Origin of the sequence: Snodgrassella sp. W8132 (assembly GCF_016100865.1) — a bacterium.
In the GTDB taxonomy this organism is placed as follows: domain Bacteria; phylum Pseudomonadota; class Gammaproteobacteria; order Burkholderiales; family Neisseriaceae; genus Snodgrassella; species Snodgrassella alvi.
In genome coordinates this window covers 946,428-1,004,098 of the sequence record NZ_JACFRQ010000001.1, presented here as the reverse complement: position 1 = coordinate 1,004,098, position 57,671 = coordinate 946,428, and the positions used below count along the sequence as shown (strand labels likewise).

Annotated in this window: 52 protein-coding genes and 4 tRNA genes (2 of these 56 cut by a window edge); 26 read left to right on the top strand and 30 right to left on the bottom strand. The window is 41.4% G+C overall.

Annotated elements, in window-relative coordinates; genetic code table 11:
• Nucleotides 1–35 carry the 3' portion of a Grx4 family monothiol glutaredoxin gene (gene grxD / locus H3U82_RS04500; RefSeq protein ID WP_025330563.1) on the top strand. It extends 277 nt beyond the left edge of the window, so the window shows 35 of its 312 coding nt (coding positions 278–312); its start codon lies off the left edge, out of view; its stop codon occupies nucleotides 33–35.
• A 75-nt stretch (nucleotides 36–110) separates the two neighbouring features.
• Entirely contained in the window at nucleotides 111–743 is a 633-nt protein-coding gene (upp, locus tag H3U82_RS04495; protein ID WP_198209409.1) for a uracil phosphoribosyltransferase, read from the top strand.
• A gap of 267 nt (nucleotides 744–1,010) precedes the next feature.
• Here the strand turns inward: upp and H3U82_RS04490 are convergent, their stop codons facing one another.
• From H3U82_RS04490 to arsC, 6 genes are all read right to left on the bottom strand, one after another.
• Nucleotides 1,011–2,420 carry an ATP-binding protein gene (locus tag H3U82_RS04490; protein WP_198190129.1) on the bottom strand — a complete coding sequence of 470 codons (1,410 nt, stop codon included), beginning with the start codon at nucleotides 2,418–2,420 and terminating at the stop codon, nucleotides 1,011–1,013.
• Nucleotides 2,396–3,058, bottom strand: coding sequence for a response regulator transcription factor (locus H3U82_RS04485; protein WP_084551581.1), 663 nt, complete (start codon nucleotides 3,056–3,058; stop codon nucleotides 2,396–2,398). Before H3U82_RS04485 ends, H3U82_RS04490 begins: the two co-directional genes overlap by 25 nt.
• A gap of 128 nt (nucleotides 3,059–3,186) precedes the next feature.
• On the bottom strand, nucleotides 3,187–3,447 hold the full coding sequence (locus tag H3U82_RS04480; protein ID WP_084551580.1) for a hypothetical protein: 261 nt from the start codon (nucleotides 3,445–3,447) through the stop codon (nucleotides 3,187–3,189).
• Between the two features lie 434 nt (nucleotides 3,448–3,881).
• Entirely contained in the window at nucleotides 3,882–5,171 is a 1,290-nt protein-coding gene (hemL, locus tag H3U82_RS04475; protein ID WP_198209407.1) for a glutamate-1-semialdehyde 2,1-aminomutase, read from the bottom strand.
• A 403-nt stretch (nucleotides 5,172–5,574) separates the two neighbouring features.
• Nucleotides 5,575–6,234, bottom strand: a complete 660-nt coding sequence (locus H3U82_RS04470; protein ID WP_198209405.1) for a YdcF family protein — start codon at nucleotides 6,232–6,234, stop codon at nucleotides 5,575–5,577.
• Nucleotides 6,235–6,591, bottom strand: coding sequence for an arsenate reductase (glutaredoxin) (gene arsC, locus H3U82_RS04465; protein WP_025330570.1), 357 nt, complete (start codon nucleotides 6,589–6,591; stop codon nucleotides 6,235–6,237).
• A 267-nt stretch (nucleotides 6,592–6,858) separates the two neighbouring features.
• Between arsC and H3U82_RS04460 the strand changes: the two genes are divergently transcribed.
• Nucleotides 6,859–7,377 (top strand): TlpA disulfide reductase family protein, encoded by a 519-nt coding sequence (locus tag H3U82_RS04460; protein ID WP_198209403.1) that lies wholly within the window; start codon nucleotides 6,859–6,861, stop codon nucleotides 7,375–7,377.
• On the opposite strand, the gene nadB is transcribed toward H3U82_RS04460, so the two are convergent.
• Complete coding sequence (gene nadB, locus H3U82_RS04455; RefSeq protein ID WP_198209401.1) at nucleotides 7,372–8,910, bottom strand: L-aspartate oxidase; 1,539 nt, start codon at nucleotides 8,908–8,910, stop codon at nucleotides 7,372–7,374. The two genes, H3U82_RS04460 and nadB, sit on opposite strands and share 6 nt — an antisense overlap.
• Nucleotides 8,882–10,105, bottom strand: a complete 1,224-nt coding sequence (gene nadA, locus H3U82_RS04450) for a quinolinate synthase NadA (RefSeq protein WP_198209399.1) — start codon at nucleotides 10,103–10,105, stop codon at nucleotides 8,882–8,884. Before nadA ends, nadB begins: the two co-directional genes overlap by 29 nt.
• 217 nt (nucleotides 10,106–10,322) lie before the next feature.
• Here nadA and H3U82_RS04445 point away from each other — a divergent pair, with 217 nt between their 5' ends.
• The 3 genes from H3U82_RS04445 (at nucleotide 10,323) to H3U82_RS04435 (ending at nucleotide 13,859) form a co-directional block, all read left to right on the top strand.
• On the top strand, nucleotides 10,323–11,282 hold the full coding sequence (locus tag H3U82_RS04445) for a hypothetical protein (RefSeq protein WP_198209397.1): 960 nt from the start codon (nucleotides 10,323–10,325) through the stop codon (nucleotides 11,280–11,282).
• 215 nt (nucleotides 11,283–11,497) lie between these two features.
• Complete coding sequence (gene nadC / locus H3U82_RS04440; protein ID WP_198209395.1) at nucleotides 11,498–12,370, top strand: carboxylating nicotinate-nucleotide diphosphorylase; 873 nt, start codon at nucleotides 11,498–11,500, stop codon at nucleotides 12,368–12,370.
• Nucleotides 12,371–12,497: 127 nt separating this feature from the next.
• Nucleotides 12,498–13,859 carry an FAD-binding oxidoreductase gene (locus tag H3U82_RS04435; RefSeq protein WP_198209392.1) on the top strand — a complete coding sequence of 454 codons (1,362 nt, stop codon included), beginning with the start codon at nucleotides 12,498–12,500 and terminating at the stop codon, nucleotides 13,857–13,859.
• A gap of 110 nt (nucleotides 13,860–13,969) precedes the next feature.
• Here the strand turns inward: H3U82_RS04435 and serC are convergent, their stop codons facing one another.
• Entirely contained in the window at nucleotides 13,970–15,073 is a 1,104-nt protein-coding gene (gene serC / locus H3U82_RS04430; RefSeq protein ID WP_198209390.1) for a 3-phosphoserine/phosphohydroxythreonine transaminase, read from the bottom strand.
• A gap of 315 nt (nucleotides 15,074–15,388) precedes the next feature.
• Nucleotides 15,389–16,204, bottom strand: coding sequence for a molybdopterin-binding protein (locus H3U82_RS04425; protein WP_025330577.1), 816 nt, complete (start codon nucleotides 16,202–16,204; stop codon nucleotides 15,389–15,391).
• A 134-nt stretch (nucleotides 16,205–16,338) separates the two neighbouring features.
• Between H3U82_RS04425 and H3U82_RS04420 the strand changes: the two genes are divergently transcribed.
• The gene (locus H3U82_RS04420; RefSeq protein ID WP_198209388.1) at nucleotides 16,339–17,157 is read left to right on the top strand and encodes an META and DUF4377 domain-containing protein; all 819 of its coding nucleotides are present in this window, start codon (nucleotides 16,339–16,341) and stop codon (nucleotides 17,155–17,157) included.
• 99 nt (nucleotides 17,158–17,256) lie between these two features.
• On the opposite strand, the gene H3U82_RS04415 is transcribed toward H3U82_RS04420, so the two are convergent.
• From H3U82_RS04415 to H3U82_RS04395, 5 genes are all read right to left on the bottom strand, one after another.
• Entirely contained in the window at nucleotides 17,257–17,685 is a 429-nt protein-coding gene (locus H3U82_RS04415) for a hypothetical protein (protein ID WP_084554343.1), read from the bottom strand.
• 105 nt (nucleotides 17,686–17,790) lie between these two features.
• Nucleotides 17,791–18,183 carry a type IV pilin protein gene (locus tag H3U82_RS10845; RefSeq protein ID WP_198209386.1) on the bottom strand — a complete coding sequence of 131 codons (393 nt, stop codon included), beginning with the start codon at nucleotides 18,181–18,183 and terminating at the stop codon, nucleotides 17,791–17,793.
• Between the two features lie 30 nt (nucleotides 18,184–18,213).
• Nucleotides 18,214–18,549, bottom strand: a complete 336-nt coding sequence (locus H3U82_RS04405; protein WP_198209384.1) for a DUF2288 domain-containing protein — start codon at nucleotides 18,547–18,549, stop codon at nucleotides 18,214–18,216.
• Between the two features lie 79 nt (nucleotides 18,550–18,628).
• Nucleotides 18,629–19,501 carry a MetQ/NlpA family ABC transporter substrate-binding protein gene (locus H3U82_RS04400; RefSeq protein ID WP_084551599.1) on the bottom strand — a complete coding sequence of 291 codons (873 nt, stop codon included), beginning with the start codon at nucleotides 19,499–19,501 and terminating at the stop codon, nucleotides 18,629–18,631.
• A gap of 74 nt (nucleotides 19,502–19,575) precedes the next feature.
• Nucleotides 19,576–20,199 (bottom strand): hemolysin III family protein, encoded by a 624-nt coding sequence (locus tag H3U82_RS04395; protein WP_037475569.1) that lies wholly within the window; start codon nucleotides 20,197–20,199, stop codon nucleotides 19,576–19,578.
• A gap of 179 nt (nucleotides 20,200–20,378) precedes the next feature.
• Here H3U82_RS04395 and glyQ point away from each other — a divergent pair, with 179 nt between their 5' ends.
• The 6 genes from glyQ (at nucleotide 20,379) to H3U82_RS04365 (ending at nucleotide 26,132) form a co-directional block, all read left to right on the top strand.
• Nucleotides 20,379–21,296, top strand: coding sequence for a glycine--tRNA ligase subunit alpha (gene glyQ / locus H3U82_RS04390; protein ID WP_037392164.1), 918 nt, complete (start codon nucleotides 20,379–20,381; stop codon nucleotides 21,294–21,296).
• Nucleotides 21,297–21,319: 23 nt separating this feature from the next.
• Nucleotides 21,320–23,383 (top strand): glycine--tRNA ligase subunit beta, encoded by a 2,064-nt coding sequence (gene glyS, locus H3U82_RS04385; protein ID WP_198209380.1) that lies wholly within the window; start codon nucleotides 21,320–21,322, stop codon nucleotides 23,381–23,383.
• 51 nt (nucleotides 23,384–23,434) lie between these two features.
• Nucleotides 23,435–23,884, top strand: a complete 450-nt coding sequence (locus tag H3U82_RS04380) for a cell surface protein (RefSeq protein ID WP_232336103.1) — start codon at nucleotides 23,435–23,437, stop codon at nucleotides 23,882–23,884.
• Nucleotides 23,885–23,892: 8 nt separating this feature from the next.
• Nucleotides 23,893–24,468, top strand: coding sequence for a D-glycero-beta-D-manno-heptose 1,7-bisphosphate 7-phosphatase (gene gmhB / locus H3U82_RS04375; protein ID WP_025330587.1), 576 nt, complete (start codon nucleotides 23,893–23,895; stop codon nucleotides 24,466–24,468).
• A 6-nt stretch (nucleotides 24,469–24,474) separates the two neighbouring features.
• Nucleotides 24,475–25,236, top strand: coding sequence for a 1-acyl-sn-glycerol-3-phosphate acyltransferase (locus H3U82_RS04370; protein WP_037475573.1), 762 nt, complete (start codon nucleotides 24,475–24,477; stop codon nucleotides 25,234–25,236).
• A gap of 197 nt (nucleotides 25,237–25,433) precedes the next feature.
• Entirely contained in the window at nucleotides 25,434–26,132 is a 699-nt protein-coding gene (locus tag H3U82_RS04365; RefSeq protein WP_198209378.1) for a M48 family metallopeptidase, read from the top strand.
• A gap of 166 nt (nucleotides 26,133–26,298) precedes the next feature.
• Here the strand turns inward: H3U82_RS04365 and mfd are convergent, their stop codons facing one another.
• From mfd to typA, 3 genes are all read right to left on the bottom strand, one after another.
• Nucleotides 26,299–29,709, bottom strand: a complete 3,411-nt coding sequence (gene mfd, locus H3U82_RS04360) for a transcription-repair coupling factor (RefSeq protein WP_198209376.1) — start codon at nucleotides 29,707–29,709, stop codon at nucleotides 26,299–26,301.
• 169 nt (nucleotides 29,710–29,878) lie between these two features.
• Nucleotides 29,879–30,367, bottom strand: coding sequence for a DUF456 domain-containing protein (locus H3U82_RS04355; protein ID WP_025330591.1), 489 nt, complete (start codon nucleotides 30,365–30,367; stop codon nucleotides 29,879–29,881).
• Between the two features lie 368 nt (nucleotides 30,368–30,735).
• Complete coding sequence (typA, locus tag H3U82_RS04350; RefSeq protein ID WP_025330592.1) at nucleotides 30,736–32,550, bottom strand: translational GTPase TypA; 1,815 nt, start codon at nucleotides 32,548–32,550, stop codon at nucleotides 30,736–30,738.
• Between the two features lie 236 nt (nucleotides 32,551–32,786).
• Between typA and H3U82_RS04345 the strand changes: the two genes are divergently transcribed.
• On the top strand, nucleotides 32,787–33,050 hold the full coding sequence (locus H3U82_RS04345; RefSeq protein WP_198209374.1) for a DUF1289 domain-containing protein: 264 nt from the start codon (nucleotides 32,787–32,789) through the stop codon (nucleotides 33,048–33,050).
• Nucleotides 33,051–33,099: 49 nt separating this feature from the next.
• Nucleotides 33,100–33,975, top strand: a complete 876-nt coding sequence (locus tag H3U82_RS04340) for an EamA/RhaT family transporter (protein WP_198209372.1) — start codon at nucleotides 33,100–33,102, stop codon at nucleotides 33,973–33,975.
• Nucleotides 33,976–34,029: 54 nt separating this feature from the next.
• On the opposite strand, the gene prfA is transcribed toward H3U82_RS04340, so the two are convergent.
• Together prfA and hemA are read right to left on the bottom strand one after the other, a co-directional pair.
• Nucleotides 34,030–35,112, bottom strand: a complete 1,083-nt coding sequence (gene prfA, locus H3U82_RS04335) for a peptide chain release factor 1 (protein ID WP_110414173.1) — start codon at nucleotides 35,110–35,112, stop codon at nucleotides 34,030–34,032.
• 81 nt (nucleotides 35,113–35,193) lie between these two features.
• Nucleotides 35,194–36,456 (bottom strand): glutamyl-tRNA reductase, encoded by a 1,263-nt coding sequence (gene hemA / locus H3U82_RS04330; protein WP_198209370.1) that lies wholly within the window; start codon nucleotides 36,454–36,456, stop codon nucleotides 35,194–35,196.
• Nucleotides 36,457–36,646: 190 nt separating this feature from the next.
• Between hemA and pdxH the strand changes: the two genes are divergently transcribed.
• Complete coding sequence (gene pdxH, locus H3U82_RS04325; protein ID WP_025330597.1) at nucleotides 36,647–37,279, top strand: pyridoxamine 5'-phosphate oxidase; 633 nt, start codon at nucleotides 36,647–36,649, stop codon at nucleotides 37,277–37,279.
• Nucleotides 37,280–37,291: 12 nt separating this feature from the next.
• Here the strand turns inward: pdxH and H3U82_RS04320 are convergent, their stop codons facing one another.
• Nucleotides 37,292–38,101 carry a lysophospholipid acyltransferase family protein gene (locus H3U82_RS04320; protein WP_110414488.1) on the bottom strand — a complete coding sequence of 270 codons (810 nt, stop codon included), beginning with the start codon at nucleotides 38,099–38,101 and terminating at the stop codon, nucleotides 37,292–37,294.
• A gap of 6 nt (nucleotides 38,102–38,107) precedes the next feature.
• A complete protein-coding gene (mutM, locus tag H3U82_RS04315; RefSeq protein WP_025330599.1) occupies nucleotides 38,108–38,935 on the bottom strand; it encodes a bifunctional DNA-formamidopyrimidine glycosylase/DNA-(apurinic or apyrimidinic site) lyase in 828 nt (275 codons plus the stop codon).
• Between the two features lie 331 nt (nucleotides 38,936–39,266).
• Between mutM and H3U82_RS04310 the strand changes: the two genes are divergently transcribed.
• The 8 genes from H3U82_RS04310 (at nucleotide 39,267) to H3U82_RS04275 (ending at nucleotide 46,244) form a co-directional block, all read left to right on the top strand.
• A complete protein-coding gene (locus H3U82_RS04310) occupies nucleotides 39,267–42,110 on the top strand; it encodes a tetratricopeptide repeat protein (RefSeq protein ID WP_198209368.1) in 2,844 nt (947 codons plus the stop codon).
• A gap of 183 nt (nucleotides 42,111–42,293) precedes the next feature.
• A complete protein-coding gene (gene lolB, locus H3U82_RS04305) occupies nucleotides 42,294–42,926 on the top strand; it encodes a lipoprotein insertase outer membrane protein LolB (protein WP_198209366.1) in 633 nt (210 codons plus the stop codon).
• Nucleotides 42,927–42,942: 16 nt separating this feature from the next.
• The gene (gene ispE / locus H3U82_RS04300; RefSeq protein ID WP_025330602.1) at nucleotides 42,943–43,791 is read left to right on the top strand and encodes a 4-(cytidine 5'-diphospho)-2-C-methyl-D-erythritol kinase; all 849 of its coding nucleotides are present in this window, start codon (nucleotides 42,943–42,945) and stop codon (nucleotides 43,789–43,791) included.
• A 10-nt stretch (nucleotides 43,792–43,801) separates the two neighbouring features.
• Nucleotides 43,802–43,877 (top strand) — tRNA-Gln (locus tag H3U82_RS04295).
• A gap of 19 nt (nucleotides 43,878–43,896) precedes the next feature.
• A tRNA-Gln gene (locus H3U82_RS04290) sits at nucleotides 43,897–43,972 on the top strand.
• 30 nt (nucleotides 43,973–44,002) lie between these two features.
• Nucleotides 44,003–44,078: transfer RNA gene (locus tag H3U82_RS04285), tRNA-Gln, on the top strand.
• 544 nt (nucleotides 44,079–44,622) lie between these two features.
• Complete coding sequence (locus H3U82_RS04280; protein WP_025330604.1) at nucleotides 44,623–45,609, top strand: ribose-phosphate pyrophosphokinase; 987 nt, start codon at nucleotides 44,623–44,625, stop codon at nucleotides 45,607–45,609.
• Nucleotides 45,610–45,671: 62 nt separating this feature from the next.
• Nucleotides 45,672–46,244: a 50S ribosomal protein L25/general stress protein Ctc gene (locus H3U82_RS04275; RefSeq protein WP_025330605.1), complete on the top strand. Its 573-nt coding sequence runs from the start codon at nucleotides 45,672–45,674 to the stop codon at nucleotides 46,242–46,244.
• Nucleotides 46,245–46,627: 383 nt separating this feature from the next.
• On the opposite strand, the gene rnr is transcribed toward H3U82_RS04275, so the two are convergent.
• A complete protein-coding gene (gene rnr, locus H3U82_RS04270; protein ID WP_198209364.1) occupies nucleotides 46,628–48,961 on the bottom strand; it encodes a ribonuclease R in 2,334 nt (777 codons plus the stop codon).
• An 87-nt stretch (nucleotides 48,962–49,048) separates the two neighbouring features.
• Between rnr and H3U82_RS04265 the strand changes: the two genes are divergently transcribed.
• Nucleotides 49,049–49,135, top strand: a tRNA-Leu gene (locus tag H3U82_RS04265).
• Between the two features lie 190 nt (nucleotides 49,136–49,325).
• Here the strand turns inward: H3U82_RS04265 and H3U82_RS04260 are convergent.
• A complete protein-coding gene (locus H3U82_RS04260) occupies nucleotides 49,326–50,627 on the bottom strand; it encodes a threonine/serine exporter ThrE family protein (RefSeq protein ID WP_025330607.1) in 1,302 nt (433 codons plus the stop codon).
• An 842-nt stretch (nucleotides 50,628–51,469) separates the two neighbouring features.
• Here H3U82_RS04260 and H3U82_RS04255 point away from each other — a divergent pair.
• Nucleotides 51,470–51,901, top strand: a complete 432-nt coding sequence (locus H3U82_RS04255; RefSeq protein WP_198209362.1) for a hypothetical protein — start codon at nucleotides 51,470–51,472, stop codon at nucleotides 51,899–51,901.
• A 576-nt stretch (nucleotides 51,902–52,477) separates the two neighbouring features.
• Here H3U82_RS04255 and H3U82_RS04250 read toward each other — a convergent pair.
• The 6 genes from H3U82_RS04250 to yjgA form a co-directional block, all read right to left on the bottom strand.
• Complete coding sequence (locus H3U82_RS04250) at nucleotides 52,478–54,076, bottom strand: peptide chain release factor 3 (protein ID WP_037393470.1); 1,599 nt, start codon at nucleotides 54,074–54,076, stop codon at nucleotides 52,478–52,480.
• 177 nt (nucleotides 54,077–54,253) lie between these two features.
• Complete coding sequence (locus H3U82_RS04245) at nucleotides 54,254–55,126, bottom strand: folate-binding protein YgfZ (RefSeq protein ID WP_198209360.1); 873 nt, start codon at nucleotides 55,124–55,126, stop codon at nucleotides 54,254–54,256.
• A gap of 118 nt (nucleotides 55,127–55,244) precedes the next feature.
• Nucleotides 55,245–55,529 carry a DNA-binding transcriptional regulator gene (locus H3U82_RS04240; protein WP_025330612.1) on the bottom strand — a complete coding sequence of 95 codons (285 nt, stop codon included), beginning with the start codon at nucleotides 55,527–55,529 and terminating at the stop codon, nucleotides 55,245–55,247.
• Between the two features lie 317 nt (nucleotides 55,530–55,846).
• Nucleotides 55,847–56,623, bottom strand: coding sequence for a type I methionyl aminopeptidase (gene map / locus H3U82_RS04235; protein WP_025330613.1), 777 nt, complete (start codon nucleotides 56,621–56,623; stop codon nucleotides 55,847–55,849).
• A 51-nt stretch (nucleotides 56,624–56,674) separates the two neighbouring features.
• A complete protein-coding gene (gene trpC, locus H3U82_RS04230; RefSeq protein ID WP_025330614.1) occupies nucleotides 56,675–57,463 on the bottom strand; it encodes an indole-3-glycerol phosphate synthase TrpC in 789 nt (262 codons plus the stop codon).
• 84 nt (nucleotides 57,464–57,547) lie between these two features.
• Nucleotides 57,548–57,671 carry the final stretch of a ribosome biogenesis factor YjgA gene (gene yjgA, locus H3U82_RS04225; RefSeq protein ID WP_025330615.1) on the bottom strand. It continues 401 nt past the right edge of the window, so only the last 124 of its 525 coding nucleotides appear in the window; the start codon falls outside the window, past its right edge; it ends in the stop codon at nucleotides 57,548–57,550.

Below are 57,671 nucleotides of genomic sequence, written 5' to 3'. Positions count from 1 at the left end.
CAGGTGAATTGCAGACTTTGCTGGCGTCTGTCTGACAGAGTTTTGTTCGGAAATATTTTCCGGTAGCTGTTTTATTCAGGTTTTATAGCAATTATTTTTTGGAACTGGCTATGAATATAAATGTGATTGACCATCCTCTGGTGAAGCACAAGCTGTCATTAATGCGAGAAGAGGATTGCAGTACTTATCGTTTTCGTACGCTGACTAAAGAATTGGCTCGCTTAATGGCTTATGAAGCCAGCCGTGATTTTGATGTGGAAATTGTCAAAATGCAGGGCTGGTGTGGTGAGATTGATGCTTACCAGATTAAAGGCAAAACGGTTACTATTGTACCGATTCTGCGGGCAGGGCTGGGTATGCTGGATGGCGTATTGGACTTAATTCCTACAGCTAAAATCAGTGTAGTAGGTTTACAGCGCGATGAAGAAACGCTGGAACCGGTACCTTATTTTGAAAAATTTGTCAGTCAGATGGATAAACGCCCGGCATTGATCATTGATCCAATGCTGGCAACAGGCGGATCCATGAATGCAACTATTGAGTTACTTAAGAAAAAAGGTTGCAAGGATATTAAGGCATTGGTTCTTGTAGCAGCTCCGGAGGGGGTAAAGGCTGTCAATGAAGCTCATCCTGATGTGACTATTTATGCAGCGGCTCTGGATGATCATCTGGATGAAAATGGCTATATTATTCCTGGTTTGGGCGATGCTGGTGACAAGATTTTTGGTACTAAGCACTGGTAATTTAAATTCAGATTATTTCATGCAGTCTGATTGCTGAAAGAATCTGCTAATAAAAAACACAGAATTTTCTGTATGGAAGATTCTGTGTTTTTTATTATGCTGAATTAAATCCAGATTTGTTTTTAAAAATGGATATGGGTATCAGATAAATATTCTAAATAGAATTGGTTTGTTGGATAAGAAATAAGTTTTTGTTTATAAGATGATAAATCAAATATTTGCCGGTTAATTACAATTTGATGCAATCATTTTGTAAGATTTAAGATGTTATTTGTTTTGTGCTTGCAGCTTATCTGGGCTGAATATCAGGCTTACAGCCAGTCCTGCTTTCTGTTCTGAATTTCGCAGGCCAGAGTCTGCCAGACTGATACTGATGTGCCACTGATCACACAGGGTTTTAACGATTGCCAGCCCGAGACCGCTTCCGCTTTCATTGTTGCCCAAAATACGATAAAACGGTTCAAATACTAGCTGGCGTTCAGTTTCAGAGATTCCCTGACCATTGTCTTCTATAAGTAAAATCGTTTTATTATCTGTAGTTGGTCTAATGCCAATGCATATTTGCCCATCAACAGGAGTGTATTTGATGGCATTACTCAGTATATTTTTCAAAATAGTATATAAATCATTACTGCTGACTGGCAGAAAAACATCTTCGCTAATGTCGAAACTTAAGTTCTGTTTTTTTTGTTCGGCCAGCGGCAATAATTCGGCAATTAAATCACGCAGTAAGGGCATTAGTGCAGTTTTCTGAGCATTGTTCGCTATCAGATGTTGCTGCTGCTGATGCTGTGCTCTGGCCATCGATAATAACTGGGTAAGCAGCTGTTCAGTTCGTGCAATACCTGCTTTGATTTGTTCAATAAGTTTGTGTTGATCCTGAATAGTTAATTCCGGTTCATCAAAACGTGCTATTTGCAAGGTAAGTGCGGTAATTGGTGTACGTAATTCATGTGCTGCATGACTAATAAATTTTTTATCATGCTCCATCGCAGCCTGTAGCTGACTGAACAGGCGGTTAAGTGCGGTAATGAAAGGGCGGATTTCTGTCGGTACGTGCCTGGTATCCAAAGGTGATAAATCATTGGCGTTGCGTGCGGTTAATTCGCTACTCATTTCCTGCGTTGCCCGAAACAGGCGGCGAATCCAGATAGCTGTAAACAGCCATAGAATAGGCATTAGAATAAGAAATGGCCAGACTACACTTAATGCACTGTCTTTGGCTATATGATTTCGGTATGCTGTACGCTGAGCAACAATAATCCGCTCACGTTCACGGGTGAGCAGGTAAACCCGCCAATGACGAGCTACCGTAGTAAAGTTATGAAAACCATCAGGTAATTGCTGAAGGTTCTGCACAGCATTATCATCTCCCATCAGAATATTGAGATAAGGTGAATCTAGTGTCTGTGCCAGCACGCGCGGTTTGGGCAGCGTTCTGGCGCTTTCAGGAAAGTTGAGATCTTCCTGTGTATCTCTGCGCAGTATGGAACTGCGCGGATCAAGTAAATGAGCTATCTGCTCCAGCTGAGCATCTTGTAAATCCTGTGTTTCCCGAAAAGCAGTCTGATAGGCAAGAATGTCACCAATAATAGCGATTGAAGTCACTACGATGGTTAAAACCAGTAATAAGCGCCACTGTAGTGATGAGACTATCCGCGTCGGTCTACCAGCCATCCCAGTCCTCGAACATTTTTAATCACATTACTGCCCAGTTTTTTTCTAATTCCGTGAATAACTACTTCTACGGCATTGCTTTCTACTTCTTCATTCCAGCCGTATAGCTTTTCTTCCAGTTCCTGTCGAGACAGTATCGTGCCGGGTTGGAGCAATAAACTGTACATCAAAGCATATTCTCGTGCTGACAGCCGGGTAACCTGTCCGTTGGCACTGACTTCACGAGTAGCAGGATTCAGGGTAATGGTGCCATTGCTTAGTATAGGAGTTGCATGTCCGCTACGGCGGCGTAATAAAGCCCGGATACGCGCCAGTAATTCGGAAGGCGAAAAAGGTTTAATTACATAGTCATCGGCACCGCTGTCCAGACCATTAATGCGTTCTTCCACTGTGTCTCGGGCAGTAATCAGAATAACGGGTAAATCACAGTTTTTTACACGCAAGTGGCGTAAAACACTTAGACCATCCTGTCCGGGTACACCAATATCCAGTAGGGCAATATCATAAATTTCTGGTTGCAATGCATTTTCAGCTGCAATACCGTTAGCAACACAATCAACGGCAAAACCAGCAGCATGCAGCATATCACTTAATGCCTCTGCAATCATTTTGTCGTCTTCAAGAAGTAAAATTCGCATGAGTTAACATTTTTCCGCATAGACTTGTAAACCAGTCTGTATTGTTTCAGACTGTGAGATATCTATGATAACAAAAACCGTTTCAGGATTCCTGAAACGGTTTTATTCAAACGTTAACCAGCGACTGATTAGTTAGTTTCAGTAGTGGTAGTAGTTTGTTTAGTTGTAGTAGTACTAGCAGCTGCTTTTCTGGCATGTGCTTTTTTAGTATGTACTTTTTTTGCTGGTGCTTTTTTAACAGCTGGTTTTACAGTTTTAGCACTGGTGTTTTCAGCTGTAGTGGTTGTAGTAGTGGTGGTGGCTGTAGCTGGTTTAGGGGGAGTAGCAAAGGCAGCAGCAGCAGTTAAACCAAAGATAGCACTTACAACAGCAGCAGTGATTTTTTTCATGACAGATCTCCATTAAAAGTAATTAAAGACAATAACCATCTCGGTTCTTGTTGATGCACAGTATGGCTTTAAATACTTAGGCAAGACTTAGCTAAATGTTGTATATTGTTAATTTAATGTAATTAAATGTTATTATTTAGAGTAAGTATAGATTCGCTTATTAGTTTAAAATTTAAAATAATATGCATTTATAATGGTTTATGTTTGATATATTGAATAAAGACTATTATTTATATACTATTGAAATCTATTCGTTAATAAAAAATAAATGAGATTTTTATAGAAAATGGAACTTAATCTTGTCTTAATATGTGTCTGCTAAAAGTATAAATATAAAGATATTTAAATTACGTGATTATTAGTTCAGAGTTGATTATTATCTAGGATACCAGTGTATGTTTTACTTTTGACATACACTGGTAAGAATAAATGTCTCAGACAGTACGCGCAATTTCCGTAAATGCTTCGGCAGCTAAACCCAGTGTATCTGCAATGATTTCACTGCTATGAGCAGCTGAAACAAAACCCGCTTCATATGCTGATGGTGCAAATGCAACACCGCGTGACAGCATGGCATGGAAAAACTCTTTAAATAATATCTGATTAGTATTTTGCATATCTGCAAAACAGGATGGCAGATTATCAGTAAAGTAGAAACCAAACATTCCGCCTTCACTGCGGCTGCTGAAAGGGATATTGGCTTCACGTGCGATTGCCGTCAGACCCTCACTCAACTGTCGGGTATGTTTGCTGAGTGTAGTGTAAAAATCCGATCGTTGTATGATTTCCAGTGTTTTTAGTCCGGCTGCTACGCATACCGGATTACCGGAAAGTGTACCTGCCTGATATACAGCACCTAAAGGTGATACACAGGCCATGATGTCCGCACGACCACCGAAAGCTGCTACTGGCATACCTCCGCCAATTACTTTGCCAATTGTCGTTAAATCAGGCTTAATACCATGAATGGATTGTGCCCCGCCCAGAGCAACGCGAAAACCGGTCATTACTTCATCGTAAATAAGAACACTTCCGTACCGTTCTGTAAGTTCACGCAATGCCTGAACAAACTCTGTTGTGGCGGGTATCATGTTCATATTACCGGCAATTGGTTCGACAATAACACAGGCAATACTGTCGCCCTTGCTGGCAAAAGTTTGTTGCAAAGCCTCAACGTCGTTATAAGGTAATACCAGGGTATGGCGGCTGAAATCTTCAGGTACGCCGGCAGAGCTGGGATTACCAAAGGTTAGCAGACCAGATCCGGCTTTAACCAGCAGACTATCTGAATGACCATGATAACAGCCTTCAAATTTAATAATATTGTCCCTGCCGGTAAAACCTCTGGCCAGACGGATTGCACTCATGGTTGCTTCTGTACCTGAACTGACCAGTCGAATCTGCTCCATGCTGGGCATGATATGGCGTATTTCTTCAGCAATTCGGATTTCATTTTCTGTCGGTGCGCCAAAAGATAAGCCATTTTCGGCCGCCTGACAGACTGCCTGAACAACTTCAGGATGTGCATGACCGACAATGGCTGGTCCCCATGAACCGACATAATCAACATAACTGGTTTGATTTTCATCCCATACATAAGCTCCCTGAGCTTTATTAATAAAGCGGGGTATGCCGCCGACACTGCCAAAAGCCCGTACAGGAGAATTTACTCCACCGGGAATAATGGCTTTTGCCTCTTCAAAGAGCTGTTGGTTTCTATCCATGATTATGACCTCTGCTTTATTGGAATATCAGATAACTTGCATTCAGGGATTAATCATACTATCGATTACCCTTAAAGGTTAATTGTCTTTAGCTTTTCGAACAGGAATCCGGAAGATAAAATAAAATATCAGGGTAGCAGTAAGTATTTTTAATGGTAAAAAAATAATTGATTTATTAAATATTAATATGTAATTTCTTACTATTGATACTTGATTAAGTAAAACTTATCTATTTTCAAAGAAATTAAGAATAATCTATAGCTGATTGTAAAATCGTAAGTCACATATATAAAGACAGAGCTAAGATTTCAGATTTAAAATCTTATAGCTATATGAAGTTTATGCTTTTTAGCCAGAATAATAGACTGAGTTCTCAGATTCTGAGGCAACTAAAAGAAAATTACTAAACTAGTGTACGAAGCATACGAATAAAACGCGGAAATTTTGATAAATGCTGCACCCACTGATATACCATTAAAGTGTAGCTTTCCTGCGCAATAAAGCGTAATTTCGACTGAGTTGCGGTGTAGCGGGTAGTCGGAGTAGGCGAAAGCTGTACATTTAAACCCAGATCACGTGCTATAAAGCAAGCACGTGCCAGATGATATGGATCGCTGACAATAATAAAGCTATTTAGATCATTATCATCAGCTATGGCTTTTGCATTAACCAGATTCTGCCAGGTGTCACGCGAATGATTTTCATAAATAATATCATTGGCATCAACACCGTTACGGATAGCATAGCGACGTCCGACGGCTGCTTCCGTCATGAAACCGGCTCTGGGGCTGCCACCAGTAAAGAGAATTTTTTTTACTATGCCGGCACGATACAGATTAATGGCATGATTGATACGTTCACGGAAAACTGGTGAAGGGCGCTTATCCCATGCGGCTGCACCAAGCACGATAGCGGCATCGGCTTCTGTCGGTACTTGCTGCGGATGGCTGAGCTGGTAGACTGTAGCAACACTAAAAGCATAGTTGGCCCCAACAAATAGGCTACATCCGGCAATTACAGTGCGCAGACAATACCAAAAACCTAAACGTGTGCCGGAGCCCATTTATTGTTCAAGTAAAGCTTCAATATTCGTTAACGGGCGACCTATAGCGGCATGTTCGCCGTATACAGCTATCGGTCGTTCAATTAAAATCGGATGTGCTGCCATTGCGGCAATCAGAGTATCTTCATCTGCTTCAAGCAGATTCAGTTGTGTAAACAGATCATCTTTACTGCGCATCATTTCCCGTGCTGAATTGATGGCCAGTTTTTGTTTCAGTGAACGAATTTGTGCTTCGGATAAAGGCTCGGTCAGGTAGGGAATGACTTTGGTATTAATATTGCGTACTCGGAGTAAAGACAGGGCAGCGCGCGACTTAGAGCAATTTGGATTATGGTACAGTATGACGGTGTGTGTCATGATTATCCCTGAACTTCTAAAAATAAAAAATCTAAATTGGGAAGTGTGGACGAAACTTCAAATTTTGACAAGTATTATTAATTATTCTAAAGCTAAAGCTGAATTAATGTGTCGGATGTAAATAAATTATCTGCTTTTGAATATGCATTTCAATTGATTTATACAAAATAAAAAAATAAACCCCTTACCTGCTAATGTTTTTGCGGCAAAATTTTATATGAATTATTCTATAATAATTGCTATTAAAGGTAATATTAAGGTAATGATATGTTTCCGTCTGCTCGAGTCTTAAAAAAAATATTTTTAATTAGCGCACTGTTTCTGAGCTGTATTCGTGTGCATGCTGCAGAATTACAAAACTGGCCTCAGCGTACACCGGCTACTTTACCAACTGATTCCCCGATAATGGTAGTAAATGTCTGGGCAACTTGGTGTAAACCTTGTCGTAGTGAAATAGCTATGCTTTCGCGCTGGTATCAGCAACAACGAACTTCAGGGAAGAAAACCGTTGCTGTCGTTGGTGTATCTTTAGATAATGATGCAAATTTACAACGCTTTACTCAGCAGGTGTCCGTACCGTATCCGTTATACCGTTATACAGGTTCGGATAGCCGTGCATGGATGCAACGATTAGGCAATAATATTGGCGGAGTACCTTTTACTCAGGTTCAGGCACCTAAATGCGGTTTTCAGCAGGCATTGATAGGTACACTGAGTGAAATAAAGCTGAATCAAGTGATTACTGAAGCCAGACGGCTGTGTAAACAGCACAACGTTCGTTTATAGATTTTCCTGTAGGTCAAGATTAAAGTGGGTGCCACGGTTCATTTGCTGATTTAGCCCGTCCTGTACCATTAATAGCGCAGTTACCAGTGACAGCTTATATTGCTGATTAATAGTTTGCCGATACCAGTATTGTAATATTTTAAGCAGTGTAAGCATTTCATCAGTTCGCCGGCAAATTCCAAAATAACTGCTCATGGAGTGTTGCAGTGCTTGCATGCTGAAAGAAGGGATATCCTGAATCGGATGAGGATGTTCCGGAAAAATAATTTCCTGCCAGGTTAATTCTGATGAATTCTTCTGCTGATTGATTGGCCATGTTTGCGGATATTCTTTAGAAGCAACTATCGATGCCGCGGCATTGCGTCCGGTTACGACACATTCAAGTAAAGAATTACTGGCCAGACGATTGGCACCATGTAGCCCGGTACAGGCAGTTTCACCTATAGCATACAACTGAACCATATCGGTACGCCCATCGGTGTCTGCAACAATGCCGCCACAGGCATAGTGTGCTGCTGGTGCTACCGGAATTAATTCACGAGTGATATCCAAACCCTGTTGCAGACAATGCTGGTGAATTTGTGGGAAATGTGTGCGGATAAAGCTTTCAGGTAAATGAGTAATATCCAGATACACACAGTGATGGCCGGTTTTGGCTATTTCGCTGGCAATGGCGCGTGCAACAATATCACGCGGAGCCAGCTCGGCACGGTTATCGTATTCAGGCATAAAGCGCCGGCCTTGCTGATTACGTAAAATACCTCCTTCACCGCGTACAGCCTCAGAAATCAGAAAACACGGATTTTCAGGTAAGGCAAGTGCTGTGGGATGGAACTGTACGAAAGCCAGATTCTGAGTTCTGCAACCAGCCATAGCCGCTAAAGCAACTCCCAGTCCATTTGCTGTTACCGGATTAGTGGTCAGAGTGAATAATTGTCCCAATCCTCCGGTTGCCAGTACTGTATGCTTAGCCTGAATGGTTACGGTCTCATCAGTTTGTGCCATCTGTACGACTGCTCCGGTACAAACTGAATTTTCATGCACCAAATCGATAACACAGCTATGCGGCAAAATATGAATATTTGGTCGTGCTGATAGCTGTTGCTGGAGTGTATGAGTAATACTGCGACCAGTATGATCTGCTGCATGTACGATACGCCGCCGGCCATGTCCGCCTTCACGTGTCAGGTGCAGGTGACCATTCTCACGGGTAAATTCCACGCCATGGGCGCATAACCATTCAATAGCACTGTTGCCTTCAACCAGAATCTCGGCAGTCTGTTTTTCATTACAGCAGCCGGCACCGGCTATAAGCGTATCCTTAATATGTTCGGCTACACTGTCTGCCTGATCGATAACAGCTGCTACACCGCCTTGTGCCAGATTACTGGCACAAGTTGATAAATCTTCTTTTGCCAGCAAAGTAATGTGAAAATTTTCCGGTAAAGATAAGGCTACCGTCAGCCCGGCCAAACCGGCACCGATAATCAAAACATCGGTATTATTAACAGAGCAGGGTGTGATATTGGTCATGTTGGCTAATCCAGTGAGCAAAAATATCGGGGGAATGGTTTTCTGTATGGTAAGGATTGGTCTTATCAGTATGAAATTCCCGCCATGCAGTTGAAAAATCAAGCATACGCTGTATGGAAATACCAGCCTGTTTACCCAAAGCAGAAGGTAGATCGATTTTATGCTGTTCTGGTTTGCTTAAAGCATCTATACAGGCTTGTAATCCGTTCATAGCCATCCAGGGACAGAAAGCACAAGACTTGCAGGTGGCACCATTGCCTGCAGTAGGCGCAGCCAGAAAGGTTTTTTCCGGAGCATGTTTATGCATTTCATGTAATATGCCCTGATCTGTCGCTACAATAAATGTATCTGCCGAATCGTGAATTGCTGCCTGCAACAGACGGCTGGTAGAACCTACTACATCAGCTAAAGCGACTACAGCGGCCGGTGATTCAGGATGAACCAGTATTTTGGCATGCGGATAGCGTGCTTTCATTAAAGCCAGTTCCTGACCTTTAAATTCATTATGTACCAGACAGGAGCCCTGCCAGAGCACCATATCTGCACCAGTCTGATTCTGAATATATTCTCCAAGATGTCTGTCCGGACCCCAGATAATTTTTTTTCCCTGGGCATGTAAAAAAGAAACAATTTCCAGAGCAATTGACGAAGTTACGACCCAGTCAGCCCTGGCCTTAACTTCGGCACTGGTATTGGCGTAAACCACAACTGTCCGATCCGGGTACTGGTTGCAGAAAGCAGTAAATTCTTCTGCCGGACAACCCAGATCAAGAGAGCAGGTGGCTTCAGTATCGGGCATAAGAATAGTTTTTTCCGGACTGAGTATTCGTGCAGTTTCGCCCATAAATTTCACTCCGGCTACCAATAAAGTCTTTGCCGGATGCTGTGCTCCGAAACGTGCCATTTCCAGTGAATCACCAACCATGCCGCCTGTAGCCAGAGCCAGATCCTGTAATTCCGGTTCAACATAGTAATGTGCCAGCATCACAGCTTGCTGTTGCAGTAATAGAGCTTTTACCTGTTCAATATATTTTTGCTTTTGTTGCCGGTCCAATTGCTGTGGAATTTTAGCCCAGGCACATTGCAGCACAGCAGATTCATCTTTAGTAGTTTGCGCAGCATTCTCAGAAGCTGCAACTGATGACAATTGTGGTTTTTCGTAATCGAATGCACGCCATTGATTGGTACTTTGCATAATCGCTCCTGAAAGGAATAATTAATTGTGCTCATAATGAGTATATAAGGCAATACGAAAAAACCAAAAACTCGTATAAACTCGGCTGAGTGTGATAATCAGTTGAATTCAGTTAGATACAACGGTGCTTTTGCGGTAATGTACTCAATCAGTGAATTTTGTTTTTTTGCGACAAATTCTTTACAATTAACCAGCTTTAATAAAGGAGTTTATCCGCATGCACTCTTCAGCTGAATATTCATCTTTAAGTTATAGCGACAGTGCAGCTGAACTCGTGGCGGTATTGTTTGCTGTTACCGATTTCAGTGCGCGGGTACTTACCATAAACGATGGAAAATTATTGCCATATGGTCCGCTGAGACCTGTACATCATTCTTTACAGGCTGGTGCCAGAACCTGGGTACATCAGCAGACAGGTCAGCCATTAGGCTATATGGAACAGTTATATACATTTGTTGATGTCAAACGAAGCCATCATTGCGGCCATGCTGTAATTAATATCAGCTATCTCGGACTGGTAAAAGAAGCTGCTGAGAGTGGTTTAAAGCTGGAAGCCAAATGGCATGACTGGTATGAATTTTTTCCTTGGGAAGACAGCAGACTACCTCAGCATAAGCAGATACTTGATCAATTAATCCTGCCGATGCAAAACTGGGTAGATGCTGCTCCGAATCAGGAAATCCGCAATCAACGTCAGCAACGCCTGAATTTATGCTGGGGAATAAACGGGCAGCAATGGCTGGCAGAAAATGCTCTGTTGCGTTATGAATTGATGTATGAAGTTGGCATGATTATTGAATCTCCCTATTTCGACGGTTGCCTGCCGGCCATGCTGACCGGTCGCTCCATGCAGTTTAATCATCGCCGTATTCTTGCTACTGCTGTATCTCGTTTACGAGCTAAATTGCAGTATCGTCCGGTGATTTTTGATTTAATGCCGCCTCAATTTACTCTATATCAGTTGCAGAGAAGCATAGAGGCGCTGAATGGCGTAGATTTGCATAAACAGAATTTTCGCAGATTAATCAACAATCAGCAGCTGGTTGTGCCAACCGGAACCACAATAGTGGCTGAGCGCGGACGTCCGGCACAGTTGTACCGTTTTAATGAAAATGTTTTACAGGAAAGTCTGCTCTCCGGTTACAGATTACCATTAATTAATAATCATATTCAGTAATTCGGTTAGCGTAATTGGCATCAATTCCGTTGATAAAATAGAAATTTTCTGATTAGAAATTTTTGATTCTTGGTTTTAAACAAATAAATCTGATTAATTTGCTGAATTTAAAAACTACCGCTTTTCAGATTTATTTGCTTATTATTTGTTAACGTATTTTCAGACTTTGACTACTAATATATACTCTAAAAGAGTATATATCAGGGTTTAACAATATGATTAGCGATTTACCAGAAATAATTACCCGACCACTGGTACAGGCTGCACTGTCAGAAGACTTAGGCAGACGCGGAGATGTTACCTCGCAGGCAGTGATACCGGCAGACAGGATGGCCGCATTCAGTATTGTAACCAGAGTGCCCGGTGTGGTATGCGGCTTAGAGCTGGCCCGGCAGAGCTTCGCTCTGATGAATGAAAATCTGGAATTTACTGCATACAAAAATGATGGTGATGTTATCGCTGCCGGTACAGTGCTGGCCCGGGTTGCCGGTAATGCGCGTGCTATTCTCGCTGCCGAACGCACAGCGTTAAATTTTCTAACGCATCTTAGCGGAATAGCCACTACAACTCATGAAATTCAGAAATCAATAGCCCATACCGGAGCTCAGCTGACGTGTACACGTAAAACCATACCTAATTTGCGTATAGTCCAGAAATATGCAGTAAGAATGGGCGGGGGACGTAACCATCGTATGGGTCTGGATGATGCCATACTGATTAAGGACAATCACATTGCGCTTAGCGGAGGAGATATTATTACAGCTGTTAAGCAAGCTAAATCATATGCCGGCCATTTGATTGCAGTGGAAGTAGAAGTTGACACATTGGAGCAACTGCGTCAGGTTCTGGATGAAGGCGTCAGTTTGGTATTGCTGGATAATATGTCAATAGAAGAAATGCGAACTGCTGTGAGCTGGTGTAAGGGACATTGTCAGACTGAGGCTTCAGGTAATTTGCGGCCTGATACTGTGGTAGCTGCTGCAGAAACAGGCGTAGATTTTCTGGCGATGGGCTATCTGACCCACAGCGCACGTTATCTGGATATTGGTCTGGATTATGCAGATAATCAGAATATTCTGAAAAAGTGAAAATAATCAAAATTTTGTTTTAGAACAAATATTATATCATCATTAATTAGTACAATAATATGTCTTTTATAAGAATAAATATTATTTAATAATGAAAAAACTAATTATTTGGTATAGCTGTTTTTGTTTGTTGCTGCCATTAACTGCGTATGCGGTGGTAGTCAATGATGTTACCGGTATGACGCCGGTACAGATGGCCGCTGTAATACAGCCGGAATCAACCGAAGAGGTTGCAGAGCTGATTAAGCACACAACCGGTCCCATTAGTATAGCTGGTGGTAAATACAGTATGGGCGGGCAAACTGCAGTTCAGAATGGCGTGCAAATAGATACTCAAAAACTCAATCATGTAATTGCTTTTAATCCTGAACAAAAACTTTTAACTATAGAAGCAGGTGCAAACTGGCGTCAGGTACAAGAACTGATTGATCCATATGGATTATCTGTGAAAATCATGCAAAGTCTGGCTGATTTTAGTATCGGTGGTTCTTTAAGTGTTAATGTACATGGTCGATATATGGGGGCAGGTCCTATTATCCTGTCTGTTGAGCAAATTAAAATAGTACTGGCAGATGGTTCAATAGTTTTAGCCAGCCCGCAAGAAAATTCGGATATTTTTTATGGTGCTATTGGTGGCTATGGTGCATTGGGTGTTATCACAGAAGTGACATTACGCCTTACTGAAAATGTAAAAGTAAAACGAATTAATGATGTGATGCCGATTAGTCAGTATTCCTCTTATTTCTCTGAGCAGATTCGTTCTGACAGAACGGCCATATTTCATAATGCCATTATTTATCCTCCTGATTTCAAAAAAGTTAGGGCTGTGACTTTTAAGCAGACTGATGAACCATTAACTATTTCTGCTCGTTTAAGACCACTTTCTGCACCTACACGCAAACGCCAAAGACAATTGAAAATTGTTGCTGCATCGGATTTTGGTAAAGAATTGCGCAAATTATATGATGATGCCTATTTTGTAAAACAGCCAGTAATGATGCGTAATTATGAAGCCAGCTTAGCAGTAGCGCTTTTAGAGCCTATTTCCATGCAAGATAAAAGTTTTGCTTTGGAAGAATATTTCATACCGGTAGAAAAGTTTGATGATTTTTATCCGCAGATGATCGACATCCTGAAAAAGCATCAGGCAAATATTATCAATATCTCTATTCGCCATGCTAATCCTGATAGTGGTTCTTTGCTGGCATGGGCTCAAACTGAGGTATTTGCTTTTGTGATTTATTATCAGCAAGGAACTGATGAACAGAGTAAAAAACAGGTAGGAATATGGACACGGGAATTAATAGATGCGGCATTGGCAAACGGAGGTACTTATTATTTACCTTATCAATTGCATGCAAATGAAGAGCAATTTCAGCGCGCATACCCACGGGCAATAGAATTTTTTAAGCTTAAAGAGCGCTTAGATCCGGAGAATAAATTCAGTAATCTATTTCTGGAGCGATACCGTCCAGCAACTATTCAGTAGGTATAGTGTTTGAACTTAGCTTTGAATGAATTGAATATTTCCAGAATAGAGATGAAAAACTGGTGTGGTATATTATCGCCACACCAGTAATCAGAAAAAAAATCAGTTGATTATCCGTAGCGGCGCTGAAATTCCTGCATGAACTCCACTAAAGCTTCAACCCCTTGTATAGGCATGGCATTATAAATACTCGCCCGCATTCCGCCCATTGATTTATAGCCTTGTAATCCGCTTAAACCATGAGCACCGGCTTGCATTACAAATATTTTATCCAGCTCTTTTGTAGGTGTATGGAAAATAACATTCATCTGTGAGCGTGCATGCTGTTTCACATTATTGATATAAAATCCATTGCTGTTATCGATGGCAGAATACAAAGTTTCAGCTTTAAGGGTATTAATGGCTTCCATCTGTTCCACACCACCGTGAGTTTGCAGCCAGCGAAATACCAGACCTGAAATATAAATCGGATAAGTTGCCGGGGTGTTGTACATTCCCTGCCGGCTGATATGACTTTGATAATTCCACACATCAGGTATTCGTTCAGAACAACGATCAAGCAGATCTTCCCGAATAATCACAATAGTAGCACCTGATGGTCCGATATTTTTTTGTGCACCGGCATAAATAACACCAAAATCTGCTACATTTACCGGTCGTGATAAAATTTCGCTCGACATATCGCAGATGACAGGGGGCAAACCATCTGGTTTGGGAATGTTGCGATATTGCAGGCCATGTACTGTTTCATTAATGCAGTAATGAACAAAAGCAGAGTTTGGATCCACATCCCAGCTTTCAACTGGCGGTACATCTGTGTAGTTATATAAATCACCACCATGTGCTGCCAGATGTATTTCTGCATCGGAAAGTTTACCCATCTGGCTGTGTGCGATACGGCTCCAGTTACCGGAGACTACTGAATCAACCCGCTTAAAACCATTGGCCAGATTCATCACGACCATATTGAACTGAGCACTGGCACCGCCCTGCATAAACAAAATTTTATAGTTGTCCGGAATATGCATAAGCTGGCGCAGATCCTGCTCGGCATGGTGCAGAATACTGATAAAAGCATCTGATCTATGGCTCATGGTCATGACTGAGCAACCAGTACCGTTATAATCCAGCAATTCAGCCTGTGCTGTTTCTAATACGGCTTCTGGCAGTATTGCCGGACCGGCAGAAAAATTGTATGTGTTCAGTGTTGTCATGAATAAATTTAAACCTGTTACAGAAATGTACTGTTGTTAATTAATTTCAGTGCGCTTAATGGATGTGTATACACCGGCAGTCTGTTTACAGATTAATGTTGCAATCTGTCAGTGAACTGGTGAAATTCTAGTTGCTTGATAATGGGAAAGCAAATACAAAACCGTTTTGCATGTAAAGTAGCAAAAGTATGGTTATTTCTGCCTGTTAGTATAATGGATTTAGTTTAAACCACTTTTTTTTTACGTTTGAACAGGTAATTTTTCTATAAATAATCGGATTTATTCTGAGATAAGCCATCAGTCTTATCTTTATATTCAGCCCTCACTGCTTTTATCCAGTGGAATAATATTGGTTGCCCCCAGTTTTTGTAGTTCCTGTAATACATATTCCCAGGCTTCTGGCAAAAAAACAGAATTTTCACTATGTGTTTTCAGGCCGAATTCCAGACGGTAATAATGTATTTGTTCTTCTGCCGGTAAATCATCACGAATGGTGGGTAAACTAAAAGTTTTAATCCCAGACCAGTTTTGTTCAATTGCTTCCATTAAAGGCGTAATTTTGGACTCAGGCACACCATCAACCAGAGCTGCTTTAGTCACCAGTTTCTGCCGGAAAAAATTCTGCTGGTAATATTGACTCAGTACCCACTGGGCCATAGGGTGTGCCATTTGGGGAAAGCCCGGGAAAAAATAATGCTCATTGATTGAAAAACCGGCAATGTTATTGAAAGGATTAGGAATCAGTGCTGAGCCCAGTGGAAACTCAGCCATTTTTGTCCGTTGCAAATGTGCAGGGCTGTCAAGTGTATCTCCCTGTTTCAGTGAAATGGTTTCAATTGCTTTCAGTGCTTCCGGATGAGGTGTTAACGGCAGGTTCAACGCCTTTGCACAGGCCTGACGAGTATGGTCGTCTGGTGTGGCACCTATGCCGCCGGTAACAAAAACAGGTATTTTTTCTTTAAATGATTCAATAAGCTGTCTGGTAATAACTGCCTGATCATCTGGTAAATATTGCGCCCAGGCCATATATAAACCGTGTTGTTGTAATAATTGTTTGAAAAAAACAAAATGGCTGTCCTGACGCGAACCATTCAGAATTTCATCACCAATTATAATGATACCGAATTGCATACGAATACTCCTGTATTTGCGGCAGTTGTTGCATGATAGCTATAACCTGTCTGCCGAATAAAACATGAATGTTGTTTTATGTGCTGAATTATTTTAATGTGCAAGTGTAGTGTTATTTTAGCAAGGATGTACTTATGAATATCAAAAAATTAGCAGTTTCCGCTCTGATTGCCGGCAGTCTTGCGGCCTGTGCACATACATCTGACCGTAAGGTAAGTATGCGTGCCGTCACTGTTCCGCAGTTAAGCGCCTATGACTGGCAGCTGGCTGAAGCTACTGACCGGCATGGTCGGCCGTTACCCGGTTTTGCAGCCGGCTCATCTATGACAATGAATTTTTCCGGTCAGCGGCTAAATGTTACCGGTGGCTGTAATAATATCAGTTCTAACTATCAGTTAAATGATCAGGATATGCAAATTCAGGCTCCGGTAAGCACTATGAAAGCCTGTGCGCCTGATATTATGGCGCAGGACTCTGCAGTTGTGGCTTTTATGAATGGTCAGAAATTACATGCAGGGCTGCTTAATGCTGAGAATGACCAGAATGCGCAGCCACAATTATGGATTGAAAACCGGCGCGGCGAACATTTGCTCTGGCGCGGTGTCCCTGCTGCCGTTGCTCAATATGGTCAGCCTACTGTGGTATTTTGGGAAATAAGCCCGCAAACGCAAACCTGCCAAACTGCACAGGGGGCAGCTCAGTGTTTGAAAGTCAGAGAAATTAGCTACAATGATCAGGGAGTTAAAGTTAAAACTGGTGTATGGCGTAATTTTGCCGGCAAGATTGATGGCTGGCAGTTTAATCCGCAGGAAAATCAGGTATTACGTCTGAATGTATATGAGGTTAAACCGGCTGATGTAACGGGTATTGCTGCAGATAACCAGTATGTTTATAAGCTGGATCAGATAATCGAACGCTCAGTAGTGAAGTCTCCGAAGCATAAACATAAATAAAGTTTTCTATAATAGATAAATAAAAAGGCAATGAAAAAAATCATTGCCTTTTTATTTAACGGATATTTTGTATTCAATACAGCCTAAAAAGTTGAGAATTTACTGTTGTAAATAAACATCCGGCTGACTGTTGGCATTATTCAGTATTAATGTTTTTCTGCCATTATGCTGAGTAATTTTACCTTTACGGGTAACTGATTTGCTTTTTCCATCTTTGCTAATCTGATTCTGATAAGTAAAATTCTGATTCGGATCAATGCGGAAAGATGTCGTTTCACTATATTGATGGCACTCTGGCTGTTTGCAGTTTTTAAAAAGCTTAACCTGATTATCATCCTGAATAACTGATGCGGATAATCTGTCGATTTCTTTTTCAATTTGCTGTTGCTGATGATACATTTGAGCTAAGATTTTATCTGCATCATCAAATTCATTATTATCAGCGAAGTTTTTATGGCTGGCTGCCAGAACAGGGTTAAACTGTAAACCGATTGTTACAGTTAACAGAAATAATTTCAGTATCTTCATATACTCACCCTTGATTAAATTTATAAAAATTTAATATTAATATCTTTGTATATCTCATTAATTTTGAAAATAAGTGAGAAATATATAATTGATTTCACAGAAATTTTAAAAGGGTTTGCAATCTTTATTTTCTTTATTGCAAAGTGACCACCCTTCTACAGAATTATAGACAACATTTTTGGTTTCTCCTGAATTTGCCTCAGTTGGTGTGGCTGTCAAAGTATAACTACTTTCTTTATAAGCTCCTGTTATGGTAAAGAATGTTTTGCTTCTTTTTTTGGTCAGCTGAGCATCAGTATAGGTATTGAATGTTTTATTCAAGGAGTAATAACGTTCTAATAAGCTAATATTTTCTGACATGTCGGCTCTGACATTTTCTTCTCGTGCCTTAATCACATAATTTTGATATGTGGGATAGGCAATTGCAGCGAGTATGCCAATAATAGCCATAGTAATCAATAAATCAATAATAGTAAAACCATAAGTGTGGCGTCGCATCACGTTCTCTTTCTTTTAAAATGCTTATGATTAATTGTTTTCAACAATAGTATTGTCAGGCTGTACCAGCACATATGGTCTGACAACTACTGCCCACATTGGCTGGTTACAATCATAATATTGTTGCGCCATTATATCGCTTACTTTACCAATTTTACCTTCTTGAATCAAAAGTGCAATGGCAGCGGAGTTATCAGTAGCTATCATGTGGGCTATATTGACCAAATCCAGTTCTGGTGCAACATATATGCAAACACCCCGGGCAAAGTGAGTTTGCAGTTCATGCCAGTTGATACGGGCAGTTTCCAGATTGAGTTTCTGTTCTAATGGCAGAGGATGGCTTAAAGTAAGATTATTCGAATGCATATGTAGATAAACATTATTTGTAAAAGCATTCCGTTTTAAATTCGTATACGGAATGCCTGCTCATGATTAATTGATTTAATTATTTTGCCGGTGCGGATGCGGGTTGAGTAGCTTGAATACCCCATGATTCAGGATATTTATAGCCGGCAAAGCGCTTGAATGCATATTGTTTAAATGCAGCTGAGTTATATGCGGCTGTTATGTCTTTTACCCATTGGCTGTCTTTATCAGCAGTGCGGATTGCTGACCAGTTAACATAAGTATAGCCGGGTTCCAGATACAGGGCGGATGTAAATTTTAAGCCAGAACTGGTCGCAAAATTACCATTGATCACTGCAAAATCTACATCATGACGCGAACGAGGTAATTGAGCAGCTTCCAATGGTACCAGTTTGATGTTTTTATTATTACCTGCTATGTCGGCAAGTGAAGCTTTAAGAGGATTAATATCGGTTTTCAGAGTAATCCAGCCTAGTTTGTCCAGCATAACGAGAGCACGTGCCAGATTGGACGGGTCATTGGGTACAGAAACACTGGAGCCTTCTTTTACTGCACTCAGTTCATGCATCCGGCCGGCATATATTCCAAGCGGACCAGTAGGAACCTGAAATGCCGGCATAATATCTAAGTGGCGTGATTGGGCAAAATCATCCAGATAGGGTTTATGCTGGAAAATATTGATGTCAATAGATTTATCTGCTAATGCCAGATTAGGGCGCACATAATCAGTAAATTCGAGTAATTGTACCCGATATCCCTGCTTTTCCAGTTCTGGTTTTACCTGATCTCTGACCATATCGGCAAAATCGCCTACAGTAGTGCCGATAATAATTTCTTTTTTATTTTGTTCAGTGGAAGCTGCAGATTGAGTGTTTTTTTCGCCGCTACAGGACGCCAGAGTGAGGATACACAAACTTAATAAAAGGAATTTCAAATAACTTTTCACTATGATACTTTCTTTTTTATGTTTTAAAAATTGAAACGGATATTGACTATATTGATACTGTTTTCTCTTTACTATTACAGTCAGATATAGGCGTAAACACATATATACTGGGCCAGGCTGCCTAACAAAACAAATAAATGCCAGATACCATGTCCATGACGGATTTTTTCATCATTGACAAACCAGTATATGCCGATGCTGTATGCCAGCCCGCCGGCAGTCAGCCAGAATAACCCTGGTGCAGACATCCGGTGAATCAACGGATAAATAGCAACAATAATCAGCCAGCCCATAATCAGATACAGGACTAATGACAGGATACGGGTTTCACTTTTACGTCCGATAGTCACTTCCTGAATAATACCAAATATTGCCAGTCCCCATGATATGCCAAAAATTGACCAGCCCCAGCCTCCGTGTAATGTGGTAAGGGTAAAAGGTGTATAACTGCCTGCAATTAACAGATAAATCGCACAATGATCAAATTTTTGTAATACCGCTTTGGCTCGATGAGAATAAATTGAATGATAAAGTGTAGATATACCATATAAGAATATCAGACTGGCACCATAAATGGCTGAGCTGACAATACGGTAAGCATCTCCGTACATAGCGGATTTAATTAATAAAAATACGGTGCCTGTAATGGCGAGAATAAAACCGATAAAATGAGAGTACGCATTAAAGCGTTCACCGCGATACATATTTTGCTTGCTAAGGTAATTTGTGAGATGACTATCGTTTCACTAGCGCCCTAAAGGTGCAAGTGTTTTTTATTTTTATTATTGTGCCGGTATTTATCCGCGTGCAGGTCTATGGCTGTTCAACTGCTTGCAAGCACAGTAAAATAGACAATTTTGCAGACTATCAGAAATTTCTCGTCATGCTGACTTTTCAGGAAATTATTTTTACATTACAAAACTATTGGGCTAAACAGGGCTGCGTGGTGTTACAGCCATTGGATATGGAGGTAGGAGCGGGTACCAGCCATCCGGCAACCTGTTTGCGTGCACTGGGGCCGGAACCATGGTTTGCAGCTTATGTGCAGCCGTCACGCCGTCCTAAGGATGGGCGTTATGGTGAAAATCCAAATCGTCTGCAACATTATTATCAGTTTCAGGTCGCTCTGAAGCCTGCTCCTGATAATATTCAGGAGTTATATCTGGCATCTTTACAGGAACTGGGTATAGATCCCTGTCAGCATGATATCCGTTTTGTAGAAGATGACTGGGAAAATCCCACTCTGGGTGCCTGGGGACTTGGCTGGGAAGTCTGGCTCAATGGTATGGAAGTGACTCAGTTTACTTATTTCCAGCAGGTAGGCGGTATGGACTGTTCGCCTGTATTGGGTGAAATTACCTATGGTATTGAACGGCTGGCAATGTATCTGCAGGGTGTTGAAAATGTCTATGATCTGGTTTGGGCTAAAACTCATGATGGCCGGATTGTCACCTATGGTGATGTATATCATCAGAATGAAGTCGAGCAGTCTACTTATAATTTTGAATTCAGTAATGCAGAATGGTTACTGGCACAGTTTAATTATTATGAAACCGAAGCAAAACGTCTGCTGGCTGTAGAGGATGTCAGTCTTGCATTACCTGCCTATGAATTAGTACTTAAGGCAGGACATACATTTAATTTGCTTGATGCACGCGGCGCTATTTCTGTAACCGAGCGGGCTGCTTATATCGGCCGAGTTCGTGCTTTAAGCCGTGCAGTTGCACAAAAATATGTTGAAAGCCGTGAAAAACTTGGTTTTCCGTTACTGAATAAAAATACTACTAATCAGACTGCCTGAAACTGAATGAAAGTAATACTTGCATGAATGCTCCTTTATTAATTGAACTGCGTACTGAAGAATTGCCGCCAAAGGCACTGAATAATCTGGGTGAAAGTCTGGCTGCCGGAGTTGTTGAGGGTCTGGAAAAAGCACAGCTGATTAATGGTGTGGCTGATTATCAGGTATTTGCTGCACCCAGACGGCTGGGTGTTCTGGTGCAAAATGTTAAAGCGGTGCAGGCAGACCAGCAAATGGTGAAAAAAGGACCCAGTGTAACAGCGGGTATGAAAGATGGTGAGCCTACCAGGGCTTTGCAGGGATTTGCCCGCAGTAATCAGGTAGAAATCAGTCAGCTTAGCCAGATTAATGATGGCAAACAAATGGTATTTGCCTATGAATATACTCAGGCCGGTTTACCACTGAATGCCTTGTTAAGTGATATATTGAATCAATCCATCAAAAAACTGCCTATTCCGAAAGTGATGCACTGGGGTAGCAGTACCTTTACTTTTGTCCGGCCTGTACATGGACTGGTGATGATGCATGGTACTGAAACGGTTACTGGCAGTGTCCTGGGATTAAACAGCCAGAACTGGACTTTAGGTCACCGTTTTCTGAGTAAAGACAGAATTATTTTTAACCATGCTTCAGATTATGAAAAAGTATTATTAGAGCAGGGTAAAGTAGTGGCCAGCTTTGCCGAGCGCCGAGCCCGTATTGAGCAGGGTTTAACTGTAGCGGCTGATGAACTTCATGCTCAGGTAGCCTATGCAGAAGGCTTGCTGGATGAGGTTACAGCTTTGGTTGAATGGCCGGTAGTTTTACAGGCAGGTTTTGATGAGCGCTTTTTACAAGTGCCGCAGGAATGTCTGATTTTAACCATGCAGCAAAATCAGAAGTATTTTCCGCTGTTAAACAGTGATGGCAAACTAATTAATCGTTTCCTGCTGGTATCTAATCTGCAAACAGAAAATCCGGTACATATTATTCATGGAAATGAGCGTGTATTACGAGCCCGTCTGGCAGATGCCGAATTTTTCTACCGTCAGGATCAGAAAACGACTCTTGAAAGTCGTCTGCCTCGTCTGCAGAACGTGGTTTATCACAATAAGCTGGGTAGTGTTGCAGAAAGAGTTCAGCGTATTACTCAGCTGGCAAAAGCTATTGCACCGCTACTTAATGCTGATGTAGATAAGGCTGTACGTGCTGCTGAGCTGGCTAAAGCTGATTTACTGACCGACATGGTAGGGGAGTTCCCTGAGCTACAGGGAACGATGGGTAAATACTATGCTTTGCATGATGGTGAAAATGCTGATGTTGCTGTAGCAATTGAGCAACATTACTGGCCGCGTTTTGCTAATGATGCTTTACCGGACAATTTAACTGGTACAGTGGTTGCTCTGGCAGATAAACTGGAAACTTTGATTGGTATCTGGGGTATCGGACTTATTCCGACAGGTGATAAAGATCCGTATGCATTGCGCCGCAGTGCACTGGGTATTTTACGAATGCTGATGCAGCACAATCTGGCGCTGATGCCATTATTACAGGCAGCATTTGATACATTTGCTTCAGGCAGACTGGCTGAAAATACTGTCAGCGAAGTGGCCGGGTTTATGCAGGCCAGACTGGCAATTCTGTTACAGAATTCCTTTGCACAGGATGTAGTGGCTGCTGTACTGGCCGGTAGGGTAGAAAATCTGGGTGAGCTGGAAGCCAGACTTGCAGCAGTAACCCGCTTTAAACAGCTGGATGAAGCTACTGCACTGATTGCAGCTAATAAACGTGTTCATAATTTACTGAAAAAAGCAGATATTTCTACTTTATCCGCTGTTAATCCAGATCTTTTGCAGCAGCAGGATGAAAAACAGCTCTATCAGGCAACTGAGCAGGTTGCAGAAAAAATTCAAGCTGTGCTGAAACGGCAGGATTTTGCTCAGGCATTAACTGAGCTGGCCGGAATTAAAGAAAAAGTGGATGCATTCTTTACTAATGTGATGGTAATGGATGAAAATAAAGCTATTAAGAATAACCGTCTGGCTTTGTTACTGTGTTTATCTCAGCAGATGAATGCTGTGGCCGATATTGCCTTATTAAGTGAGTAAATAATAGCAGACACTTCTGCTCATTCTTAAATAGTGGATGAAAGCTAAATTATGATATTTGATAATATAGTATTCCATACAGAAGAAGATTATCCGCCTGCGTTGTCACTGGCTAATGCTGCTACACATATGGGTTATTACTGGTCATGGGCTGTACGCCGCGGTTTATATAATCCGCAATGGGATGAAGCGGCAGAAGAAGATATGGCAGCACTGAAAGCTCAGGTTATGAGCGGAGCTGAATTTGTTCTGAATAATATGGCCGGTTGTCTGGAAGACAGTGACTTTAACGATGAAGGACGACGGTTTTCACTTTATTACTATGAAGATGAAGATGAGGGCTATGGTCGTTTTATGGAAGATTATGTGCAAACATTAAATACGCCGGCCTTGCAAAGCTTTTATCATGTAGAAATTAATAATGAAAATCAGTCTTTACTTGATGGCGTATTTGATAGTGCTTTGATTCAGTGGCGGCAAAGTTTGAAGCCGGTGCAATAAGGTTAAATATGGCATTGAATGGAAAAGGCAAATTAATCATACTGGATCGCGATGGTGTGTTGAATGTTATGCAACCGCAGCCCATCAGCGATCCTGATCAGTGGCTTCCCTTACCGGGTAGTATGGATGCTGTTGCCTTTCTGACTCAAAGTGGTTATACCGTTGTTGTGGCGGAAAATATGTCTGGTATTGGGCGTAATCAGGTCAGTATGCAGCAGCTGAATGAAGTACATAGCAAAATGCATACTCATATACAGAAAGCTGGCGGCCGCTTAAGCGGGGTTTGGTTTTGTCCGCATACCGGTAATGCTAAATGTAAATGTCGTAAACCTGAACCCGGTTTGTTGCTGGATATTCTGGATCGTCTGCATATGAAAGCAGAAAATACCTGGCTTGTCGGAGATGGTATTCGCGATATGCAGGCAATTGCCGCAATTGGCGGTCATCCTGTACTGGTTTTAACCGGTAAAGGCAAGGAAACATTAAAAATGGAAGAATTGCCGGAAGATACTCAGGTGTACGATGATTTGCTGGATTTTGCCAAATATTGTCGTACTCTGGCTGAACAGGCAGCCGAGGAATAATATAACATGCTGTTGTTGCGTAATTTGATTTACTGGTTTTGTTTGTGTGTATTTTCATTAATCTGGCTGGTGGTAGTAATTGTTTCCATGCTGGTACCAAAAGGGGTTACATGGACAACCACTGTGTGGGGAAAATCTCTTTTCTGGATGCTGGAGCACATTATCGGATTGAAATACGAAGTTACCGGTCGGGAAAATATTCCGCGCGAACCCGGAATTGTGTGCTGTAAACACCAATCCGGCTGGGAAACGCTGGCCATGCTGGTATTTTTCCCTGATCTCGCCTTTGTGGCTAAACGCGAACTTTTTCGTATACCGGTTTTTGGCTGGGCACTGAAATGGCGCGGCACAATCGGTATTGATCGTAAAAACCCTAAAGCGGCAAATGCCCAGATTATCAGTCAGGGGAAAATATGCAAGCAAAAGGGGATGTGGATTTGTATTTTTCCGGAAGGTACACGAATTAAGCCAGGTTTCCGTGGTCATTATAAAAAAGGTGCTGCCCGAATGGCACAGGAACTACATATGAATCTGGTGCCGGTCGCATTAAATAGTGGCGAATTCTGGCCTAAAGATTCCTTTTTTAAATATCCGGGTAAAGTAACAGTAGTGATTGGTGAACCGATTCATTATGAGTCAGCTCATAATCCGGAAGAATTAATTAGAATCTGTGAGCAATGGATAGAATCCGAGCAAGTAAAAATTCAGGGGGTGGGACCGTTTGCACCAGAGCATCCGCAAGTACCAACGCCGTTCGTGCCGCATTAATTGATATCAGTTGAATATTGATACTTTTTATTTTTTAAATAGTGTTTTGCTGAATCCTGAGCAGATAAACAGGTAGCCTATTTAATTTTTTTAGACTGAATCTGAAACGGGATATGAATAATATGATGAGCTGGTTAATAGAAATATCTGCTTGTCTCAGATAGTAATTTATTTACATTTTTAACAGATTAGTTGTCATGTCGGAATTTCTTCACACAACTACAGATGGCGATACCATCAGGCTGAAATTACGGCGTACAGCAAAAAAAAATATTATTGTACGTCCTGCATCAGGTTGTTTACTGGATATTAACGTTCCGCCATTTGTATCAATGAAATCTTTGTATGAATGGCTAAACGTTAATGAAATTGCTATTAAAAAACTGTGGAAGCAATCAGAAAAAATAGCAACAGCATTACCTGAATTTATCTGGTTTCGTGGGCAGGCATATCCTTTTACTCAGATATCCGTACTAACAAAAGTGCAGTGGCATAAGCAATATGGCTTTTTAGTACCACTGGTAAATTCACAGTCGCCCTATGTACTTTTGAAAGCATGGTTAAAACAAAGTGCCAAAAAGGAATTGTTGCTACGCTTGCAATATTGGGCAAATGTAATGCAGTTGCAGCCAATGGCAATGACATTAAGTGGGGCGCGAACTTTTTGGGGAGTATGTCGCCGGCGTAGCGGAATCCGTCTCAACTGGAGATTAATTGGCGCACCTGCTGACGTGGTGGATTATGTCTGTATTCATGAATTGTGCCACTTGCGCCATGCCAACCATGGTAAAGCTTTCTGGGCAATGGTTGCAGAATACTGTGCTGATGCTGATAATGCCCGTAAGTGGCTAAAAAAATATGCTAATGAGCTGTTTGCTCTGGATAAATTCAGCTAAAGTCTCACTCTGGAAAATTTGGTAAATTTTGGCTGTTTTCAATACTGATACAAAATAAAAGCAGCCATACTATTTTCATCGTATGACTGCTTTTTGTTATTCAGCTTTAAATACTGATTTTTATTTTTGGCTGTCAGCTAAAAATGCTTACCTGTTATTTTTAAGTTTAGCCAGCATCAACCGCAAGTTGTTTCATAATGTTTTTAATAATCTGGACACGTTGCATAACGTCTTCAATACCAATGCTAACTCTGAGTTTATCTGCTCCAGTCAGACGGTAGTTTTTATCACTTTGCATAATGGCTACAATAGTTGCGGGGTTAATACGATGATGTTTGCCAAAAGTAAAAGTAATGGCTTCACTACTGGCGTCAATTGTGTCTATGCCTAAGCTGGCTGCTTCAATGCGTAAATGATGGCTGGCAATCAACGTGGAGACGGCCGGTTCAGGAAGCCCGAAACGGTCGATCAGTTCTTCGTGTATCTGGTCTATCTCAGCTTCTGTTTCACAGCTGGCCAGGCGTTTGTACAACACCAGTCTGGCATGAATATCCGGGCAATAACTTTCCGGCAGCAGAGCAGGGCTATGTAATTTAATGTCACTGGTAATACCCAGCGGGGCATCCAGATCCGGCTCTCTGCCTTTCTTCAAATTGCGCACGGCCTGCTTGAGCATTTCGGTATATAAAGTAAATCCGACCTGAATCATTTCACCAGACTGTCCTTCACCCAAAATTTCGCCGGCACCACGGATTTCTAAATCCTGCATGGCTAATGTAAATCCGGCTCCCAGATCATCAGCCATTTCTATGGCTTCCAGACGTTTCTGTGCATCTTTGGTCATTGCATCCGGTATCAGTAGATAGGCATATGCCTGATGATGAGAACGGCCTACACGGCCACGCAGCTGATGCAACTGGGCAAGACCAAACTTATCAGCTCGCTCAATAATAATCGTATTGGCATTGGGTATATCAATTCCGGTTTCAATGATAGTTGAACACAGTAACACGTTATAACGCTGCTGAAGAAAATCCCGCATAATTTGTTCCAGTTCGCGTTCACGCAGTTGTCCATGAGCGATACCGATACGGGCTTCAGGTAATAAAGTAGTTAATTTTTCATAAGTGTTAGCAATGGTATCAACTTCATTGTGCAGAAAAAACACCTGTCCGCCACGTTTCAGTTCACGTAACACGGCTTCTCGTATTAAACCTTCGCTGTAAGGACGAACAAAGGTTTTTACAGCAAGCCGGCGGCTTGGCGCTGTGGTAATCAATGAAAAATCACGCAGGCCTTCCAGCGCCATACTTAATGTACGCGGAATTGGTGTTGCGGTCAGTGTAAGCACATCCACATTAGCGCGCAGGCGTTTAAGCTGTTCTTTCTGACGCACGCCAAAGCGATGTTCTTCATCTATAATAACCAGTCCCAGATTTTTAAAATGGACATCCGGCTGAACCAGTTTATGGGTACCAATCACAATATCTACTGTGCCGTCAGCCAATCCGGCAAGTGTGGCCTGTGTTTGTTTACTGGTATTAAAGCGGGAAAGCTGGGCAACTTTAATCGGAAAGTCTGCAAAGCGATCAGCAAAATTTTGTGCATGTTGCTCAACAAGCAGTGTAGTTGGCGCAAGTACTACCACCTGTTTACCAGCCATTGCTGCTACAAAAGCGGCGCGTAGCGCAACCTCAGTTTTACCAAAGCCTACATCTCCGCAAATCAGTCTGTCCATGGGCTTTTCAGCACATAAATCTTTTATGGTCGCAGCGATTGCCGCAGCCTGATCTTCGGTTTCTTCATAGCCAAAGCCATTGGCAAAAGCCTGATAATCCATTTCATTCAGACTAAAGCGATGGCCTTGCTGAGCTTCACGCTGAGCATATAGATTTAATAATTCGGCAGCTGTATCTCTGGCTTTTTCCGCGGCTTTATGTCGTGCTTTATCCCATGCTCCATGACCCAGTTTATGCAAACTGATGTTATCATGAGCACTGCCTGCATAGCGGGAAATAAGCTGGAGCTGACTAACAGGTACATATAACTGAGAACCTTCAGCATACTCCAGTAGCATCATTTCACAGGCACCTTCACCTAAATCCAGAGTTACCAGACCCTGATAGCGTCCGATACCATGTTGTTCATGTACCACGGGATCACCAATTTTGATTTCAGCCAAATCGCGCAGCATGCCGTCTGAAACAGCACTATGTTTGCGTCTTGTACGCCGGCCGCGAATAACATACTGGTATAAATCAGCCTCAGTAATAATAGCCAGTTGCTGATCTGTCAGCAGGCAACCGTAACTTAACGGCGCAATAGTCAGGCACAAGCTGGAATTACTGTTCAGAAAGTCCTGCCAGCTATTGACAATATCTGGCTGTAAACTGTACTGGCGCATAAAATTGAGCATGGTTTCCCGGCGTCCGAGACTTTCTGCGCAAATCAGTACCCGTCCTGACCATTGTTGGAGAAAATTTTTCAGTGTGTGGAGCGGATCATCAGCCTGTCTGTCTACTGCGACACTTGGCAGCGTATAAGTAGTGTCTTCGCTGATTTGCGGAACAAGACGCGCATAAGATTTAATACGTGCCCCGAACTGGTCTTCACTAAGATAAAGATAATCTGGTGCCAGCGGGGGATAGGCCGGATCGCCCTGTGACAGAATGTAGCGTTGTTTGACATCCTGCCAGATGCGGGCAGATTCTTGATGAATATCACCCAGACAAACCAGAATGGCTTCATCATCTGTGTAATCAAAGATACTGACACATTCTTCTTCAAAAAATAAAGGCAGGTAATACTCAACACCCGCCCCGAAATGTCCTTCAGATACTGCATTATACACAGTTGCTTTTCGGGCATCGCTATTGATTTCTTCCCGAAAGCGGCTGCGGAATATTTTCTGTGCATCACTGTCGGTTGGAAATTCATGTGCCGGTAACAGACGAATTTCATTTACTGTGGTTAATGTGCGCTGGCTGTCTGCATCAAATGTTTTGATGGTATCAATTTCATTGTCAAATAAGTCCAGACGAAACGGTGTGTCACTGCCCATTGGAAAAATATCGAGAATACCGCCACGCATGGCGAATTCTCCGGTCGCCACCACATGAGAAACATGGTTATAGCCGGCTTCAACCAGGCTGTGTTTCAATGCTTCAATATTCAGTTCCTGCCCGGTTTTCAGCCAGAAAGTATGTCCCAGCAAAAATGAAGGAGGAGCAATTTTTTGCATGGCTGTTGCCAGCGGTAACAATAAAACGTCAACCAGTCCGTTTTTTAGTTGCCACAATGTACTTAGTCGCTCTGATACTAGCTCCTGATGAGGAGAAAAATGTTCGTAGGGCAGAGTTTCCCAGTCCGGGAAAAACATGATACGTGCAGCAGGATCAAAAAATTGCCATGCTGCCTGAATACGGATTGCCTGTTCGGTATCTGCAGTTAAAATAATTTTCAGTTTTTTTTCAGGTAAATGCTGGCTAAGTAATAATGGCAGACAACCAGCATTTAAATCAGACCAGATTACAGTCTGTCTGGTTTTAGGCAATGCGAATGAAGCAGCAGCGGGCATAATTTTAGTTTTACAGATAATAGAAATTGATTGCCAGTACTTATGGGCAAGCTATGATAAGACAAGCCCTGATAAGCAGACAATTGAAACAGAATTGTTTGGAATGGGTGAATAACAAGTCGGTTTCAGACACAGTCCTGAAATTATGGCTATTATTACATAATAATAATTAATATAGCGAATACAAATACATCACAGCGATGGTAATCAGAATGGCAAATGCACAGCCAATTTTGGCAACCACACCAACAACCAGGCCAATCAGTGTGGCAAAACCTACCTTGCCGGCAGCGACCAGATTGCGTCTGGCAATAAATTCACCGGTTGCTGCACCAATTAACGGCCCCAATACCATGCCCGGTAAGGCAAAAAACATGCCAATAATCGCACCAATAAAAGAACCCCAGATAGCTCTTCTGCTTGCACCACTATGTTTAGCGCCCAGCATACCGGCCATATAATCTAGAAAACAACCTAATAAAGTCAGTATACCTAAAGTAATTAATGTGGGTGCCCCCATAATCTGATAATTGCTGCTCAATGCCAGTAACCATGCACCTCCGAACATGAGAGGCAGACCCGGTAAAGCAGGCATAAATGTACCTAATAAACCAATGAGTAATAAAACAATAGCCAATATTACCAATACTGCATTCATGGCAAATTAGTCCTTAATAAAATTCATAATATAGAATAGTAAAATGGGGGATGCGGTTGTCACATACAAGGATAAATTTTGTTGTGTAGATAAAAAATATGTAATCAGCCGGTGATTAATAACAGATAATTTTATCAGTTTGGCATGGTATCTGTATATTAGTGAGCATTTGCAGTACAGACAATCTGTATAAAATATAAATGATAAATAAACCTGCGTTATTTGTTGAGACTGGATGATTCAATAGCAATACAATAACTAGATTGAATAACAATGCTATTTATTATGAAATATTTTTCTTAAAGATAAATATTCGATATTGAAAAAAGGCAGCCTTTAAAAAGCTGCCTGTACCAGATAAACTTTAATTAATCTAATTTTTTAAAGTGTTTGCGGCGTTCCTGTTCGCTCAGGTAGCGTTTACGCAGACGAATGGTTTGCGGAGTAATTTCTACTAGTTCATCATCATCGATAAACTCTACCGCAGCTTCCAGAGACATTAGTACCGGCGGAGTCAGACGCACTGCTTCATCTGTGCCGGAAGCACGGACATTAGTCAGTTTTTTGCCTTTCAGCGGATTAACAACCAGATCATTGTCACGGCTATGAATACCGATAATCATGCCTTCGTAAATTTTTTCGCCCGGATTGATAAACATACGACCTCGGTCTTCCAGATTCCATAAAGCATAGGCTACGGCATCACCCTGTTCTTGTGATACCAGTACACCATTGCGGCGGCCGGGTATTTCTGCTTTTACTGGTGCGTAATTATCAAATACGTGGCTCATCAGTCCCTGACCACGGGTCATGGTCATGAATTCACCCTGAAAACCAATCAGACCGCGCGCAGGAATACGGTATTCCAGACGGGTACGGCCTTTGCCGTCGCTTTCCATATTGGTCAGTTCACCGCGGCGGCGACCCAGTTCTTCCATTACAGCACCCTGAGTATTGTCTTCTACATCGACAGTCAGGTTTTCGTAAGGTTCGCATTTAACGCCGTCAATTTCACGGAAAACCACACGTGGTTTGCCGACAGCCAGCTCATAACCTTCACGGCGCATATTTTCAATCAGAATAGTCAGATGAAGCTCACCACGGCCTGAAACACGGAATACATCTGCGTCTGCTGTGTCTTCAACGCGAAGGGCTACATTGGTCAGCAATTCTTTTTGCAAACGTTCGCGAATCTGGCGACTGGTAACAAATTTACCTTCTGTACCGGCCAGCGGGCTGGTGTTGACCATGAAATCCATCGTCAGGGTAGGTTCGTCTACGCTCAGCATAGGCAGCCCCTGAGGTTGTTCACGATCAGCAATGGTAACACCGATACCTATATCTTCCAGTCCGGAAACCGTAACAATATCACCGGCTTCTGCTTCTTGTAACGGAATGCGTTCCAATCCTTTGAAGCCAAGCAACTGATTAATGCGTCCCTGACCAATCTGCTTATCTTCATTCATGATAGCTACTACCTGACCGGGTTTAATTCGTCCGTTCAGAATACGACCGATACCCAGCCGGCCGGTATAGTTATCATAATCAAGCTGAGAAATCTGTAATTGCAGAGGTTTATCTGCATCACCGGCTGGTTCCGGGGTATATTTCAGAATGGTTTCAAACAGCGGACGCATATCGGTAGATTCGTCTTCTTCATTCAGCTTGGCAAAGCCAGACAGACCAGAAGCATAAACGATAGGGAAGTCGAGCTGTTCATCGGTAGCGCCCAGTTTATCGAATAGTTCAAATGTCTGGTCAATTACCCAGCTCGGGCGGGCACTTGGCTTATCAATTTTATTGATCACTACAATCGGTTTCAGCCCTAATGCCAGTGCTTTTTTGGTAACAAAGCGGGTTTGCGGCATCGGACCTTCCTGTGCATCCACCAGTAGTAGCACACAGTCTACCATTCCCAGTACACGTTCTACTTCGCCGCCAAAGTCGGCATGTCCGGGTGTATCAACGATATTAATATGGTAGCCTTCGTATTCGATGGCGGTATTTTTGGCAAGAATGGTAATGCCGCGTTCTTTTTCAAGATCGTTGCTGTCCATTACTCGTTCGTCTACCTGCTGATTGGCACGGAAAGTACCGGACTGGCGCAATAACTGGTCTACCAGTGTGGTTTTGCCGTGGTCGACGTGTGCGATAATGGCAATATTACGAATTTTTTTACTCATAGGAGTGTGTAACCTAGTTTATTAGCTATTTGTAAGGAAAATTAACCTTGAATTATAACATTTACTCTGCTTTTCGTGGAATTTTTAGCAAAATCAGATGTTCTGTCCGTATTAAAGAGGCTGACTTACATCTGTGTATGTGTCATAGTTAACGTTTTTCCGGTGTTATTCCGGCTGGGTTATTTGAGGCAGTCTGTTGTAATTGTGGTATTGAAGAGGGATGCAAAACCTAGGCAATGGAACAGTTAGAATTTTTTGTTATTCCCAGTCCCTGTAAAGGTGTTTGTGAAAGCAATCATAAGGCATATTGCAAGGGCTGTCTGCGCAGCAGGGACGAGCGTCTTTACTGGTTACGTATGTCTGATACTCAGAAACAGTATGTGCTGCGTTTGTGTGCATTGCGCCGGCGCAAGCTGGAGCAAATGCAACCACAACCAGCAGACCAGACAGAACAAAATCTGATTGAGCAAATATGGCTACAGGCAGATTTTGATTTTTAGTTTTTAATAGCTGATAAGTCAGTTCGTAAATTTTGATTTTGGGGGAAAAATGCATTTTCTGATTATTAGTATTCTATGTAGTGTCTCTGTGTCAGTATTACTGAAACTGGCACGCAGAAACGGTGTTAATATTGCTCAGGCCGTAGCGATTAATTACCCGGTAGCTGCTGCCTGCACCTGGTTTTTTTTACGTCCGGATTTTTCTGACTGGTATACTTATAGTAGTCACTGGATTATTTTTCTGGCTTTGGGTATTGGTCTGCCGCTCGGCTTTATTGTGCTGGGGCGGGCTATCGAACAGGCGGGAATGGTAAAAACAGATGCCGCCCAGCGCCTGTCGCTATTTATGCCTATAGTAGCCGCATTTGTGCTCTTTGGAGAAACTTTAAGCACTAATAAAATTATTGGAATTGCACTGGCACTAATGGCCTTGCTTACCTTGCTGTATCGTGAGAATCCGGCTAAAAGCAAAGGAAAAGGCGATTTTTTAAGTACTGCCGGCTATTTATTCGGTGTATGGCTTTGTTACGGAACTACAGATATTCTGTTTAAACAGATGGCGAAAAGCGGAACAGCTTTTGCACCGACCTTGCTGGTGTCATTTATACTCGCTGCCATTCTGATTATATGTTATCTGTGTTTACGCAGAATAGTCTGGAATGCGGCCAGTATTCTGGCAGGTCTGATACTGGGTGGTTTGAATTTTGCCAATATTCTGTTTTACATTCGTGCACATCAGTATTTTCAGCAAGATCCTTCGCTGGTGTTTGCCGGTATGAATCTGGGTGTAATAACACTGGCCACTATTATTGGCGCTTTTGTGTTTAAAGAAAAAATCAATGGTTTGAATGCTGCCGGAATTGTACTGGCGATTGCTGCAATCTGGTTTCTATTTTATGGCAGCAGGCTTAATTCTTTGTTGTAGCCGATTTATATTGAAAAGCTGTTCTGAAAATCAGAACAGCTTTTTTTGATGAGCTTAGCCGGCATTACTTAATTGTGCCAGCTGCTGAGCCTGATGCTCGGCAATTAATGCCTGTGTCAGCTCAGATAAATCACCATCCATAATAAAATCCAGTTTATGCAGAGTAAGATTGATGCGATGATCGGTTACTCTGCCTTGGGGATAATTATAAGTTCGAATACGTTCACTGCGGTCGCCGCTGCCAATCAGGCTTTTACGTTCAGCAGCCTCTTTGGCATGAGCAGCATGTTTCTGCTGTTCATACAGTCGGGAGGCAAGTACGCGCATTGCCTGTGCTTTATTGGCATGCTGTGAACGACCATCCTGACATTCCACTACCATACCCGTTGGTAAGTGAGTAATACGTACGGCAGAATCCGTCTTATTAATATGCTGACCACCCGCACCGGAGGCACGGAAAGTATCAATGCGTAAATCGTTCGGATTAAGCTGTACTTCAGCAACTTCATCGGCTTCCGGCATAATGGCCACAGTACAGGCTGAGGTATGGATTCTGCCCTGACTTTCTGTAGTTGGTACGCGCTGAACCCGATGGCCGCCAGATTCAAATTTGAGCTGACTGTAAACATTCATGCCTGCAATGCGTGCAATCACTTCTTTATAGCCACCCAGATCACTTTCACTGGCGGATACAATTTCTACCTGCCAGCCCATACGTTCTGCAAAGCGGGTATACATGCGCAATAAATCGCCGGCAAATAAAGCTGCTTCATCACCACCGGTTCCGGCACGAATTTCTATGAAAATATTCTTGTCATCATCTTCGTCTTTCGGTAACAAAAGTTTTTGCAGCTCGCCATCCAGCTGAGTAATCTGATTACGGGCAGTATTGATTTCTTCAGCCGCAAATTCTTTTAATTCCGGGTCTGCCAGCATTTCTTCTGCGGCAGCTAAATCAGTTTCTGCCTGTGTATACTGGCGATAGGTTTCTACTACCGGTGTAAGCTCGGCATGTTCACGAGTAAGGCGACGATATTCGTCAATATTGTCCGTGACATCAGGAGAAGCCAGCAAAGCGGTTACTTCTTCCAGACGCTCAGTCAGGTGCTGTAACTTGTCTATCAATGAAGGTTTCATCTGGTATTCCGTATTAAATAAAAGCTATCAGTCGTATTAAATATATAGAGTTAAGGATTATGAATAAATTGGAGGCAGTAGCTAATGCTGCTGATTTTTTCCATGCAGCTGGTAAATCTGACAAATGGCCTCGGCCAGCTCAGGATATTGCTGACTGTCTTTATTTAAAGCTCGGGTGGGTGCATGCAAAAGGCTATTGGTTAATTCACGGCTTAAACGCTGCAATACTTCTTCAACAGGTGTACCTTTACGCAGACGGCGCAGAGCTTTATTGACTGCTTTGCTGCGCTGCTGTTCACCCTGATCGCGCAATTCACAAATTAAAGGAACGCTATTACGTGTCTGTTGCCATGCAATAAACTCAGCAACTTTGCCTGCAACCATCTTTTCAGCTTCAGCTGCAGCCTGTTGTCGTGCTGCCTGACCATGCTGCACAATATGAACCATATCATCAACACTATATAAATACGCATCGTTCAGTTCGCCTGCTTCGGCTTCAATGTCGCGTGGTACGGCCAGATCAAGCAAAAACATCGGCATGCCGCGCCGCTGCCTGAGTGCGCGTTCTACTAAACCTTTACCAATAACCGGAAAAGGGCTGGCAGTAGAAGAAACAATTACGTCGTATTCAGCCAGAATTTCAGGTAAAGCAGTTAATATGCGTGCATCTGCTTCACAGCTTAATTTCTGACATAACTCCTGAGCCCGCTCCAGTGTACGGTTTAAAACAGTCAGGCGCCGCGGACATTCTGCGGCAAAATAGGTGGCTACCAGCTCAATCATTTCACCGGCACCCACCATTAAAACATTCAATGCTGAAATATCAGGAAAAATCTGTGCGGCCATTTTAACTGCAGCAGCAGCCATGGATACAGAGTTTTCTCCAACTGCACTTTCATTGCGAATTTCTTTAGCTGCTGCAAAAGTTTTTTCAAACAGAGCATTCAGCTGCTGATGCAGCGTATGCCGGCTGCGGGCAACGCGTACGGCTTCTTTTAATTGTCCGAGAATCTGCGGTTCACCTAAAACCATTGAATCCAGTCCGCAAGCCACCCGAAAGGCATGCTGCACAGCCTGTTTATCATGGAATTGATATAAATAGGGAGCAAATTCAGATAATGGCAATTGATGGTAGTCGGCCAGCCATTGTATGGCTGTGGTTGCATTACCAGTACAGTAAATTTCTGTACGGTTACAGGTAGACAGAATCATCGCTTCTGCTATTTCTTCCTGACTGCCAAGCGCAGTCAGTGCTTCTGCCAGTTCTATGGCAGGGAAAGCCAAACGTTCACGTACAGAAACTGGCGCAGTTTGGTGATTGAGTCCGATAACGGTTAAAGACATACTACCTGAAGTAATTTGCGTTTGCCCGCTACCGCGGGTAGGATAATTGCCAGCCAGACTTTATATTCTATATAAATATAAAGTTATTAAATCGGGCAATTATACGCTATCAGTGCTGAAAAAGCAGTAAATCATGCCTGAGAGTGGTGTAAATAACTTTTTCGCATGCATAAACAAAAAAATGAAGAATCTGGATTTGCACGATATTCGTGAAGATTACAGCCAGCAGTCACTTAGTGAAGCTGATTGCTGTGAAGACCCTTTGGAGCAGTTTCAAAAATGGTTAATGGCAGCCATGCATGCCAAAGTAAATGAGCCTACAGCCATGAATGTTGCTACTGTTGATCAGCACGGACGACCTAATGCCCGCATTGTGCTGTTAAAAGAAGTGACAGCAGAAGGGTTTGTATTTTTTACTAATTATCATAGCCGTAAAGGGCGTTCATTAAGTCTGAATCCGCATGCGGCACTCACATTTTTCTGGCCGGAACTGGAACGTCAGGTACGGGTGGAGGGAAGCGTGCAACAATTACCTGCAGCAGAATCAGATGCCTATTTTCAGTCCCGACCTTACAGCAGCCGTATTGGTGCATGGGCTAGTGAACAAAGCGCCGTAATTAATAGTAAAACCGAGCTGATGGCGCGTGCAGCAAAACTGGGGGCAAAATATTTGTTCAATGTACCCAGACCGCCGCATTGGGGCGGATATCTGGTTAAACCCGAGCTGGTAGAATTCTGGCAGGGAAGACCAAGCCGTTTACATGACCGTATTCAGTATACAAGACAAAATAATCTCTGGATTAAACAGCGCTTATCACCTTAAACATCTTTTGGCCTATATTGATTCAGAAGTTGAAGGCGCGGCTGCTGTAGCCGGACTATCCATAAGAACTTTGTTTTGAATAAAATCTTCAGCCTGAGTTTTCAGGCTGAAACGATCATTTGTTTTGTTTTCAGCAATATTCAGCAACGCAGAAAAATCTACTTTTACTATAATTTCCGGCATAGATACTATATTCCACAGACTACGCAATAAACTGGTTTTGCCGGCAAATGCTACTTTAGATGTACGCAATCCCTGAGGGTTGTAATAGCGCATGGCTACTGCCATCACGGGTGTATCTGCATCTATTGCTGCCTGAAACAGCGCTGCTTTAAACGGCAAGGTAGTCATTCCCTCAGATGTATACGCTTCGGGAAAAAACAGGACGTTTTTACCTTCATGCAATGCCAGTACTATGGCTTTGATAACCGGATTAATATCCTGTCTCGACTGACGATTAATATAAACAGTGCCCCCGTTTGTAGCCAGTCTGCCGATTACCGGCCATGATTTGACACTTTGTTTAGCAATAAAGCCACCGGGGATATAGGACATTAATACGAAAATATCCAGCCAGCTAATATGATTGGCTACAGTAAGCCAGGGCATACTTGCTGTATCGGGTAATAATTGTTCAGAGTTTACCTTTACGTGCAGAATATCAAGTAAATTGTGCGCAATTGAAATTAATTCCTTATTTCGCTCTGTTTCATTCAGGTTCTTAAACCGATTTACCCGTCTGATTGTCTTAACCAGCCATAAAGCCAGTCTGAAAATACGCGAAAAACGGGTAATTAAAGAAGTATGTTCTGATTTTGTCATTGTTATTTATCGTTTTTTCTGGCATTGAGGACAATAAAAACTGCTTCTTTGTCCCAAAATCATTTTTTCAATCGGATGCCCGCATTGCGGGCAAGGTTCACCGGCTCGTCCGTATGCCTGATGTTGTAGCTGAAAATAACCACTGGTACCAGCACTATTTACAAAATCCCTTAAAGTACTGCCACCTGCTGTAATGGCTTCCTGTAGTATCTGTTTGATTGCATCAGTCAGTGCGCTAATCTGCTGTTTATTCAGCTTCATAGCCGGAATGGCCGGATGGATACCAGTACGGAACAAAGCTTCGTTAGCATAGATATTGCCTACACCGACAACAATCTTATTATCCATAATTGCTGTTTTAATCGCACGTTTCTGGTTTGAAAGTTTTTGTAGCAAATAATCAGTATTAAAATCCTGGCTGAGTGGTTCCGGTCCGAGGTTAACTAATAAAGGATGCTGTTCAATGAGTCCGATAAACCATAAAACAGCTCCGAAACGTCTGGGGTCATGAAATCGTAAGAGCGTACCATTACTAAAAGCAATATCTACATGATCATGTTTTTGTACTGGCGGAGCAGTAAAGTCAGTAAAGACGCGTAAACTGCCTGACATACCCAGATGAATAATTAATGTGCCTGAAGCTAATTCAATCAGCAGGTATTTAGCTCTGCGTCTGACTGATAATACCTTTTCGCCGCCAAGCTGTTCGCCTAGATTATCTATTATCGGCCAGCGTAAACGCGGCTGACGCACTTCTACCTGTGAAATAGTTTGATTTTCAATAAAAGGAGCGATTCCGCGCAGCGTTGTTTCTACTTCCGGTAACTCGGGCATAATTTATTTATATTATTCAGAATAAAATCGTTACAATAGCATCATGAAAACAAAATTTAAAGCACATACTGTGTCAGTTTTAATCAGATAAAATTGCCATAAGTCATACGCAGCTAAAATTGTCTGTGTTAAAGTAGCAAATTATTTTACCCTAATAGTTTATTCTTTAAACGGCTGCAAATTTTATCGTGCCGGTTAAAGTATTTAATAACTGAACACATATTGCATGATAAACCGCGATTAGAAAAAAATTGCCTGCACAAGTACAGAGTTGTTATTTATTTATGATTCAGTGTCTACGTAAACTGATTTGCATATATGGAGAAGTTTAATGCCTCGTTGGATTCATCGTATTACCCCGATTGTTTTAAGTTTAATGGCTGTACATATGGCCAATGCCAACAGTGTGTCAGAGCAGCATAAACCAGTACCATTGATTCAAACTAAAATTGAGCGGATAAATAATCAGGTTACAGCACCGGATGATGCAGATTCGCTGCAACGGCGTCTGGCTATTGCCGGCCGTGCCAATGATATTTTTACTTTATTTGCCACAGAACTTATTTATTCTCAGGGTAAAACGGATCAGGCTCTGGCCGCAGATATGCGAATGCTTGAGCATACACAGGAACCAGATGTGGCTGAACGGGCGATGGAAATGGCTCTTGGCGCAAATAAAATCACCGAAGCGCAAACCATTGCTAATCGCTGGCAGCAAATTGAGCCGACAGAGACACCAGCCAGACAGCGCCTGATGTGGGAGCTGGCTATCGCCAAAAATGATGTGCCGCAAGTATTGAAAAATGCAGATGCAGTTTTATCTCATGCCAATGATTATCAGCTGCGCCGGTTGTTTTTAAAAATGGCACAATTCCGGTTAAATAATCTGGATGCCACTGATGAGTTAAATGCACCGATTCACAAAACAGCAGTTTTACATCCTGAAATGGCAGAAGCCCTAATTGCCGATGCTATTTATGGTGCAACCGGTGCGCATAAAGAGCAAACCATCAAAGCGTTACAATTACTGGTTCATCTGGATACCGATATTTTTCCAGCCAGCCAGCTGACACTGAACCTGATTAATCTTAAGCAGCCACAATATCTGCTGGATTTTTACCAGCTAACTGGTGTGGATACCATGCCAGCTAAATGGCAAAGTCTTTATATAGAATTGCTGATTAAGAATAATCAATTACAACAGGCATATCAAACTTTGCAGCCATTACTTGAGAAAAGTAAAAGCGCGGATCTGTATTTGCAGGCAGTTTATCTGGCTGTCAGTCAAAAAGCTGCTACAGCTACCATTGCCGGCTATGCAGAGAAAATTGTAGAACTGGGGAATTCCAATCAGCGAAGTAAAGCGGCCATGATGGTGGCTATGCGCTATTATGATGAACATAATCTGCCGGCTTCCCGTTCGTGGGCGACTAAAGTTAATGATCCGCAGTTTCTCTTTGATCAGGCACTTATGATGTGCTCAATTGAAGCAGAACAAAAACACTGGAAAGCAGCTCAGCAATGGTTAAATAAAGTTCAGACAGATAAAACACCGGCAGGTACTTTTTTCAGCGGATCGGATTTGCTTCGTTTACAAACATTTGTAAATAGTTCTTCACTTACTGACCAGAAATATGAACAATATCTGAATAGAGTGATTAATGAAGCAGAACATGGTGATACCAGAACACAGGTAGAAAATGTTGCGCCGTTATTACTCCTTCGTGGGCTGTTATATGCAGATAAATTTGATGAGCCGGCAAAAGCAGTAGCAGATCTGCGCCGGTTTGTGAAAATGCGGCCTAATCAGATAGAGGGGCTTAATGCACTGGGTTACACCTTATTAAGTCTGTCAAAAGATCACTGGCAGGAAGCACAGCAATTGCTGGAGCAAGCCTATGCTCAGAATAACCAGTCTCCGGCAATTAATGACAGCCTGGGCTGGGCTTATTTTCTTAATGGTAATGTAGAAAAAGCGCTGCCTTTACTAGAATATGCATATCAGAAGCTGCCGGAAAGTGAAGTAGCTGCTCATCTGGGGGAAGTTTACTGGCAGCAAGGGCGTGAGGACGAAGCTCGTCAGATATGGGCTCAGGGCTGGCTTAATAAAGCCAGTGATCATAAAATTCTGAATCAAATACTAAGTAAACACCAAATCAGACCGAATAGTCTGCCCTTAGCTACAGCAAAGAAGGTAGAAACTCAGGCTGATGCAGATATCTATTTACAACAGGCAGGAATTTTATTTAGCAACAGAACCAATGAACCGGCTTTGATTGAAAATATTAATAAAGTCATTCAGACCGGTAACAGACTTCAACAAAGTCAGGCAGCGCTTCTCGCTGCAACATATTACTTTTCTAATCGGGATATGACCTCTGCACGTAAGTGGCTGGATAAAGTAACTGATAGTGAGTTGATCGGAGATAAAGCCTATCTGATGGGGATGATTGAAGTAACCCAAAATAATATACCGGCTGCAAAGCAATGGTTAGCTCGGATAGATCAGAATAAAGAATCACCCGTTTCTGATAATATGCATACCATTGCACTGTCAGTTTATATTGATAGTAAAACCCTCGATCCGAAAGTTTATGTACAAAAGCTGACACAGATGCTAAAGGATGCAGACAAAAAAGCTGCTGCATCTGAGGATAATAATACAGACTTAAAAGCATTCCTGCTGTATTCACGAGCAACAGCTTATAGTGAAAAACTGGATCAGCCGAAAAAGGCAATAAAAGATATTCGTGCTTTTATTGAATTAAAACCTGATGATGCGGAGGGCTATAATGGGCTGGGCTATACCATGCTAAGTATGCCAAAACGCTATTGGGCAGAGGCTTTATCGATTTTGCAGCATGCAAGTCAGCTGGATAATGAGTCCTGGGCAATTCAGGATAGTCTGGGGTGGGCATATTATCTGAATAACCAGCCTGAAAAAGCGTTACCGCTTTTACGTTCAGCCTATCAGGTTCAGCAGGAAAGTGCCATTGCAGCGCATCTGGGAGAAGTCTTGTGGCAGCAAGGAGAACAGGAACAGGCACGAAAAATTTGGGCACAGGGATTAGCTAATAAAGACTCTGACCAGAAAGAGTTACAACAGATTTTGAAAAAATTTAATGTAAATCCGTCTAGTCTGACTACTGCACCGAAATCACAAAACAATAAATAGCCGGATACTAGTTATCGACTTTAGCAACTGAACTATTGAAATTTACCGAAAAAGCTGCCGTATGCATCAAGTGTCAACGGCAGCTATTCATTTAATTCTAAAACATAAATTAACTTCACACAGCTTATATAACTAATTCTGATAATATTACAATAATAGACAATCATAGATACCGGAATAAGAATGATATATTCATATTTACGTAAAAAAAATCTTTATCTGGCAGCAGCTATCACCAGCCTGGCTTTAAGTGCCTGTAGCAGCCTCATACCAGACAGAATAACATCGGCATCAGACTGGCAGGCTGGTAACGAAAATGATGTTTCCGGTTTTGACAGTTCCGGACGGCTGGCTATTAAGGATCAGGGTAGAGGAAGCTATGCAAATTTTAGCTGGCAGAATACCGGTAGCGTACAAACAATTGAAGTCAAAACACCATTGGGTAATAGTGTAGGGGTTTTATGTACTGACAGCTCAGGTGTAATTGCAGAAGACAGTAAAGGGCAGATAATTACTGCAGCCAGTATTGAGGAGTTAAGCCAGCGTATGCTTGGTTTTGTGCTTCCGTTTGATCACTTGAATCAATGGGTGCAGGGATATTGGATTGCAGATGAACCTTATCAGTTATTGCCCAACGGCAAACTTAAACAGTCTGGCTGGATTATCCAGCGTCAGCAACAAAACGGAAGTCATAATCCGCGTATTGTACTGTTAAATAATGCACGCTTCGACATCAGACTGGTGTTTGATGAATATACAGATACTGATGATAGTGCAAAATCAGCACAATGCGAATTGCGTCAAAAATTATCCTGATTAATTATTTAAAAATATGAATAAATCTCCAGCAGCTGATGCACGGCATTTTCTGGCGCCGGCCAAGCTGAATCTTGATTTGAGAATCGTCGGACGGCGCGCCGACGGCTACCATTTACTTGAAAGCATTTTTACTCTGATTGAGCTGTATGATCATATCTGGTTCAGCCTAAATCAGACAGGCTGCATAAAGTTACATACGCCAACTGACGGCATTACTGAAGAGCAGGATTTGTGTGTGCGTGCAGCCCGGTTATTATCCGACCATACCGGTACTAAACACGGAGTGGATATCTGGCTGGAAAAACAGATTCCTGTTGGTGGCGGACTGGGTGGTGGCAGTGCGGATGCGGCAGTCGTATTAATGGTGCTTAACCGATTGTGGCAGCTTAATCTGAGTAAGACAGAACTATTACAGCTTGGCGTGCGCTTAGGTGCAGATGTGCCGTTTTTTATTTTTGGACAAAGTGCATTTGCTCGCGGTATTGGTGAGCAATTAAGCCCGATATCTTTGCCAAAACAATGGTATGTGATTATCAAGCCTCCGGTGCATGTCAGTACACCGAAAATATTTGCACATAAAGACTTGACACGTGATTCCAAGCCACGGATAATGCCAGACTTCCAAGCAGGACAGCACTGGCGCAATGATATGCAGAGCGTTGTTTTAGCTGAGTATCCAGCAGTAAAAGCGGCATTTGATGTTTTGGCTGAATACGGTTCACCAATGATGAGTGGTTCTGGTGCATGTGTATTTTTGTCATTTAATTCTGAAAGTGCAGCGCAAGCTGTTTACAATAAAGTTTCTTGCGCGCATCAGGCATATTGTGTTGCTTCCCTGACGAGGCATCCGTTTTATCAATGATGTGTGTAGTTGGGGAGTCGTCAAGTGGTTAAGACACTGGGTTTTGATCCCAGTATGCGTAGGTTCGAATCCTACCTCCCCAGCCAGTTGCTTGATAAAAAGCATTGGGGAGTCGTCAAGTGGTTAAGACACTGGGTTTTGATCCCAGTATGCGTAGGTTCGAATCCTACCTCCCCAGCCACATTTCGAGCAAATAAGCAGTAAACCCTATTGGGGAGTCGTCAAGTGGTTAAGACCCCGGATTCTGATTCCGGTATGCGTAGGTTCGAATCCTACCTCCCCAGCCAATTCAGATAAGCGTGTAAGTTTACTTACACGCTTATTTAATGTGTAAATGACAAATTGTTATTTTATAGCACGTGCAGATTGCCATAAGTGATATAATTTGCCATTAATCCCGTACGGAAAACTTCCAGTCGGGAAACAAGCAAGTTTGTATAACTGTTTTCACTTTTTGTGATAATTAGCATGGTTAAGCCTGCAAAATGCAATACAGTTTCAATCCTAGTAATAGAATAGTGTTACTATTTTGTTGTGTTGCTATCAGGTATCGGCAAAATTGATTGATTAAATCTGTTTTAACCATGATACTTGCAGCTATCAGTATATACAGAATATTTTTCAAAGAGGTGGTCATTGCTTTTGAATTTAAAAGTAACGTAAACGGGTTAACAGCGAAATGAGCAACGAAATTCATAACGTTGAAAGCCATTACTTGTTTAAATGACAGATACACTACAACCCAAGTGGTGATATGAAAGCTTTGGATTAATGTTTAATCTACCTCACACAAATCAAACCAAACCAAAACAGGACTCAGGTACAACAGAAATGGCAGCATACGACAGTTTGATGGTTTTTACCGGCAATGCGAATCCGGAGCTGGCAAATAACGTAGCCAGACACTTGGATATTTCTCTGGGACGTGCTTCAGTTGGAAAATTTTCTGATGGCGAAATTGCAATTGAATTACTTGAAAATGTACGTGGTCGTGATGTATTTATCGTACAGCCTACCTGTGCACCGACTAACGATAACTTAATGGAAATCCTGACAATGGCTGATGCACTCAAGCGTGCTTCAGCCGGACGGATTACTGCAGCCATTCCTTATTTCGGCTATGCACGCCAGGATCGCCGTCCGCGTTCAGTACGTGTGCCGATTTCTGCCAAACTGGTAGCCAATATGCTGTATTCTGCCGGTATCGACCGCGTACTTACAGTTGACTTGCATGCTGACCAGATTCAGGGCTTTTTTGATATTCCGGTAGACAATATTTATGCTACCCCCATTCTGGTGCATGATATTGAAAAGCAGCGCATTGATAATCTGACAGTTGTCAGCCCTGATATCGGTGGTGTAGTGCGCGCCCGTGCCGTAGCAAAAACACTGGGCACTGATCTGGCCATTATTGATAAACGCCGGCCAAAAGCCAATGTGGCAGAAGTAATGAATGTAATCGGTGAAATTCAGAATCGTACCTGCCTGATTATTGATGATATGATTGATACAGCAAATACCTTATGTAAAGCTGCATCAGCATTAAAAGAACGCGGTGCAGAACGCGTGCTGGCTTATGCTACTCATCCGGTATTTTCCGGAGCGGCGATTGAGCGTATTGCTTCATCAGAAATCGATCAGGTTGTAGTCACTGATACTATTCCTTTATCTGAAGCTGCACAGAAATGTGATCGGATTCGTCAGGTAAGTATTTCAGGCCTGCTTGCAGAAACTGTACGTCGTATCAGTAACGAAGAATCTGTGTCATATCTTTTCAATGAAGATGTGGCCATACCGGGAGCAATGTTTCTCCCTTAATACCCCCAAGCCGTCTTAAGCTGGTCGCGGCCGATGACGGCATTATTAACTTTGGAGTAGTTATGTCTTACGAAATTAAAGCAGAAATCCGTGAAGCTCAGGGCACTGGTGCGAGCCGCCGCCTGCGTCGCGAAGGTAAAGTACCGGCTGTATTGTACGGCGAAGGTACCGAACCAGTAGCCATTACAGTAGATCATCGTACTTTATGGTACGCACTGGAAAAAGAATCTTTCCATACTGCTATCATCAAACTGGATGTTAATGGCAAAACCTACGACGTTATTGTACGTGATTTCCAGATGCATCCGTTTAAACAACAAGTACAGCACATTGATTTCCAGGCCGTTGATGCAAATAAAGCTATCAATATTCGTGTTCCGCTACACTTGCTGAATGCTGCTATTTCTCCGGCAGAAAAATTGCAAAGTGGTCGTGTGTCTCTGCTGGCTACCAGCGTAGAAGTAAATGCTTTACCGAAAAACATTCCAGCTGTATTGGAACTGGATGTTTCTACCATCAGTGCCGGTGAAATTCGTCACCTGACCGATTTAGTGTTCCCGGAAGGTGTGACCAGCGTTGCATTAAATCGCAATGAAAATCTGGCTATTGCTTCTGCTACTGGTAAAAACAAATAAGCAGTAAAAATCAATACCTGCATCTGATTAGTATTTTACCTAAAAGTAAAATACCATTGAAAACTGAAGTCTGTAGTAACAGACTTCAGTTTTTTTATAGTAATCGGAGTAATAACTCCTAAATTTAAATAATTACAATTTAGCACATATAGCAAAACGTAAAGTTAAATTTGAAAAATCAGAAATAAACGGTCTGCACAAGAAAAATATATAAAAATATTTTATTTCATTCAAATTACGTTTTATAAAATAAGTAATGCATACTAATTATTTTATAAATATATTAATAACATAAAAAAGTCAAAAATATAAAAAAGCTTTTATCTGATTTAACACAGATAAAAGCCTTTTTAGAAATTAATTTAATCAATTATAACGCAGCATCAGGACTTTTTACGGCCTGGTTTTTTGCGTGAACCATTAATACGTGACTTCTGAACGGCAACAGTTTTTGTTTTGTTTAACTTAGTTTTCTTACCAGGTACTTTGCGCGGCTGTTTAACAGTGGCTTTAAGCTGTTTCTGAATATTTTGCGCATTATTTGTCCGGCGACGCTTACCACTATTCGTGCTAATCAGCACCAAATCAATCCGGCTCGTATCCAAATCCGCGCGAGCTACTTTGACTACAACTTTATCACCCAGCTTAAAGCGGATACCACTACGCTCTCCGACAATGGCCAGCATTTCAGGATGATAATTAAAATAATCTTCACCCAGATCGCTGATATGAACCATGCCGTCAATATAAACATTATCTAAAGTAACAAACAAACCAAAATTTGCCATACCGGAAATCGTACCGGAAAAAACCTCACCGATTTTGTCCTGCATATAGTAAGTTTTAAGCCAGTTTTGCACATCACGGCTGGCATTGTCAGCTCTGCGTTCTGCCAGTGAACAATGCACACCCAGTTCAGACCACGACTTTGGCTGATATTGTTTATGCTGTAAAATGGCCTTAATGGCTCTGTGAACAGTCAGATCAGGATAACGCCTGATTGGTGAAGTGAAATGTGTATATGCCGGATAGGCCAGACCAAAATGGCCAATATTTTGTGGTTCATAAACCGCCTGCTGCATTGAGCGTAACAGCATAATACTGATTACATTCCGATCAGGCCGTTCTTTGATTTTTTCGCTTAGTTCCGCATAATCTTTTGGAGTAGGGTTACTACCGCCATTTAGATGTAAACCAAGCAGCGATAATTGCTCACGCAAAGTATTCAGACGCTCACTGGTCGGACCGGCATGATTACGGTATAGAGCAGGATGTTTATGATGTTTGAGAAATTCTGCAGCACAGACATTCGCAGCCAGCATACATTCCTCAATCAGACGATGAGCTTCATTACGCTCAACCGGTATAATACGTTCAATTTTACCCTGCTGATTGAACAGCATCTGTGTTTCTACACTATCAAATTCCACAGCACCACGTTGCAGGCGTTTTTTCAGTAAAATCTGATATAGCCGGTATAAACTCAGTACATGTGTTTTCATCGGGTCATCAAACTGGTCATTACTAATCCAGTCCCATGCCTGTGTATAGGTAAGCCGTGCATGTGAGCGCATTACCGCCGGATAAAATTCATAACTTTTAATATTGCCTGCATAAGTAATCACCATATCGCATACCATGCACAGGCGATCTACATTCGGATTAAGGGAACAGATGCCATTAGATAAATTCTCCGGTAGCATCGGAATAACCCGCCGTGGAAAATAAACACTCGTAGCACGTTCCTGTGCATCCTGATCAATAGCATCATCAGGATGGACATAATGGCTAACATCGGCGATAGCAACGACCAGGCGGTAATTACGACCAATTTTTTCTGCATATACCGCATCATCAAAATCGCGTGCTGTTTCACCATCAATAGTAATAAGCGGCAGATCACGCAGATCTTTTCGGTTTTTTCGCTCATCAGCTTTAACATGATCAGGTATTTTAGCGGCCTGAGCCATACAGTCCTGACTAAACTGATAGGGTAAATGATGTTTGCGTACTGCAATTTCAATTTCCATACCACTGTCAGCATAATCACCAAGAATTTCTGTAACACGAGCCACTGCTGCCTGAGTTGCATTCGGATAGGACTCAATTTTTGCTACCAGAACCTGACCGGCTTTAGCTTTACCCAAAGAGTCAGGCTGTAGCACAATACTTGCTCCCAGACGTTTATCTTCGGGAACGAGCATAGCTACACCATGTTCAATTGTGAGTCGTCCTACCACATCTTTATTAGATCGTTCGATGACATCCAGCACCTGCCCTTCACGCCGCCCGCGACGGTCAGAACCAGCTGGTCTTACAGTGACAATATCTCCGTTCATTAACCCGCACATCTGGCGAGCGTAGAGAACAAAATCACTGCCGTCAGCAGGGTTTAACGGTACAGCAAAACCAAAGTCGTCTTTGTGTACTTCAATCCGGCATTTAACCAGTGCCAGTTTATTAGCTACACAAACAGCACCGCGGCGATTAATTAGAATCTGTCCGTCTCGTGCCATGGCATTTAAACGACGATCAAAAAAAGCTATTTCTTCATTAGTAATATTAAGTTTCTGTGATAATTCAGTCATTTTGACCGGAATACCGACTTTATCTAAAACAGCAATAATCCATTCCCGGCTGGGTAAAGGATTGGAATAACGTTGTAATTCACGTTTTAAATATGGATCTTGATGGCGTAAATCTGATTTTTTTTTCATAGAGTATTGACAATCTCTTTAGAGAATATATAATGCACTTCCTCAGTTAAAGACATACTTTAACTGAAAGTTGCAATATATGCAAAAGCCCAGGTGGCGGAATTGGTAGACGCGCATGGTTCAGGTCCATGTGCCAGCAATGGTGTGGAAGTTCGAGTCTTCTCCTGGGCACCAGAATTCCAAAAAAAGATATCTAATATTTAGATATCTTTTTTTATTTTGTAAAACTTAAATTAATAATAATCATATTTTAGAGATTTGCAGATTAGCATAAAATTTGCATACTCAATCTACATTTGAATTATTAATTCAAATATCAATTTATTTTGTATCAAATATATAAATAATTTTCAAAATAAAAAAGCTATTTATGTTCCGTAGCCGGAAGCTGATTAAATGCCCATTCTTTATCCGTGCATACCCGTGCGAGTACTAAGCCTAATGGTAAAGCCAAGACAATAAGCATTGCCTGTGCTCCCCAGTTAATAGCATTGATAATATCGTTTTGCTGTAAAAAATACATAGCGCGAAACATATAAATGCCCGGTACCATAATACATACTGCCGGTACCGATAAAGCAATACGCGGACATTTACTATGGCGGCTAAAATAAAATGCACTGATACCGACAATAAAAGCTGCTATTAAAGAAGCTGCCTGAATAGGTATATTAGTCAGGTCTATCATTTCCAGCCGTAAAGTATTGGCATACATGCCGATAAAAGCAGTCATTAAAGCAGTTTTTACCGGGCTGTTAAAAAGCAGGGAAAAACCAAGTACACCAAAAAAGCTGGCAATCAGACGAAAAAAAGCTGTCCATACCGGGTAAAGATTAGGCGAGAGCATAGCTTCCGGTGCCATATGGATTCCGGCTGCAACTACCCATGCAGCAAAAGTGGCGCAAAAAATTACAGTTATGGCATAACCTACACGCTGAATACCAGATGAAAAATCCAGTTTGGCTAAATCCAGCACTCCGGTTATCAAAGGAAAGCCAGGTATCAGAAACAGCATAGAAGCTATATAGCCGGCTGTGTGCTGAATATTTACTTTTAGCAAAAGATGACTACCGCCAATAATCAGAAAATACACACTAGAAGCTACAGCTGCGGCCAGCATGGTGACAACAAACTGATTCAGATGTTTATGTAATAGGGTTTTTCTTAGCGCCTGGCCAAAACCAGAGGCAAAAAATACACCCAGCATTTCAATCAAACCACCACCGATTAAAAAAGTAAAAGATGAACACGCAACCGCAGCAAACAAAGCTGACTGCCGTAAACTGTATAGGGCTGGTTGATTTTCAATTTCTGACAAAGATTTATCAAGAAAGCGAATCAGCTCGCTTTCACTCATTTGCTGATAACGGGCCTGTGTTTCTATCAGCAGAGTTTCAAGCAATTGGATATTATTAGTATTAATTCCAACTCCTTGAATCGTGGTAACCTCAGTTTTAAACTGTTTACCATTACGGCAGGTAGAGTTGATTTCAGTAAGCGTAATATGTGCCTGATTTTCCACGCCGAGCATATAAGCAACATGACGCATTGACTGTTTAATGCGATAACTCCCGGTACCTGCTGCCAGACAAATTTTACCAACGCGTAAAACCAGATCCGATTTGATATTTAACTGAAGCTCATCAGAAGAAAGAGGCAAAGACATAATACTTTTTTATAAAAATAGTAGGCAAGTATTATAACGCTTGTAAATAGATGTTGCTTAATAAGAAATATTATTTAATTCACTTCCCAGCTACTGTAGCAAATGAATATATTCGGCTTCTCAGATTTAATTATCTTCTAAAAAATAATTATTAAAATATATCTCTTAGTCAATTAGCTCTAAGATAATCAACCCCATGATATACGTTATATATTATTAATTGAGCTTTTCAGGTTTAATTTCTAGGTATTTTGTAAATAAACAGTTGAATGCTGCTCAAATTAATCAAAGATGTACAGCATCAAGTAAAGAAAATAATAGGTAATATAGCATATAAATATGCCATTTACATAAATATTGAATTTATGATAATAAAAAATTGTGTGTTTTATAATAATTCTCAGGTAATTAATATGATGATATGGTTATGCAAATCAGGAAAAGGAAGACATGTAAATATGATGAAATTATGATCGTATAAAAATTTAACAGAGCTATTAAAAAGAAAAGATGAAAAAGTTAATTTTTTGAAAAGGGATCAAAATAATGAAGAAAATTTTATTATTTATATTAACATTTATAAGTAACAATGCTTTTAGTAAAATCAGTCTAATTGATGAGATGCTTAATAATCTAGATAATAAAATACAAGCTAATTATATTATTATAAATCAATTATCTGAAATTATTTTTAAAAAAGAGATATTGATATTTATCAGCAGGAATGGGAAAAAGAAGTTAATAAAAAATGTAATTGGGTCTATTCTAATATTGATATTTATTTATTTGGTCAGGAAGATAAATTTAGTTATCCATTATGTTTACTGAATGAACAAAATGCTATGATTAATGAATTAATTTTACTAATGAATCATAATAAAATTTTAGTGAATAATGAAATACAACAATATCTTACTAATATTCCAGAACAAAAACAGTACAATATTTATTTTAATTTATTAACGGAAAAATATGCTTTAAAGTTTTGTAGTTCACTTTATCCTTCAACTGGTATTAAAGAATGTATAAACCGATTTCTGTTGACTCAATATATTCCCGAAGAATATGAATTTAAACTTACAGTGGATAAGGGTTATTTGTATGATTCCCCCAATTTATCTGATAAAACAAGAATATATTTGGTTAGAGGAGATCAGATAAAATTATTAAGTTATAAAAATAATTTTTATAAAATCGAATATACATCAAAAGAAAATAAGATAATAAAAAAATGGCTCCAGTGCACTGCTATTAATGCTTGTATTTCAGATTAATAATACAAAAAATTTTAATTATTAATTTATAGCCGACTTGATATTAAGTAACTTAAATCAAAGAGAACATAACCTCTATGTTTAATTGAGATTTGATAAGAAAATTAAATAAAATTGTACAAAGGAGAATTTAAGAAAAAATGATGTAGAAAAATATTAAGCAAAACAAAATCAGCAATTTATAATCAAAAAATCATAAAAAAACACTTCTGCAAATAAAAATTTTTTGAATCAAATGGGTGTCTGCAGATAAAAAAGGGCAATTTTATTATTAGATTATAGTGGGAAAGTAGATAATTTAATTAAGTCAGCAGCGATTTTACAATATTTCCAGCATGTATAAATGTATATACTTTGTTCACCGCACAATAAAACAATCCTATACTTACTGCTACTTTTAAGTAATTTAGAGTTATAAAGTTATATACTGGGATATGGTATTACTCTTAATAAAATTCGCAGATATTTTATGTGTTCAGAGTAGAAATAAATTGATTTAAATTAGTATTAGATGTTTTTAAAAGAGTAAGCAGCTTTTCCTTTAAGGAATAAGCTGCTTCTGTTTGTGCAGAAAATCTATTGATTAATCTGTGCTGTTAATTCGCGGGTTTCATGAAAACGAATATCCGGCCAGCGCTCTTCTGTCAGAGACAGGTTTACACGGTTGGGAGCCAGATAGGTTAGGTTACCACCAGCATCCGTTGCGAGATTAAGTATGTTGGCTTTTTCAAATTCAGCCAGTTTTTTCCGGTCAGAGCAGGACACCCAGCGTGCTGACCAGATGCTGACAGATTCAAATACGGCATCAACGCCATATTCGTTGGCCAGACGAGCGGTAACTACTTCAAACTGCAATACACCTACAGCACCGAGTATCAGATCGCCGCCATTGTGAGGTCTGAATACCTGTACTGCACCTTCTTCACCAAGTTGTTGTAATCCTTTTTGCAGTTGTTTCATTTTTAATGGATTTTTAATTCTCACAGCACGAAACAGTTCCGGTGCAAAAAACGGGATGCCGGTAAAGGTGAGGCGTTCACCTTCGGTGAAGCTGTCGCCAATCTGGATATTACCGTGATTAGGGATACCGATAATATCACCAGCAAAAGCCTCTTCAACCAGTTCACGGGTATGTGACATAAAAGTGACAACACTGGATGCAGCAATGTCTCGGTTAAGACGTAGGTGTTTGATTTTCATGCCCCGGGTAAATTCACCGGAACACACGCGTAAAAAAGCAATACGGTCGCGATGCTTGGCATCCATATTGGCCTGTATTTTGAATACAAAACCGGAAAATTTGTTTTCAGTTGGTTCGACCACCCGCTCTAGTGTTTCTCTGGGCTGCGGAGCCGGTGCCCAGTCAATCAATGCATTGAGGATTTCCTGAATACCGAAATTGTTGATGGCTGAACCAAAGAAGACAGGTGTCAGCTCGCCGCGCAGAAATGCCTCTAAATCAAACTCATTTGACGCGGCCTGCACGAGCTCAATTTCTTCGCGCAGTTGCTGAATTTCTATCGGAAAGAGCTCATCCAGTCGGGAATTATTGATACCTTTGATTACATCAAATTCATGTGGCAGCTTCTCGCCACCGGCTTCAAAGAGGTAAATCTCATCATTCAGGATGTGATAGACACCTTTGAAATTTTTTCCCATACCAATCGGCCAGGTAATCGGAGCGCAGCGGATGTGCAGTATGTTTTCAACTTCATCGAGCAGTTCAAGTGAGTCGCGAACTTCGCGGTCATATTTGTTCATGAAGGTAACAATCGGTGTGTCACGCAGGCGACAAACATTTAAAAGTTTGATTGTTTGTGCTTCTACGCCTTTGGCAGCATCGATAACCATCAAGGCACTGTCAACGGCAGTGAGTACGCGATAAGTATCTTCAGAAAAATCTTCGTGGCCGGGTGTATCAAGCAGGTTAACAACATGTTGACGATAATCAAACTGCATCACAGATGAAGCTACGGAAATACCACGCTGTTTTTCGATTTCCATCCAGTCTGATGTGGCAAATTTACCGGATTTTTTTCCTTTTACTGTACCTGCAGAGAGGATAGCTCCTGAAAACAATAGCAGTTTTTCTGTTAGGGTGGTTTTACCGGCATCCGGATGGGAAATAATCGCAAATGTGCGGCGTCGTGCCGCTTCCTGGGCAATCTGACTCATGATTTTTATATTCTGAAAACAATAAAAACAAGACGGCTGTGGCCGTCTTGTAAAGAGATACGTATTGTAGCACAGGTTGATATGAAATCTGTTAATTGGATATTTTAGTGCTGTTAATCATAATTTTTTATGAATATAAATTTTGTTTATCGGCTGTTTACCTGTGATTTAAACCGGTTAGTCATTAGCTGTAGAAAAAAAGCATTTTTTTATTATTAAAACTTGGTTGTTACATTTTAGCTGCGCCTGGGCAGCATTGTGTTTAATAACAGCCAGTGCCAGTGAAACTGAGTCTTTTTGTACCTGATTGATAATCAGCCCTGCTTCTTCATTGTTGCTATCATATATGCTGTCTCCGTCGGAAAGCGGGGTAGTACTTTCAATAAGTACCAAGCCGCGTTTTACCTGACCGCGGTACTGGGCGCGAGCGATAATTTCCTGTCCTGGATAACATCCTTTTTTAAAATGCACGGCACCGATAAGCTGCTGATTGAGCATTTGTGCTACACATGTTTCTGTGGTGGCTGCACTAATCCATGGATTGCCGCAGGTAATTTCATGAGTTTTCCATGCTAGGGCAATTTCTGTATTCAGTGGTGGTAGTTGATCGATTTTGCCGATACTGACCAAAGAGTGATCTGGCAGTTGTATATGCCAGATCTGATTTGTCATTGTTGCTGATAAAACGTATTGAGGTTGTTCTGGTGTATTTGATACAGGAATATCATTTGGTAAACAAACTGCTACACCCCATTCAGGTAAGGTTTCTAATTTTACTTTGCTGCGCAAAATGTACATTTGCAATTTTTTCTGTAGTGTTTCACACAGATCGGCTGCAGCAATCAGAATAATATCGTCTCCTCTGTTAAGTAGAAGCATATTGGTGATGACACGGCCTTTAGCTGTGTTGTAAGTTGCCAGACATGCCTGTCTTTCTGCAAGATGATTAATGTCATTTGAAAGTTGATTATGCAAAAATGTAGTGCGATCTTCACCGCTAACCCGAATAAGGCCGAAAAAGGGCATCAGGGTAGATGCTGTGTGTGTCATGTATAAATCCTAATTAATCGTTTTGCTTATTATAAGGTTGGAATTTTTAATATACAAAATAAAAGCTCCGTCCAGAGAAGGTACGGAGCTTTGATAAGGGGCTAATGAGCAGAGAGGATCATTTTCCTTCTACTTTGGCTTTAAGCTGCTGATACATATCAGGGTGCTCAGTTTTAAGCAGTTCAGCCACTTCCATGTTTACGCGATTAAGTTTGCTTAATTCCAATTGTTCAACATGTACCAGACGAACCAGTTCACGAACTGGCTTCGGGATATTACGACCTGCTTCATAACGGGAACCGCCAGACTGAGTAACGCCAACCTGACTCCAGAACTCAATCTGATTCAGACCAAGTTTTTTACGGATTTCGCGCACATTGTTAATAGGCTTGAATGCTTTCATGATTTTTATACCTTAAAAAGCGAGTTGTCTATGTTTAGTTGAATTAATTAATATGGTCATTCACAGATAATTATTTATTTTGATAAAAATTTATCAATAAATGTTATGAAAAATGTTTTACCATTATGCATAATTATCTATGGACATCAATATTATCACAATTGTTTTTACATTCAATACAATATTGCTATTGTTTTATTAAAATGCGGTATAACAGGATAATACAAATTTATTTTAATTAATCTAAATTAAGATTTATTGCCTTATATCAGATATTCGTGCAGCTTAAATGTAAAGTTATGATATTTTAAAGTGAATTAAGGTTTGCCTGTTAATGGGCTGACTGTGAGTATTTCATAGCCGTCATCAGTAACCAATACCTCGTGTTCCCATTGTGCAGAGAGTTTGTGGTCTTTGGTTACAACAGTCCATCCGTCACCTAATATACGCAAATGACGTTTACCTTGATTAACCATTGGTTCAATTGTAAATATCATACCGGGTTGCAATTTTAATCCTGTATGACGACGACCATAATGCAACACTTGTGGTTCTTCATGGAATCCGCGTCCAACTCCATGTCCGCAAAATTCCTGCACCATGGAGTAACCTGCATTTTCTGCTACTTGCTGGCAGGCGTAACCTATATCCCCAAGTGTCGCGCCCGGTTTAACTACAGAAATACCAGCCATCATACTCTGGTGAGTGATGTTAATGAGACGGCGTGCTTGAGGACTGATTTCCCCGACTGCATACATGCGGCTCGAGTCGCCATGAAAACCATCTTTGATAATGGTGACATCTATATTTAATATATCCCCGTTTTTTAGTGGCTTATCATCGGGTATGCCGTGACAGATTACATGGTTAACAGAAGTACAGCATGACTTGGGAAATGGCGGGTTGCCATAGCCTAACGGGGCAGGATAGCCGCCCTGAACATTGATATGATAATCGTGAATCAGACGATCAATTTCATTGGTGGTGATTCCCGGTTTGATAAACTGGCCTATGTAGTCAAGGGCTTCGGCAGCCAGCCGGCCAGCAACACGCATTGCAGCAATTTCTTCTGCGTTCTTAATAATCACGGCCATGATTTTTCCTTTTAGGGTAATTAAAACAATTCAGTTAATGTGTACAATAATTTAAGCATTGACCAGTAAACTTAGTTCATCAGCAATGTTTTGTTTACGCATAAGGCTTTCACCGATAAGAAAAGTATTAACCTGATGCTGTTGCATCATATGAATATCGTTTGTGGTGAAAATACCACTTTCTGTCACAATAGTTTTTCCGGTTAATGCAGGCAGAAGTTTGATAGTTTGTTGTAAATCTACTTCGAAAGTACGCAGATTACGATTGTTTACTCCCCATAGCGGGGTACGCATATTAATGCATTTTTCAAGCTCGTCTTCGTTATGAATTTCGAGTAATACAGTCATACCCAGCTCGTGAGCAATGGCTTCATATTCGGTTAACTGGGTACGGCTTAATGCTGCTGCAATAAGTAAGATTGCATCTGCATTGTATGCCCGGGACTGGTATACCTGATAGACATCTATGATGAAATCTTTGCGCAGTACCGGCAGATTGCAGGCATTGCGTGCGAGATTCAGATAGCCAAGGTTACCCTGAAAATAGTTTTTGTCTGTTAATACAGACATGCAGGCTGCGCCACCAAGCTGATAATCTCTGGCAATTTTTTCTGGTGAAAAATCAGGACGAATCAGTCCTTTAGACGGGCTAGCTTTTTTAACTTCGGCAATAATGGCAGCTTTTCCCTGATGATGTTTTGTATGTATTGCTTCAAGAAAAGGACGCGCAGGGGCTTGGTCATAGGCTTTTGCCCGCACTTCAGCCAGTGATTCAGCCGTTTTGGCTGTAACCATTTCGGTTTTTTTTGTGGCAATAATTTTATTTAAGATATCACTCATGGTTTTTTTTGTCCGAAGTTACATGCTGAAGCTGAATTAATGAAAAAAGTGAAAGGTGAATTGTGTGAAGAAAGAAGTAAGGGTTCAGGATGCTGTATCTTCACTAATTTCCGTTTTCAATACCTGAAAAATAGCGCGGAAAGCTTTTGGTGGCTTTCCTGCTGCCTGTTCCTTACGGGCATTGCGGATTAATGTACGCAGATTATTG

Excerpts from the sequence above, each read along its gene's own strand:
- H3U82_RS04255 (WP_198209362.1), top strand. The coding sequence starts at position 51,470 with ATGATTAATGAATTAATTTTACTAATGAATCATAATAAAATTTTAGTG.
- prfA (WP_110414173.1), bottom strand. The coding sequence starts at position 35,112 with ATGAAACCTTCATTGATAGACAAGTTACAGCACCTGACTGAGCGTCTG.
- H3U82_RS04480 (WP_084551580.1), bottom strand. The coding sequence starts at position 3,447 with ATGAAAAAAATCACTGCTGCTGTTGTAAGTGCTATCTTTGGTTTAACT.
- arsC (WP_025330570.1), bottom strand. The coding sequence starts at position 6,591 with ATGACACACACCGTCATACTGTACCATAATCCAAATTGCTCTAAGTCG.
- gmhB (WP_025330587.1), top strand. The coding sequence starts at position 23,893 with ATGGCATTGAATGGAAAAGGCAAATTAATCATACTGGATCGCGATGGT.
- trpC (WP_025330614.1), bottom strand. The coding sequence starts at position 57,463 with ATGAGTGATATCTTAAATAAAATTATTGCCACAAAAAAAACCGAAATG.
- nadB (WP_198209401.1), bottom strand. The coding sequence starts at position 8,910 with ATGACCAATATCACACCCTGCTCTGTTAATAATACCGATGTTTTGATT.
- H3U82_RS04470 (WP_198209405.1), bottom strand. The coding sequence starts at position 6,234 with ATGGGCTCCGGCACACGTTTAGGTTTTTGGTATTGTCTGCGCACTGTA.
- nadA (WP_198209399.1), bottom strand. The coding sequence starts at position 10,105 with ATGCAAAGTACCAATCAATGGCGTGCATTCGATTACGAAAAACCACAA.
- typA (WP_025330592.1), bottom strand. The coding sequence starts at position 32,550 with ATGAGTAAAAAAATTCGTAATATTGCCATTATCGCACACGTCGACCAC.
- H3U82_RS04415 (WP_084554343.1), bottom strand. The coding sequence starts at position 17,685 with ATGAAGATACTGAAATTATTTCTGTTAACTGTAACAATCGGTTTACAG.
- rnr (WP_198209364.1), bottom strand. The coding sequence starts at position 48,961 with ATGAAAAAAAAATCAGATTTACGCCATCAAGATCCATATTTAAAACGT.
- hemL (WP_198209407.1), bottom strand. The coding sequence starts at position 5,171 with ATGGATAGAAACCAACAGCTCTTTGAAGAGGCAAAAGCCATTATTCCC.
- H3U82_RS04490 (WP_198190129.1), bottom strand. The coding sequence starts at position 2,420 with ATGGCTGGTAGACCGACGCGGATAGTCTCATCACTACAGTGGCGCTTA.
- H3U82_RS04420 (WP_198209388.1), top strand. The coding sequence starts at position 16,339 with ATGAATATCAAAAAATTAGCAGTTTCCGCTCTGATTGCCGGCAGTCTT.
- H3U82_RS04405 (WP_198209384.1), bottom strand. The coding sequence starts at position 18,549 with ATGCATTCGAATAATCTTACTTTAAGCCATCCTCTGCCATTAGAACAG.
- mfd (WP_198209376.1), bottom strand. The coding sequence starts at position 29,709 with ATGCCCGCTGCTGCTTCATTCGCATTGCCTAAAACCAGACAGACTGTA.
- H3U82_RS04320 (WP_110414488.1), bottom strand. The coding sequence starts at position 38,101 with ATGACAAAATCAGAACATACTTCTTTAATTACCCGTTTTTCGCGTATT.
- H3U82_RS04245 (WP_198209360.1), bottom strand. The coding sequence starts at position 55,126 with ATGACACACACAGCATCTACCCTGATGCCCTTTTTCGGCCTTATTCGG.
- H3U82_RS04445 (WP_198209397.1), top strand. The coding sequence starts at position 10,323 with ATGCACTCTTCAGCTGAATATTCATCTTTAAGTTATAGCGACAGTGCA.
- H3U82_RS04340 (WP_198209372.1), top strand. The coding sequence starts at position 33,100 with ATGCATTTTCTGATTATTAGTATTCTATGTAGTGTCTCTGTGTCAGTA.
- H3U82_RS04345 (WP_198209374.1), top strand. The coding sequence starts at position 32,787 with ATGGAACAGTTAGAATTTTTTGTTATTCCCAGTCCCTGTAAAGGTGTT.
- H3U82_RS04485 (WP_084551581.1), bottom strand. The coding sequence starts at position 3,058 with ATGCGAATTTTACTTCTTGAAGACGACAAAATGATTGCAGAGGCATTA.
- H3U82_RS04460 (WP_198209403.1), top strand. The coding sequence starts at position 6,859 with ATGTTTCCGTCTGCTCGAGTCTTAAAAAAAATATTTTTAATTAGCGCA.
- glyS (WP_198209380.1), top strand. The coding sequence starts at position 21,320 with ATGAATGCTCCTTTATTAATTGAACTGCGTACTGAAGAATTGCCGCCA.
- H3U82_RS04260 (WP_025330607.1), bottom strand. The coding sequence starts at position 50,627 with ATGTCTTTGCCTCTTTCTTCTGATGAGCTTCAGTTAAATATCAAATCG.
- H3U82_RS04275 (WP_025330605.1), top strand. The coding sequence starts at position 45,672 with ATGTCTTACGAAATTAAAGCAGAAATCCGTGAAGCTCAGGGCACTGGT.
- mutM (WP_025330599.1), bottom strand. The coding sequence starts at position 38,935 with ATGCCCGAGTTACCGGAAGTAGAAACAACGCTGCGCGGAATCGCTCCT.
- glyQ (WP_037392164.1), top strand. The coding sequence starts at position 20,379 with ATGCTGACTTTTCAGGAAATTATTTTTACATTACAAAACTATTGGGCT.
- lolB (WP_198209366.1), top strand. The coding sequence starts at position 42,294 with ATGATATATTCATATTTACGTAAAAAAAATCTTTATCTGGCAGCAGCT.
- nadC (WP_198209395.1), top strand. The coding sequence starts at position 11,498 with ATGATTAGCGATTTACCAGAAATAATTACCCGACCACTGGTACAGGCT.
- H3U82_RS04370 (WP_037475573.1), top strand. The coding sequence starts at position 24,475 with ATGCTGTTGTTGCGTAATTTGATTTACTGGTTTTGTTTGTGTGTATTT.
- H3U82_RS04355 (WP_025330591.1), bottom strand. The coding sequence starts at position 30,367 with ATGAATGCAGTATTGGTAATATTGGCTATTGTTTTATTACTCATTGGT.
- H3U82_RS04280 (WP_025330604.1), top strand. The coding sequence starts at position 44,623 with ATGGCAGCATACGACAGTTTGATGGTTTTTACCGGCAATGCGAATCCG.
- H3U82_RS04395 (WP_037475569.1), bottom strand. The coding sequence starts at position 20,199 with ATGTATCGCGGTGAACGCTTTAATGCGTACTCTCATTTTATCGGTTTT.
- H3U82_RS04380 (WP_232336103.1), top strand. The coding sequence starts at position 23,435 with ATGATATTTGATAATATAGTATTCCATACAGAAGAAGATTATCCGCCT.
- ispE (WP_025330602.1), top strand. The coding sequence starts at position 42,943 with ATGAATAAATCTCCAGCAGCTGATGCACGGCATTTTCTGGCGCCGGCC.
- H3U82_RS04240 (WP_025330612.1), bottom strand. The coding sequence starts at position 55,529 with ATGAAAGCATTCAAGCCTATTAACAATGTGCGCGAAATCCGTAAAAAA.
- H3U82_RS04250 (WP_037393470.1), bottom strand. The coding sequence starts at position 54,076 with ATGAGTCAGATTGCCCAGGAAGCGGCACGACGCCGCACATTTGCGATT.
- hemA (WP_198209370.1), bottom strand. The coding sequence starts at position 36,456 with ATGTCTTTAACCGTTATCGGACTCAATCACCAAACTGCGCCAGTTTCT.
- map (WP_025330613.1), bottom strand. The coding sequence starts at position 56,623 with ATGGCCGTGATTATTAAGAACGCAGAAGAAATTGCTGCAATGCGTGTT.
- H3U82_RS04365 (WP_198209378.1), top strand. The coding sequence starts at position 25,434 with ATGTCGGAATTTCTTCACACAACTACAGATGGCGATACCATCAGGCTG.
- H3U82_RS04425 (WP_025330577.1), bottom strand. The coding sequence starts at position 16,204 with ATGCAATTCGGTATCATTATAATTGGTGATGAAATTCTGAATGGTTCG.
- upp (WP_198209409.1), top strand. The coding sequence starts at position 111 with ATGAATATAAATGTGATTGACCATCCTCTGGTGAAGCACAAGCTGTCA.
- H3U82_RS10845 (WP_198209386.1), bottom strand. The coding sequence starts at position 18,183 with ATGCGACGCCACACTTATGGTTTTACTATTATTGATTTATTGATTACT.
- serC (WP_198209390.1), bottom strand. The coding sequence starts at position 15,073 with ATGACAACACTGAACACATACAATTTTTCTGCCGGTCCGGCAATACTG.
- H3U82_RS04310 (WP_198209368.1), top strand. The coding sequence starts at position 39,267 with ATGCCTCGTTGGATTCATCGTATTACCCCGATTGTTTTAAGTTTAATG.